This window comes from Alteromonas sp. a30, assembly GCF_026788005.1.
Classification (GTDB): domain Bacteria; phylum Pseudomonadota; class Gammaproteobacteria; order Enterobacterales; family Alteromonadaceae; genus Paraneptunicella.
In genome coordinates this window covers 57,672-115,342 of the sequence record NZ_JABEPE010000014.1, presented here as the reverse complement: position 1 = coordinate 115,342, position 57,671 = coordinate 57,672, and the positions used below count along the sequence as shown (strand labels likewise).

Here is a 57,671-nt window from a genome sequence, read left to right as displayed (position 1 = left end):
CACACATAAAAGTGGGCGCCTTGCTCTAGCCATTCGTATAATTCTTTGCCAGCTTCAATCATGCGATGCTGAACATAAATCTTCTCTTGTTGATCGCGAGAGAACGCTAAAGAAACCTTGTCTAGCAGACCACTTTTCACGTATTTCTGAATTTCAACTTGGTATAGGAAATCCTGTGTGAAGTTAGGATTACCAAAGAACAACCAATTCTTTCCTTCAGCCTCTTCCGCTTCTCTTTGCTGTAAGAAAGAACGGAAAGGTGCAATACCCGTGCCCGGACCAACCATAATAATTGGTGTATTTGGGTCTTCAGGTAAACGGAAGTGTTTATTCGACTCAACGTAAACCCTGACGTTGTCACCTTCTTCAAGGTGCTTACATAAATAGCCTGATGCGCCACCTAAATGCGGTTTACCATAAGCCTCATATTCAACCAAACCGATTGTTAAATGTACCTCGTCTTCCACTTCTGCTTGGCTTGATGCAATTGAATATAGACGAGGTGTTAATGGACGTAGACTCTCAACCAATTGCTGCGCCGGAATTTCCGCAGGGTACTCACGGATAACATCAATGATTTGACGGTCGACAAGATAATCACGCAATTTATTTCTATCATCAGACAGCGCTTTTAGTTCAGCATTACCAATTGCCTCTGCATAAGCACGCACAAATCCTGGATAGCTAAGGGTTAATTCAAGCTTGCCTTTCAAGGCTTCTGCTAGGGATAAAGCCCCTTCTTTTAACGTCACTTCTGTTTCGGCTCTGTTTTTGGTCAACGCTACTATTTCATCAACCAATGCTGCATCATTTTCAAACCAAACACCTAGTGCATCACCAGGCTGATATTGCAAGCCGGAATCTGCTAGCGAAATTTCGATGTGACGAATATCTTTTACTGAATCTCGGCCCGTAATTTTCACCGAGGTTAATAATGTTGCGGTGAAAGGGTTTAACTTGTTATAAGCCGATTCTGCCGATGCCACAGACACGCCAGCAATAGGCGTCGCTGCTTGTGTGGCTGCTGACAACTCATCTTTAATAGAACTGGTTAGTTCAGTGATAAAAGCATTGGCAGATTCAAGGTAATCGACATCGCAATCCAAACGCGGTTTAAGTGCCGTTGCACCTTGCTTAGCAATGCGAGTATCAAAATCTTTGCCAGTTTGGCAGAAGAACTCATAACTGCTGTCACCTAAGGCAACAACGGCGAACTTCAAACCATCCAACTTAGATGCTTTCTTACTACCTAAAAACTCCCATAGCTCTGCGGCATCATCGGGTGGCTCGCCTTCACCATGCGTACTCACGATGACCAATAAATGTGATTCTTTTTTCAAATCCTTTGGCTTGTAGTCAGCCATGCTAACGATACGCACAGGATAGCCTTCAGCTTCAAGACGCTTTTTGTGATCTTTAGCAAGATACTCTGCATTGCCTGTTTGCGAACCGTAAAGAATCGTTAAAACTTTACTTTCCTGACTGCCTTGAGCAGGAGCACCGGCAGCTAATCCTTGTTGGGCAACCCCAAACAAGTAACCGCTAGCCCAAATTAATTGGGTTTGATCGAGGCCAGTAATTGCCTGATTCAATTTTGTTAGCTGAGTCTCATTCAACGTTGGAATAGACTGCGTAAGTTGATTGGTAGAATTGGACATTAATAACGCTAACCCTAGTTAAGAACAGCCAAAGAGTAGCCGCTCATATTAATAACTTGAAAGAATTAAATTAAATTTTTTATTACTAATCGAGATTAGGAACGAATTCTTTATACCTAAAATGTGTAGTCGGACTATACACAAACTTGATGATTTTCTCAGCAAGCTCACGATTTACCTGATAATTTTTAAGGAATTAATAAAGAGGGGACAGTGTGAAAGAAAGCAGCGGAATCAAAGCTGAATGCCGCTGCTAAAATAGCTAATCGAAAATTTAAGTATTAGCCCTGTGTGAGCAACTCAGTTAAATCGATCAATGCCGCGTTGGCACGAGAAATATAATTTGCCATAACTAAAGAGTGATTTGCTAACACTCCGAAACCACTGCCATTAACAATAACAGGGCTCCATATCGCTTGCTGGGTTGCTTCTAATTCCCGAATGATCTGCTGTAAACTTACTCTCGCATTCTTCTTTTCCAATACATCAGCGAAATCTATCTCCACCGCTTTCAAGAAGTGCAACAGTGCCCAACACGCGCCTCTCGCCTCATAGAAATTGTTATCAATTTTCCACCAACTAGTGCGAATTCGTACCTCATCAGCATTAGGTGTTGATTGACGCGCCTGTGCATCACCCGCAAGATCAGTATTCATACGCTCTTGCCCGACACTCGCGCTCAATTTTTGAGACAAGCTACCAAGGCGTTTTTCCACCTGCTTTAACCAGTCTCTAAGGTTATCGGCTCTTGTGAAGAATTGAGCATTACCCTGCGATGAGTCTGACAACGCTTTTTTATAAATCGTCAAAGCATCAATTCCGTCTTGATATTGAGATTCAGCAGATGGAATCAACCAGCTACGATGATCAATATTAAACTTAGGCTGGGCAATAACGAGTTGTGGGTTATCAATTGATTGAGACTGAGAACGACTAAAATCTTTGCGCATTGCTAGCGCCAAGTCCCGCGTCATTTCCAAAGCACCAAACTCCCAACTTGGCATATTATCGAGAAACAAAGAAGGAGGCAGTACATCATTCGATAAAAAGCCCCCCGGTTTATTTAATAATGTTTCCGCGACGTCTATGAGCGTCTGTGTAATGATCTCACCAGAAGGTGCATTTTCTTTTTTGCGAATTCCGAATGTATCCGGTTCGCTACTCCAATGCATACCCAAGCCAATTAAGAGCAATAAAATTAAAATAACTGGCATCGCTGCCCATTTGTTTCCTAGCCACTCGCGCATAAATCTACCTGAAATTTGTTAGTGATGATGGTGATGCTGCCTACCGATATTAGAACTGACCTTTGCTTCTACCTTGATTTTTTCACCGTTTTTAAACGACAAAGTAATCGGAATTATTTGATCAACAGACAAAGGAGACTTTACCCCAAACAACATAAGATGATAACCACCCGGTAGCAGCTTAAATGTTTGATTAGCTTTTATAATCAGCTGCTCTTGCTTTTGCATCTTCATGACCCCGTCTTCTAACACATTATTGTGCATCTCAATGCGCTTAATATGGGGAGATGAAGCTCCAACAAGCATCCTGTCCTTTGCGTCCGAGTTGCTCATAGTCATGTAGGCTGACGTATTTGGTACGCCTGGGGGCAATAAACGGACTAATGGTTCAGAAACCTTTATCTCAGCCATTGCATTTGAAGCCGCTAACAAACTCGCTGCTAAAATGATTTTTTTCATACTATTCAACCTAATTACCTTTCTACAGATTATTCTGCATATATCAGTCAAATGGCAACCTTAAAGCGAAGGAAAGTCATTAAATTAGTTGATTAGTACCATCGAAATGTTCGCATCCTTGCGAATATGTCCCTAATTCTAGAAGTTTAGGCAGGGTGTTTGGGTCGGTTTCTGGTAATCAAATATACCAAGCCGATAACCAATAACACCGGCCACATAAAAGACAAGCCAGCAAAAACAACGCCGAGCACGATGCTGGCTACAACAAAAATACCAAGTCCAATCACACTCAACGTAACAAGGAATCCCACAGCCACCAAGGCAACAGCAACAACTCCAACCGCAAGAAATCCTGCAATAGGGTTTAAGACTTCGTCATTAATCACGAAGGATAACCCCATCCAATTCTCAGCAATCGCACCAAGTACAAACATGGCCAACACCCAAATCGCAATAATACTCAATACCCGAGACATGATAATCCCTCCTTTTATCTAGATGGCAATAATACGACTGCCACCAAATACGCTAATGCTACAGGGACAGGGAATACAAAAAATGCAATGACAGTCAGTAGGCGAACTAACCACAATTCCATGCCAAAGTGACGTGCGATTCCGGCACACACACCCGACACCTTTTTATTTAACGTTTCCTTGTAAAGACGATTGACATCATATTGATTATTCATAGGATTCTCCTGTTCGAAATACTGATTTTCTTGCGATTTGAAGGCAGCCTTAGGCTACCCTCTGTCGCAATGCTTCTAGTTCTTTATTCACTTTCTCGTCCTTTTCTAGCGCCGCGATTTCTTGGCTTAACGTTTGCTTTCTGCCAACAAAATCATGCGCTTCCAATTGCGCTTCTAAATTATCAATGCGACGTTCATATTGGTCGAATCGGCTCTTAACATATTCCACGCGCTCTTGACGTGATACTGACTTGGCCTGCATCCGCACTTCCACATTTTGCGCTCTAGCCATAATTGATTTTTGCTTACTTCTTGCCTCAGCAAGTTTGTCAGCCAAACTTTGTGCGTCATCTTGTAATGCCGAAATCTGATTTTTCAGTTCATCTAGCGTCACTTGCACATTATCCAGTTCTTCCTGAGCTGCGATCTTCTGTTCAATTGCTGATTTAGCTAAATCCTCTCGCCCCTTCGATAATGCCAACTCGGCACTGCTTTCCCAATGCGAGACTTTCTTTTCTAAACGGGCAATTTGTCTGTCCAATCCTTTCTGCTCAGCCAAATATCCCGCGGCAACTTGACGTACATCTCCTAATGCCTGTTCCATTTCCGCTACAATTAGCGACAACATTTTCTGAGGGTCTTCTGCTTTATCTAACATCGCGTTGATATTGGCTTGCAGAACATCTCCTAATCGTGAAAACACACTCATGCGGGTTTCTCCTTTCACTGTTTCAAATAAAGCCAAGTTATGTAGAGTTGGCCGGTTTTGTTTTATTTCTTAGGTTGATCTTTTCAATTGATGTGCCAACTTTAAAAATATCTTAAATAATTGTTATTAAAGGATTTTTTAATTATTTTTCGGTAAAGGAAAAACGAACTGATAAAATCAGAACAACAATATGAGTATTTTGACCAATTCAATGGTCAAATTGACCACAACACAATCCATCACAAAAACAAACTTGAATTCGTTTAGTTCAAGGTGAATCCCAATGCTTAAATTGACATGACTAATTGAACAACAACGGTGTAATTCTTGAACCAGCAAGGCTTAGATAAAAGGATAGAGCAGCGTATAACGTCAGAAGGGATAGTTTAGATGAAATAAAGACGCGGAATTAAACAATGAAAAAAGCGGCCATCGAATGATTAACCGCTTTTGAAGTTGGGTTCGGATTGACGCCTAATTACGCCAACAACCCAGAAAACTAGCGCCCCAACTGAATAAGCAAGGCAAGGAGTAATGAGCAAGCTGAATACAGCGATAGGTTCAACCATAGTGTGCTCCCTTATTCCGTCGTTTGAGATGACTCTTTGTTCTCGTTATTAACCGCTGAAATCAACACCTCTGTTTCAAATGCTTCTTCATCGGAACTGAGATATAAACCTGCTGTTACCACTGCTTTATAGATGTTATTCGATAACTCATTTGCTGTGGCGTTCGCGGCCTGTGACACCACTTTGTCGACAACATATTGCAAGGTAACTTCGTTGGCATTCGCTTGTGTTGTTAAACCTAAAGTAGAAAGTAAGATAGCTGCAACCGTAAATTTCGTTTTCATTTGTGTTCTCCGTAAAGTCCTGGTCGGTTTAAATAGTTAGTCGTTGTTTAACTTGATTTGGTTGTAGCGATACTTGTGCCAACATTTGAAAAATATTTAACTCATTGATATTTATATGTTTTTAATTTTACTTTGTATTCAACACAAAAAGTGGTAATACGAAGAAAGTTATAAAATAGTTTATTTGACCACTCTACTTAGTGAATTTAACCACCTCTTATTTTTAATGCCGCTTTTTATTTCGAGGGCTATGTCTGGACACCAGAATCCATTCCTCAGACAATAGCCACACTTTCAACCTTATTATCCATCTCACCGATAAAATCATCATGAAAATAGCCTTATCTCAGATGCATGTGATTCCCGGGAATCGAAGTGCCAACCTCAAAACCATCCTATCCACCATAGATAAGGCCAAACGAGATGAGGTTGATCTGCTTATTTTCCCTGAGCTATGCGTTTCTGGTTACATGCTCTCTGATTGGTGGTTAAGCCCCGCGTTTTTGCAGGAAGTTCACGATTACAACGAAGTGATAAAAGAGGCGAGTGATAACATTGCTGTCATTTTCGGTAGCATCTACCAAGACAGCGACATCAACACTCGTTTGCACACCAAGGCTTATCATCCAAATAAAGATGGACGTACCCGACTCTATAACGCCGCTTGTTTTGTACAGAACAAGCAGTGGTTAAAGCGTGAATCTGTTGAGCCGTATTTACCCGAAGGCATTCAGCCAAAAACCTTACTGCCAAATTACCGCTTCTTCGATGATGAACGCTATTTCTTCTCTTTAGGTGATGTGGCAATGGATATGGGTGTCAGCATCGAATCACTTAGCCAACCATTCTGTATTAATATAAAAGGAAAAATATACAAAATTGGGCTGCAAGTGTGCGAAGATTTATGGTGCAAGGATTATCGTAAAGACAACCGAGCGCTGAATACCAGCCGCTATTTAATCGAAAATGGCGCCGACTTCATCGTCAATATTTCCGCTTCACCTTGGACCAACCACAAAAACGATGCCCGAGATCGTCGAATTCGTTTTCTGGCACACGATAGCGATCACTTTGTGCCTTTTTATTATGTAAATAGTGTGGGTCCACAAAATAACGGTAAAAACATCATTACCTTTGATGGGGGGACAACAGCTTATAACAGTGAAGGCAACCCAGTTTTACTCTCAGAAAAGAACTTCGAAAACGACTATCTTCTGGTCGAGCATGAATCGCTGCCAACGCAAACGCTCACCAGAAAAGAGCCCAGTAGCATTTCACAAAAATATCAGTCGATTATCAGTGGGTTACGTTACGTAAAAGATATGCTCGGAATGGAAGAGCACCCTAAATATGTGGTTGGTGTGAGCGGCGGTATCGATAGCGCTGTGGTGGTTTGCTTACTCGCGCAAGCACTTGGTAAAGATCACGTTTGGTCGGTAAACATGCCTAGCCAATATAACTCATCGGCAACACAAAATGCCGCGCAACATGTTGCCGATAAGCTAGGCATCAAACACATGCAAATTCCTATTCAAGAACTCGCCGATGCCCAACTCAACTTATTTGCCAAACTCGATGAGGAATTACCTTCAAGCGACTACGCACGAAAGCTCTCGGATGAAAACATTCAGGCGAAAATTCGCGGTACGTCGATATTGTCTAACCTTGCGGGTCGGTACGGCCGATTTTTCACAAACAACGGCAATAAATTAGAAACCGCCCTTGGCTACGCCACCCTATATGGCGATGTCGGTGGTGTGATTGCGCCCATTGGCGATTTAACCAAAGCAGAAGTATTTAACATTGCGCGCTACATGAACGCCGAAATATTCCAAGAAGAAGTGATCCCTGAAACCCTGTTGCCAAACGAAATATTTGAATTTGGTGAGAACGACATCGCGCCATCCGCTGAGTTAAGAGAAGCGCAATTAGACCCAATGAAATTTGGCTATCACTGTGCGCTATTGGATGCTTTTACTCACTTCAACAAAGCCAGTTGTGAAGACGTTATGCAGTGGTATTTAACTGGCACACTGGCCGAAAATCTCAACATTAGCAATGCACTCGTTGATCGTTGGGGACTCAGCGATCCCGCTTTATTTGTTGAAGATTTAGAATGGTTCGCTCGTAATGTGCAGCGTAGCGTGTACAAACGAATTCAGTCGCCCCCCATTATTGTCACCAGCCCATCGGCATACGGGTTTGATATTCGGGAAAGTCAGTTGCCTTGGCAAACCAGCGCGCGTTTTAACGACCTTAAACAACAAGTGTTGGCGCTAGAAAAGTACGCGCCAAAAAGCGCGCAATAATCTGTCATTTCCATTGAACAAAAGCCACCACCTTGTAGGTAATTAACCCACTTGGCGGCTTTGTTCAAACGCTTCCACTTTTGCGCGTGTTTGCGCCATTTCTTCTAATGCCAGTTCTAACACTCTGGCATTGGTTCCGGCTTTAATCGCATTTTGACTAAGGTAACGACGGAACACTTTGCCTCCCGGTTGACCTTGGAAAATACCCAGCATGTGTCGAATGATGTGCCACGCTTTTCCACCAGACTCAACGTAATTATCAATGTATGGGATCATTGCACGAACAATATCTTCACGCGGCATCACGGGTGTATCATCGCCATAGAAACGCTCATCAACCTGCGCCATCACATAAGGATTAGCGTACACTTCGCGCCCAAGCATCACGCCATCAACATGTTGCAAATGCTCAGCTACTTCATCCAAGGTTTTCACGCCGCCGTTAATAGAAATATTCAGATCTGGGTACGCCTGCTTTAGCTGATATACACGCGGATAATTAAGCGGTGGCACTTCGCGGTTTTCCTTTGGAGATAACCCTTTAAGCCATGCTTTTCTGGCATGAACGATAAAGGTATCGCAACCCGCATCAGCCACAACTTGAATGAAATCTTGCAACCCTTGGTAGTCGTCCATTTCATCAATGCCAATGCGGCACTTCACCGTCACCGGAATGCTGACCTTCTCCTGCATGGATTTTACACATTGCGCCACCGTTTGTGGCTCAGCCATTAGGCACGCACCAAAACGGCCATTTTGCACACGATCAGACGGGCAACCTACGTTAATATTGACTTCGTCGTAACCAAGCGCTTCGGCTCTTAGCGCGCACTCCGCCATTTCATCGGGCTGACTTCCCCCCAATTGCAAAGCAACCGGATGCTCTTCTTGGTTGTAACCCAAAAAATCACCTTTACCGTGAATAATGGCACCGGTTGTCACCATTTCGGTATAAAGCAAGGCATTACGTGAAAGCAAACGCAAGAAGTAACGGCAATGACGGTCAGTCCAATCCAGCATGGGCGCAACGGAAAATTGGCGATCTATTTTAGCGTTTGACAAAGTGGGTTAACCTCTTGAAATGAATTACTTTTTAGCACTGCGCTGCAATAAAAATAACATGACAACATAAATTTCCAGCCCACAATCGTATTTTTAGGGAAACAAATACCAACATTTAGCAAGAAACATTTCTATTCTGCACAGCTTTAAACGCACTAATTATATCATAGCCAAATAGAGCATCAGCCTTTTATTGTGGCGTGATCAGCCTGAGTCTAAATCATTTTTTATGGAGATGGTGTGACCCAAAGCCGTTAATAACATCAATCTTCTCCAAAGGTAATTCACTTACATTTTAATTACACTTTTTTACACAATGAAAACCCTTTCATAAAAGTCACTTTTTAGACTCCAAAAGAGAACATAAAAACCATTTAAAGTGCATCTAACATTCCTTTAATCTATATCTTATATTTTTACCTCATAAAGCACCCTTTTGGAGTATTTTTAATACCTTTACTTTTCACATTTACAAATATAACTTCTAGGCAAAACAACTTCGAGATCCACCATGAAGAAGGCCACTTTTTTATCTATCACCGCCATTATTGGCGTGGTTGCTCTATTCTATATCTTCAGCGAAGATAATACGCCAACAGCAACCCCATCTAACTCTACAACCTCTGAAAACTCCGACTCTCATCACAACGGAGAATCCAGTCATCAATCTGGCGTTATTGCCTTGAATAAAGACGGAATTCCTAAGCATCTATCTTCTGGCGTTGACATGATTACTCACGATTCCCCTTCAACAAAAGAGGTATCTACATGGAATACAGAAAAAGACACTATTGTCTGGCAGCGCTCAGAAGAAGGAGAAAATATTCTCAAAGAGGAGGGACATATTCCGGGTGATGTTAATAATGAAGTCTATCTAGAACTGGATATCAAAGAATTAAAAAGTGTAGAGGTTGGTGAATATTTGGATCTTTACATTCCGCAAATTGAAGGCAGTTACACCGGTGAAGTAGATTACATCACTGAACACCCCAACGGGGATCGCACCGTTGAAGCACATATTCCGGGCGCCGGAGACTTATTTAGTGCCGTAATCACCATTGGTGAAAAAGCAGTTTACGGCACCTTAGGTACTCAAGCAGATACCTACATTATGGAAGGTAATGGGAAGTACGCATGGATAGCTTCTAAGTCCGACTTAGTGGCTAAACATAGTCAGACCCATGTTGATGCCATCCACCCATCAAAACAAAAAACAACAATAAATGGGGAAGACTTAGCAATAAGCCTTGAAACCCCCGCTAAACCATAACAACGACTTTTCAGGAGTTAAACAATGTTTACCAAAATGAAAGCCACTCTATGCGCGTCAGCAGTTGCTTTATCTTGCGCAGCGCAAGCAGAAACGATTGATGTAGCCGTGCTTTACACAACACCAGCGGCAAACGCAACTGGCAGCATTAGCACTAAAATCAACCAATACATTTCTCATGCAAACCGCATCTATAGAAATAACGGGCTGAACATCACACTGCGTAACGTCGCGTCTGCATCAGCAAGCAGCTCAAATTTAACACCGACAGAAAGCACATTAAACGCGCTAACTAATTCTTCAAGCATTCAAAATTACCGTGCTAGCAATCGTGCAGACATGGTTGTGCTTTTGGGAACAGCTGAGCGCCTTTCTAATGGTACAGTGTGTGGTATTGGTTGGGTTGGTCAAGGTAGCAATGGCTCATTGTCTAGCCAAAGCCGTAACCTAATGTATAGCATCTCTGCTGTAGACTGCGGTGCGACAACATTTGTACATGAATTAGGCCACAATATGGGCTTGGGTCACTCTGTACGTCAAGGCAGCCGTGGCGGAGTTTATGCTGATGGTGTTGGTCATGGCGTTGACAACAGTTTCTCTACTATCATGGCTTACCCACAAGCCTTTGGTAGCGCTTCACGTTTAGACTACTTCTCAGATCCGAACTTCAACGGTTGTAATGGTCAACCTTGTGGCGTATTCGGTCAATCCAACTCTTGGAAAACATTAAATGCCGTTCGTGACGACGTTTCTCGCTTCTACTAAGCGAAACTAGTCAAAAACGACCTGAGGCATGGGTGTCGATCCGCTCATGCCTATTTTTACTCTATTTTATTCAACTTCCTCATTTCCCTTTCTAACAGAATCCTCTTACTATGGTGGTTAACCTGACCAAGATGGTCGGAGATAGGGCACTTCAATGTTCGAATGACGCAAGTGGTATATCGTCCTAAAGCACATTTGGAGTGTTGATAATTCAATGAATTAATGCAGCTTTGTATTAAACACATATAAATTTACTTATGTTACACTGCGGCTTACATTGATGACTGAATAATCGCATGAATCAACAACAACTCATTCAAAAAGCGCGAGAATATTGTGAACAAAAAGGTGTGAGATTCACCGTGCAACGTGAAAAAGTTTACTCTATTCTGTTACAGCATAAACATGCCGTTGGCGCATATGATCTTTTAGATGAACTGAAAAAAACCGAAGACTCTGCCAAACCTGCTACTGTTTATAGAGCATTGGAGTTTCTTCTTGATATGGGCTTTGTACATAAAGTCGAGTCCGATAATAAATTTATTGTTTGCCATCATTTTGGTTGTAGTCATCCAGTTCAATTTTTGATATGTGATAAATGCGGTGATGTACAGGAAATTCAGTCAGACGGTCTTCAAGAAAAACTCGACAAACAAGCACAATCGGTCGGCTTTGTGATTTCACGGCAAACAATAGAAGCCCACGGTCAATGTGCAAAGTGCCAATAGTTTGTCAGTTTGGGAGTATTTTCACGCAAAACGGATGCTGACTTTGAACATAGTGCAATATTTTCAGCACAATATCGGGTCTTAGCCTTGGCACACAATCTGCTTTTAAGCACTTAAGTACGTTGCGATGCTGTCGCCTATACTTAGAAATAGAGCATAAAAACTGACTAGCTACGGAATAATCAACCAACATGAATGTAGAATTTATCAATCCTTTTATAAGTGCGTTCAAAAATGTGTTGCTAACGATGGCACAACTTGATCTAGCAGCGGGGGCGCCTAAGAAGAAAACTGAGGAGCTTGCCCAAGGTGATGTAACAGGCTTGTTGGGCATGACAGGCCCACAAACAAAGGGCTCGTTTTCTATCACATTTGATGAAACCCTTGCACTTGAAATCATGAGTCGTATGTTAGGTGAAAAGCCTGCTTCTATTAATGCTGAAGTCATTGATTTAGTCGGTGAATTAACCAATATGGTTGCCGGTGGAGCAAAAAACACATTGGGTGAGAAAGGCTACGATTTCGGAATGGCAACCCCTGTGGTAGTAAGTGGTAAAGATCACACTATCACGCATCGCGTTGATGGCCCGAAATTAATCCTTCCTTTCAAAACCGATGTTGGCAAAGCCCACATCGAAATTTGTTTCGAGAAAGCCTAAGTTTCAGATACCGGCTTGCAACATAAAACCCACCAACAACATGGGAACAAGATTTTGTCCCCATGTTGTTTTTTAGATGAACTATGTGGATTCAAAAAACACTTCAACTAAAAGCCCATCATCGTGGCTTTCACCTCATTACGCATGATATTGAGACTCAGCTGCCAGAACTTAGGCAACTCAATATTGGGTTACTGCACTTATTCATTCAACACACCAGTGCAAGCCTAACGATTAATGAAAATGCAGATCCAACGGTTCGTAGCGACCTAGAAGCTCATCTAAATCATATTGTTCCTGAAAACGCACCATATTATCAGCATACTTATGAAGGCTCTGATGATATGCCTGCACACATTAAAGCCAGTTTGTTGGGAAATAGCCTTACAATTCCTATTCAAAAAGGCATGTTGGCATTGGGAACATGGCAGGGTATTTATTTAGGAGAACACCGAAATAGTGGTGGCAAGCGGAGAATTGTTGCCACCATTAGCGGCGAGTAATAGCTGATTGGCTACAAGCCTTGCTCATTATTGTGAGCAAGGCAATCAGTAATCATCCATCACAGGTGCGGCATAATTATCAAAGCGAGAAAAGTGCCCTTGGAAAGTTAGTCTTACCGTACCGATTGGGCCGTTACGTTGCTTACCAATAATAATTTCCGCTACGCCTTTTTCTGGCGAATTCTCGTTGTACACTTCATCACGATAAATAAACATGATTAAGTCGGCATCCTGCTCGATAGAGCCGGATTCACGTAAGTCTGAGTTGATTGGGCGCTTATCCGCTCGTTGCTCCAAGCCACGGTTAAGCTGCGACAACGCGATGACGGGACATTCCAACTCTTTTGCTAAAGCTTTTAGAGAACGCGAAATCTCGGCAATCTCTAATGTACGGTTATCGGCAAACTGAGGCGCACGCATTAACTGCAAATAATCGACCATGATAAGGCTAATCCCGCCATGATCACGGGCAATTTTACGAGCACGAGTTCTGACTTCCATTGGTGTTAAGCCGGAAGAATCATCAATAAATAAATTATTCTTTTCCGCCATCAGCTTCATGGCTTCAGAAAGCTTAACCCAATCTTCGTCGTTTAGCTGCGCTGTACGCACACTGGTTTGGTTAACTCGGCCAATTGAGGCGAGCATCCTCATCATAATTTGCTCGGATGGCATCTCCAAGCTGAATACTAATACGGGTTTGTCCGAAGACAACATGGCGTTTTCGCACAAGTTCATTGCAAATGTGGTTTTTCCCATAGAAGGACGAGCCGCTACAATAATTAAGTCGGAGCGCTGTAAACCACTGGTTTTTTTATCTAGCTCTGTATAGCCCGTGGTAACACCAGTAATTTCGGAACCTGCCTTTGCCAAGGCATCAATTCGGTCAATGGTTGCGCCTAACACATGCTTTAGCGCTTGAGGGCCTTCTGTTTGTGTGGTGCGTTTTTCAGCAATTTCAAAGACTTTAGTTTCGGCTAAATCTAAAATGTCGTGACTAATTCGGCCCTCTGGATTGAAACTGGCCTCTGAAATATCATTCGCTGCGGCAATAAGTTCTCGGCGAATTGCCTGTTCCTTGATGATTTCCGCATAGGCAGTCACGTTAGCCGCACTCGGCGTATTTTTCGCAAGCTCACCTAAATAAGCAAAACCACCGGCGTCTTCTAGCTGCTCGTGATGTTCCAAATCCTCGGACACTGTCACAATATCAACCGGCTGGCTTTTTTCTAAAAGACGAATAATCGCGCGATAAATATATTGATGAGAACTATTGTAGAAATCAGACTCAATGAGGATCTCAGTCACTTTATCCCATGAGTCAGGGGAAATGAGCATACTCCCCAAGACTGATTGCTCCGCTTCAATAGAATGAGGGGGGATCTTCAGTTTGGCGACTTTCGCATCAGAATCTTTTGATGATACACCCTTGATAGCCACTATTTATTACTCTTTAACTCAGCCAGCTGAGCATTATCCTAAATTAACTTTAACTTCGCTAGCCTTCATCGTCTTCATTCTTATATTAATAATATACGTAAAGCCCTCTTTGAACGTTAGTATCTACTATATACTTTTCAAAAGAGGGCTTGTCACACGAATATCTACACAATTTAATGTGTTGTCAGATGAATTTTACCATTAACACTTTCTACTTCGACTTTCGCCGATGCGTCAGGCGTTGAGAATTCAAGCGAACGCCCCGGACCAAAACGGGACTTAACGGGCTTATCATTAGTTATATCATTAATTATTTTTCCACCCGCATAGGTGTTCACTTCAAAGTAGGCAGGCACCTCTTTTTGCATGGTGAGGGTGATTTTCCCACCCACACTTGATGCTTCGACTTCAGCGTTCTCTAACAAGGTAAATTGAGCGTCGATTTCCCCGTTGACCGTAGAAACTTCCAGTCGTTTGATGTCACCAAGTGACAATTCAACTTTACCATTCACCGTTTCGATACGTGTATCTAGCGATTTAATATCCGATTTGATGTCACCATTAACTGTTTCAAAAACCAACTTTTCGGCAACCGATTTCTTGTCATCAAAGTTACCGTTTACCGAACCAACCCGAATGGCGCCATTTAATTTTCTGGTTTTGATGTGACCATTAACGGTTTCAATATTGATTTTACCTTGAAGCTCATTCGCTGCTACTGAGCCATTTACGGTATCAACCGATACCGACATATCAATATTTCCAACCTCAACGCTAGCATTCATACTGGTGTAGTTCACTCGGCTATTGCGCGGCACTTTAATAACTAAATTGTCGCCTTTGGGCTTTTCATGCCCCCACGGAGTCCGAAAACGACGAGGCATCTCCACTTCAATTTCAATCCCATTACTCGTGCGCTCGAAGGTAAGCCCTTCAGCTTCATCATCAAGCTCACCTGTAATGTGAACAAGATTTTTGTCCCAGCCTTCAATCTTGGCGAAACCATTTAGATGTTCAATTTCAATCACATCACCTTTTCCAGCTTCCATTTTTTTATCGACTTGTTCACCTGCAAAAATAATTTGAGAGAACATCATTAGTGATGCACAAACGATGCTTTTTGTCATTACGTTATTCATTTTCGAAGCTCCTGCTTTAACCACGTTAAACTACTCGCCATTTAGGGTTATAAACGGTTTCAATTAAAGAAAGTTGTTGTTGATAAACTTGCTGCAACATCTGCAACAAGGCTTTGTTGTTTGGATCATTTTTCAGCGCCATCTTGATGGCTTCCGCCGCATCATCCAGCTCTTTTAACTGCGCTTGCCAATCATTAGTTACTGGTTTTACTTCTTGGTAACTCACTAACAGCGCTTGCTTTTGCTGCTCATGTTGCGAGGCTAAAACCTCTGCTAAATTAACTAAGTCGGGTTGCGCTTGCTCCGGTTTCACACCAAACCAACCGATAACAGCAACAAACGCCACCGCTGCTGCCATTGCCCATAACGGTTGTGTTTTTGCGACGTGACTTAATGACCAACGAGACTTGAGCACTTGGTTATCTTTAATATCCTTTTCCAAATTGTTCTGTTGTGTGCGAAGCAGAGAATGCTCAATACCAACCCACAAATCCTTGCTAGGCTCAATGCTGTCAGGTAATTGCGCCAACTGCTCATTTAACTTTTTATCAAAATCACTCATCGCCGTACCCCATCCACGCTTTGATTAATTGCTTTGCCCGATGAAACTGCGCCTTACTCGAACCCACTGCCATATCCATCATTTCTGCAATATCTTCATGTCGATACCCTTCTAGAGCATGAAGTACAAACACCAGTCTTGCCCGTTCAGGCAAGCGCTGAATATAGGCTTCCAGATCAACCGAACCGGCACATTGTTGAGCAGGTTTACTGGCCACCTCTGAATCTTCAATATTAAACAGATTCTGCCAGAAGCCCTTTTGAGCGCGTAAATATGAAATAGTCACATTAGAGGCAACACTGTGTAACCAAGTCGAAAACCTACTATCGCCGCGATAATTCTTGAGCTTCGACCACACTTGAATAAAAACTTCTTGAGTCGCTTCCTCAGCCATACTTGCTTGCCCAGTTAAACGCAATGCTAATGCATAAACGCGGCCTACATGCATTTGATATAAGCCTTTAAAAGCCTGCCTGTCTCCTTGCTGACTAGCAGTAATGAGCGTTTCTTCTTTCGTTTGAGAATCAGCGATTTCCTGCAAAGCTGTATTTTGTTCCAACAACTGTTACTACCTGTGTTTGGTTCTTGAACTACCAGAATTCCGGTATAACTTTTTAGTATTTGAAGGTTAGTCGATAAGAATAACGCGAAGGTTTAAATAGGAAATAAAAAAATATTAATAAAATGCAGACATAAAAAAACACCGCGTTAAAAGCGGTGTTTTTATGCAGAAAAATATAAAAAGTAATTACACTTACTTAAATTACGCTTCTCTGATCACGATAACTTTAATCGTTGCCGTTACTTCTGAGTGAAGTTGAATATCAAGATCAAACTCACCTGTTTCACGGATAGTACCATTAGGCATACGAACTTCAGATTTCGCTACCTCAACACCAGCAGCAGTTACTGCATCAGCGATGTCACGAGTACCAACAGAACCGAACAATTTACCTTCATCACCAGCAGGCGCAGCGATAGTCACTTCTGCTAAGTTAGAAATTTGCTCCGCTCTTGCTTGAGCTGCTGCCAATACGTCAGCTAACTTTGCTTCAAGCTCAGCGCGACGCTGTTCGAATTTTTCAACGTTAACTTTCGTTGCTGGAACCGCTTTACCTTGTGGAAACAAGAAGTTACGCGCATAACCAGCTTTTACAGAAACTGTGTCACCTAAACCGCCCAAGTTGGCAATTTTGTCTAGTAGAATGATGTTCATCTTGCTACCTCTTTAAATTCGCCAATGACGATTATTTGTGAGAATCAGTATAAGGCAACAATGCTAAGAAACGAGCACGTTTGATAGCAGTTGACAACTGACGTTGGTATTTAGCGCTAGTACCAGTAATACGGCTAGGTACGATTTTGCCATTTTCGGTAACGTAGTTTTTCAACATACCGATGTCTTTGTAATCGATCTCTGTCACGCCTTCAGCAGTGAAGCGGCAGAATTTACGACGTCTGAAATAGTTAGACATTATCTTAATCCTCTATCCAATCTTATGCTTCTTTAGAAGCGTCTTCTGAAGCAGCTTCTTCACGTCTTGCAGGTCTTTCACGTTGCTCAGGCTTGTTTTCTTGAGCCATTGGTGAAGGTTCAGTTACTGCACCTTTAGTACGCATAATCATGTTACGAAGAACAACATCGTTGAAACGGAAAGCTGTTTCCAACTCTTCAATCGCTTCGGCTGTTGCTTCAGTGTTGATTAGAACGTAGTGGGCTTTGTGTAACTTTTCGATTGGATAAGCTAACTGACGACGACCCCAATCTTCTAAACGGTGAATTGTGCCACCGTCAGTAGTCAAAATACCGGTGTATCTTTCGATCATGCCAGGCACTTGTTCACTTTGGTCAGGGTGAACCATAAATACAATTTCGTAATGACGCATAAAAGCTCCTTACGGTTGATGCCTCGTATAGCTCAGCCGGACTATGTTAAGGCAAGGAACATAAAGTTTTTGGCTGATTCGAGGGCGCGGATTCTACGCAACAACGGCGCAGAAAACAAGCAAAAGATTGCCGCTGCGCGCGTTGAACACATATTTCTAGAAAAGATTAACCAGCCACAACTAACACGCCCACTCCCATTAAGGCTAAAACCGACCAAAGCCAAGCGCGTTTCGCCACCTTTTCGCCAAGAACAAAGGCAACCACCAACGATAACAACACGCTTGTTGCGAATAGGGTTTGTACCACCGCCGCCTGCGTATAGGAGAACGCCAACATTTGTAAATACATAGGAAATAACGTGCCAACGACACTGGCTAACAACATGATTTTCCACGCACGGGAAGCGTTATGGGTAACAGGAAGCCAGCGAGAGCGGCGCCAAAACATTAATAACACAACAATCAACACTCCACCCAATAAGCGCATTGCTGCTGCCGATGCTGGTGCTATTTCTGAGCCAGTTAGAATATCGCGGCTGATCACTGCTCCCACGGCCTGACACAGGGCCGCAGCGCCTGCAAATCCATAACCGGATAAATTGAAAACCACCTCTTGCTTCTTCTTTTCCTGTTTCACTAACATATCGACAGCAAACAATACCAATGCAATCCCCAACCATTGCTTCCACGTAAGCCATTCAGCAATCCAAAGCATTGCTAGCAACGCAGTAAAAATAGGCGCAAGGGTTTCTGCCACCAGTACAGTTTGGCTATCGCCAATGCGTTTTAACGCCTGAAAAAAACAGGTATCGCCAATACCGATGCCAATCACACCGCTGAGCAACAACCAAAAAATATCACGATGGGAAAAAGTAAACGTTTGATTTAACCAGAAGTGCGAGAATGCGAGATAAGCACCTAATACAAATAAGGTAATCACCCCTTTCCAGAAGTTAAGCGACAAAGCAGAAAAACTCGCTCCTAACACCCGGAACAAACGAGCTGCAACCGCCCAACATAACGCAGTGACTAACGCGGCAATTTCACCGACCACAAACGGATCCTCAACAACAAAAAGGAAAGGATAATAGCAAATTAGCAAGGAGAGAAAACAACAAACCCGCGATGAAAGCGGGTTTGAACTTGGACTGATGTTGAATGCGCCTGATACCTACTGCGCATTCACTTCGGAAGGATACTAATAATCCGAAGAACGACCTGAATTTGCCTGTGAACCGCCTTGCTCAGACTCGAACAATGAACGTGCCTCACTACTGATAGAAACTTGGTCGCTTGAAGATTGCTGTTGACCAGCACTGCTGGTTTCTTGCAACGGTCTTGACTCTTGCGCTGCCGAAGTAGCAGACACATTCGCTTGGAACGCAGCAACAGCCGTATTATTGGAACCTGAAATTTCCATAACTTACCCCTCTGTTTTAGGCGTCCGCAAGGACACCACCTCAATACCTAATAACATTGTCGGATTTTTAACCGCAACAATCAATAAGAAAGGGAAGTTTTTATTTCTATTTCACTTCCTCTCGCTTCACACACCGCTTTGCCAACGAATATCAATCATCTCTTCAGATAACCACGGCAAGCGAATAATCCCAAATCCCCAAGGCAGCTTCGCCAATAGAATGTCTTGTGCTTGTTTTTCCACTGCGATGGCATAGCCAAAATCCACTTTAAGCAAGATCCCTTGGCGCTGAATAAACATCTGGCGAAAGCTACGACAACTCATGCCTTTAAGCGCCGGCCACTGTTCAATTATCAATGCCATTAAATTATCACATTCTTGCTTCTCGGTTTCCGTTAACGCACTTGTACACGTCAACGGCGCCAGCGGTTCATTCCCTAACAACATATTGGCGCAAACGGGAACGAAAACATTTTCTTCCAGATCTGGACCTTGTTCATGCTTGCAATAAATATACATGAGTAACGCCATTGCCTTATCGCCACTCTCTGCATACAAGCGCTTATCCGTATTTAATAAACCAATACGCGAAAAAAGCGTTTGTAAGAAAGGCCAGAACAACGCGAGTCCAGCATCGAAAACCAACGCATTCGCCTCTTCTGCTAGCAAGGATGAAAGCGCAGAAAGCTGCTGTTTGATCGGGGCTTGTAATGCTGGAATATCAACTTGCTGTAAAACCTGCTGCAACGGCTCAACAAGCGCGTTGAATTGAATGAAACCTCGTTGAGCGTTATCTACACTTAATGCATTTGTTGAGGAATTTTGCATTTGTGCGCTTTTCGATTGATCGCTAAGCAGCGTCCCCGAAAACGGAGTCACGGGCAACACAGATAGCAAAGATAACTCCGATAACACCTCTAACGATTGCACCTTATTAACGCTGTTATCTTTTTGAAGCAGTTGCGACACCCATGCTTGCACTTGCGACAAAACCGACATTTGCCACATTTTTCGCTCTGTCTCCCGAACCTTTTCTCCTCTAGAGGAATGACGCGATACATAAGATTGCGCCCACGCGTTTAAGTCGCGCATAAGGCATTCATGATCATCGAATTGACAGTATGCTAAACGTGGATTCGAACGAAACACAGCTTCCAAACTCGATACCAAAACTTGCAATGTCTCTTGCACTTTGTCTTGATCGTCGCGTGACTGTTCTGCGGTATCTTGAGCGACGAGTGCATTCACAAGCCGCTGCATTTGCATAACCCAAGGCAACACCGTATCAAGGGTTTCACTACCATTCTCAACAGGTTGATGAGCAGATTCAGCAGCCTGCTTAAGTATGCTCCCAAGCTTGTTCCATTTTGTCAGAATCCCCTTAATGCGACGCCATTCATCGCGCGCTGGGAATGTTGTCGACGAAAGCTGCTTGAAGCCTTCTATAGCGTGTTGTGCAGCCCTTATTAAAGGCATCCATTTCGCGTCTGTTTCACCTTGCACTTGTGCTTTTTCTTGCTTGGATAACTGAGACAACTGAGCCCGCTCTATCGCCTTTTGAAGCGCGACAAGCTGCGCATCTAGCTTAGCGTAATGGCACAACGCATCCGTCTGAGCATGAGCAAACCCCGGCGCTATTTGCTCTGTTCGTATGTTTAATGGCGTTTGCCGCCACTTATTCAAGAATCGTGATAACAACAGTGCAGCCTGTTTAAACGGCTGAAGTGGCGCTTCATCACTTCCTTGTTGACTAAAATCCAACTGCTTAATTTGCTTTTCCAATGCCTCTTTTTGCTGCAACAACGCCGAATTTGCATGATGATATTGATTGTGGCTATTCATCTTAAATGAGCCAGCAACATCAGAGTTCAGCCACGGAATTTGCATTCCTTCTGGCATTAACCACCAGCTTTGCAATACCATTTTTTGCTGACTTTCACTTGGCAATTGCTGATAAAACTGGTGAATTTGCATCGTTATTTCTTGATAAAACCCAACAAGCCCTAAACGCGCCTGTGTATTTTTATCGCACCACGACGAAACAAATAGCTTTTGAGTAAGCTGCTTGAATGACTGAAAAATTGCCAATAGCTGATGCAAACAACTCAATGCTGAATCCAGCGCAGATGTGCGCTTAGCTTCATGACCCACAACCGTTATCTGACAACGTGATAATTCCCGCTTAAGCTGCGTTAATTTTTCTGCGGCTAAGCGTTCGTTTAAAAGTGCATTACTGCTGATAACCTCATCAGATACAGGCGTCAGTCCTAGCGCATTTAGCGCAGCCAATAAATCATTAACAGCAAAGTCTGAATGCATTGAAGCAAGCCATTGCAGCACTTTTTCTCGCGCTTGCTGTGGCAAATAATTCAGGTTCGATGTGAGATTTTCAACTAACGTTAAGTGCTCAGAAGCAGCCCCCGACTGAACATGAAATAACGCTTTTCGCAGAGGCAACCAAAAATCACTGTCTGCGGCAGGAGAAAGGCCCGCATCGGTATGTGCATAGTGTTTTTTTAACGCGCTCAAAATGGGTTGTAGCTTTTTCGCCACCGCCCCGCTTTCTTGGCGTTGCCAATCTCGATATTGATCCGCAATCCGGGCGATTTCGTTTAGCACCGTTAGCGGTAACGCTGTTAATGCCAACAGCGAGGTTAACTCTTGCAAAATGTTGGTAAATTGTTCGGAAAGTGACTCAGGTAAGAGCACATCATCGGTTGCTGATTCTGGCGATAATTTGTCGATTATCTCGCTGACTGCATCAATCGCCAGCGATAAACTTTGATGCTGAGTAAGCGACTGCCCACTAACGATTAAGCACTTATTCTTTATAGACTCAGGTAAATTCACATCGAAACAAAGCAACTGTTGAACACACTGCATTAACGCCGCTAGCGAAAGTGTATGACCTTGCTGCAACCGGGCTTGAAGCTGCTGTAAAAAGTGTGACTTCCGTTTCAAATTTTGCAGCAAATCGGAAACATTTATCGCGTACTCGTTGTTAATATTTTTGTCAGGAGCGTTATCAGCGTAAGCGTTATTGATGTGAGAACCCGTGTTTTTAATATACGCATTATTCACTGAAACCTCGTGAAAAGCGTCTTCAAAAACCCTCTTTCGTGCCAAATTCAACAAGGCATCAACCGCTTTTGCTGACACCAGCCCAGACGCTTGCAATACAGATTCATTGCGCCAATGTTGATCTGCCAGCGGGAAATGCGACACGCTCCCCGATGCGTCCATCAAGCTCCAATGTTGTAGTTGCTCTTGGAACACTCGCGAGCGCTTTCTTGCTAACGCGGCCGTGAGCAGTTCCCACCCCGCAGCCGACAACTGCACTTGCCCTTGTTTTAAATGCATTAGCAGCGCAACCGACTGTTGCCACTGAGCAGGTTCAATAGCATTACCTTGATGTTGGCAGGTTTGCTGCGCCAAACGCAAAATCACCTCGCCGTAGCTTCCTGCTTCGTTAATCGCTACTTGCAAAGCAGGTAACATCGCCTCAGGAAACAGCGCAAGTAACACCGCCTTTAGTTCAGCCGTGTGCGCTAAACGTTTCAATTCAGGCACTAACAGAGCAAATACGTGAGGATGGCTTAAGCAAGCACGTAACGATACCGCTGATTTCGGGTTAAGCAAGGCGGCAAGTAACCGCGCTGAAAAGCTATCGCTAAGCTTAATTTGTCCTCTCGCCTCGGTTTTCGAGCTAACTTGCTCAACCGCTGCCTCAAATTGTTGCCGAATTAGCGGCGCCAGATGCACCGCAAAGTAATGTTCTGGTCGAGAAGAAAACGCCTTCATATTGATTGGCGGCAAATTAATTTGAATATGCTCAATGGTTATCGGGTAGCCATGCTCCAAAGCGCTCATCATGGATTGCAAATACTGCGACACCCTTTGTGTAAGGTGACGTTCAGCGTTTTCAGCTTGCGCGTTTTTCGGATAGCGATAACGAATATCTAATGCCAGATGATCAATGTGTGCCCGCATATTGCCTTCTTTATTAAACCAAAACCTGAATTTTCTGAGCGCAAAAAAAAGCCCCCAAGGAAGGGGGCAAATCACACAGAGGAAGGGAGAACTATTCGTTATGCACTCGCCAGACGCCTTCGCCCGCATCAATTTTACGGCCCACAAAATCGCCTCTCCAATAATGACGCTCTTCGTGTGCATCTGTGAGATTATTATTGGCATAAATATGTGGACCTTCTGCCGCGTTGTTACCGGTCCAGAATCCTTCGCACATTAAATCCGAGCAGTAATAGGCACCCCCGCCCTTGCCTGTAGCTTCACCAGAAAGTGCTTCAGCACGGCAATTACGCGCAAACATCACCAAGCGCTCACAACGATAAGCACCGCCACCATTGGCTAATGCCTGACAATTCATTGCACGCACACGGCTATCGTGACAATAAGCTACCGCGCCACCATGATCAGCATGGCATTGGTCGGCGTGAATTTCCGAATGCGTTAAGCCCCACGCTGCACCACCTTCGTTGCGCTGATTATCGGGTTGCGAAGCTTGTTCTAGTGCATGACACTGACGAATATTCAATGCTTGAATGCTGTTCGCAGTGTAGGTATTTGCGCCCATGCGACTAGCGTAAATTCCCCCTCCGTGACCAGACACACGATGGCGCACAATGTGACAATTCAACTCGCAGTCTCTGGCGTATTCGAGGTAAAAAGCACCGCCATTTTGCGTACTGTGAATGTTGTTGCCATCGAAGGTAAAGCCATCCATTTTCACGTTGGAAATCCACTGACTTGAAGACCCTACCAATTCAAAACGTGCTCTTGGATTCTGCTTACGAATAACCGTGGTATGCGGATTAAAACCCACAATCGATACGTTAGAACCAATACTCACGGATTCCGTTAACTGGTACGCCGACGTGCCGTTATCTTGATTATTCATCGGCATCAAAATAACCGTTGTGTTATCAGTAATTCGGCTTTTCTCGTAGGAGCTTTTGTTAAACACGCGGTCGAATTCAATTTGGCTGCTAATGGTGTGCGTTTTGCCACCACGACCAAATGGCACAACCACATTGTCGATGTAAGATTTCACCGCCGCCTGCGTTGGCAACAAGGCATTGACACCGGCATCGCCACCTAATGTCACATCGTCGGAAATACCGGTAATAACAGGGCCTTCACCCAACTGCATTTGCTGCTGAACGCTCAAGCTGGCAGTTGATAACTCGCCATCGTTACGCAAACGGCCTGTTTTCGCCTCGCCCATTACGTTGATATCGCCAGAAATAATCACGCCGCCTTTAACATCGAGTTTGGCAGAAGGCGAAGTCACACCTAAGCCTAAATCGCCCGCCGAGGTGAGTGTCATTAAGCTGCGAGCCACATCACCTTGAGCTTGATGCTCAACACGCAACGGCATTTGCTCACCATGGCTTTGCACATGCATGGCCGCTGTGGCGGTTTCCACGCCCACACCTAACCGCTCTGACGCATAAATGCCTTTGTCACTGCGAATGGCGTCTTTCACCGACAATGCCCCGCCTACATCCACTTTTTGCTGCAAGCTTGTGCTGGCTTCAACCGTTAGCGAGCTACCAATGATGGCATCATCTTTCACCATCAAATCGGCGTTTAAGTAAGTTGCGCCAGTCACGGTTAAGGTTTCGTCAATGCTAGCGCGATCTTCTACCGATAAGTCTCCGGCAATTTGCACATCGGAACCAAATTCCGACTTCTTCGACACATCCAACGAACCCCGCGCCACCAGCTTTTCTTCGACTTCCACTTCACCTTGCAAGTGCGTGTTACCACCCACACTCAAGGTTTGAGAAATTTCCGCTGTACCCGCCACTTGTAACGTTTCGCTTGGGTCGTCAACGCCCACTCCAATGCGACCATCTTTAATCACAATACTGCCGAACTTTTCGGAGTCGATACGTAGCGCTTCAGAATAGGTCGTGTCAGCAATATAAAGTTGAGATTTAATGTCGATCATCTCAGGTTTTGCCACACCCAAAATGGTTTGCTCACGTAAGCGGGATTTTTCTAGCACGAATAAATCCGACTTAATATTGGTGTCTTGGGCAACATCCAAGCTGGAATTAAGATACACGCGGCCATCAACCGTTAGCGCATCACCAATGTAGGCATCATCAGCAACATCAAACATGCTGCGTGGTGAGTGAACACCCACACCAACACGACCTTGAGTCACAATAAACTGGGTTTTATCGGCAGTGTCACCTTCAATACGCACTGCGGTTTGATGCTCGCCTGCGCCAATGTGAATGCCTGCGTTTGGTTTGTCTGTACCTAAACCAATTTGCTTTTCCACTATCAAGTTTGCGCCAACATGGGTTTCGCCGCTAATTTCAGCGCTGCCCATCACGTTTAATAAGCCTTGAGATTTCTCATCATCACCAATAAAGACCGACTTATCGAAGGTGGCGGGTGCATGAGCCTGTAGCTCGCCAGACACGGTTAAATGGCTTTCTACACCCACACTGCTATTGAATTGTCCGTGACCAGAAAGCGTCAATTGCCCATGCAAATTGCTGTTACCCTGGACCGCGAAATGCGCGTCTGGGGTGTCAGTATTCACACCTATTTGGTCCCCCTTAACATACAAAGTAGGTGAAGAAAGTGAAGATTGGTCAACCCGCATTGCAATGCTGTCGGAGCTGGATTGGCGTAGGTGTAAATCAATTTGAGTATCGTTATCGCCACCGCTGCTCATGGGGGAATTGATAGGGGCGTTAATGCATACTGCACCTCTGGCAACCAAGCCAGATTCAAAGTTCGCGCCTTTTAGCGCGGTGAACTGCTCTTTGACTCGCGCACTTTGGCTATCCATGTTGCCGTCGATCTTCGCCGTGCCTTTAATGTGCAAATTCGCTTCGGCATGCTCCACATTAATCGACAACGACTCTGCATTTAAGCGCAGTTGATTTTTCTCACTGGTGTCGCGAATAATTAACGCTGCATCGCTGCCTTTTTGTTGCAATGCCATTTGGCGCGCGTCTACGTTTAGCCAATCCGACACCATCAAGTTGCCATCTATCTGGGTATCACCCTGAATATTCACACCCTGTTGTAAATGACGACCATCAAGCACAATCGCGTCGTCCGACACCGACATCACATCGCTGCCCGCTTGCTCTGGTGTGCGCACCGCAAAGCCACCATCAACGCGCAAGGTGTCATCTACCAACACATCACCGCCTAAGTGAATGTCACTTTGCGGTTCGGAAACCAGCAGGCCCACTTTGTCTTGCGTAGCCACCAACAAAGCTTGGTTATCGTGTTTTACTTCCAACGGACGCGACATCGCAGGCACACCTATTGGCATCATGGCATCGCCCGTTTCCATTGCCACTTCTACTTTCAAGCCCTTTTGCACCTTCATGCCATCTTTAACGTGCGCTTGGCCTTCAACCATCAAATTATGTTTGAGCGTGGCATCACCATGCAACGCCAAGTCGGTGTTTTGATTATTGGTTCCCACCTGCATTTTATGGTTGTTCACCAATAAGCTGGCTTCGCCGTTGTTATCGTCAATACGCAGGGCAGCACGACGATTGTCTTCTTTAATGTGTAAGCTGGCGTTTGGCGCAAGCGTGGTGTCTGTGGCAATGGACAGGGTTTGTTCAATGTGCGCGCTGTCGTGAAGGTGAACATCGCCTTTCATCGACGTTTGCCCAAGCACATCAAGCTCATGCAAGGTACTGGTTTTCGCCACCTGCATGCCATCTTGTAAGGTGGCCTCGCCTTTTAAGGTGAGATCGCCTGCCAACACGCTATCGCCATCAATGTGCAAATTATCGCGCCCTGTAATGCCTTGCTTCACTTCCAAGGTTTGCGTGGCTGTGAGCGTGCCGTTAACTTGGGTTTCGTTTAAGTGCGCTTTTTCATCAACGCTGAACTTGCCATAAAGGTGCGTATCGCCGCTGAAAGTGAAGTTGGCGTGACTGTTATCCATGCCCGAGCGAATGCTGAGAATTGAAGCTTCGTTTTGGCGAATAGTGAACGCATCTTGGTGACTTTCACACAGCACATCCAAGCGAGACTGCGGCGCACGCGTGCCTACACCAATGCGATTATCCACCACTAAACTGTATTCTAAATCCAAGGCTTTGGTGGTAGCACTAATTGCCACACTGCCGTTAACATCCAAACTATTCAGCGGTTTTTCATGACCTAGCCCTAAGCGACCTTTTTGGTCGACCACCACGGGTAACGAATCCGATGCAATATGCAATAAATCGCCGCCATCGATTTGGCTCAGTGATAACAGTGCTGGCGCAGCGTCATGACCAGAACCGATGTACAGCGCGCCTTCTACGCTAGAATCGCCAGAAACACGAAGGCCACCAAACAATTCCGACTCGCCATTCACTTTAAAGCTCACCGCAGCGCTTTGCCCAAAGCCAACGCTGAGCATTTCCGAGAAATACCCTTGAGTGGCTTCCATTGTGCCAGTGAATTGGCTGCTGCCATCCACATGCAATAGCGCATCCGTGTGGGCAATACTGACTCTTCCTGTTGCCGACACAGTGTCGCTCATGTTGTTACTTGCATTCACAGTAAAGTGTTCAAATAGATTCAAGCCACTTTCTGCATCAAACTGAAGCTTTTCACCCACTGAAAAGTGCTGTGCGCTTAACATCACCGACTCGCCCAACTGCAACGCATCAGCGCTTAACTGAGTGTTATTTGGCAAAGTTAATGCCACGTTTTCACCACTTTCTGGCAACGCGAGTGAAACGCTACCCATCACCATTAATGGTTTAGTCAAGGTGGCAGACATCGCATCCAGTTGTAATCCATCATCTTGCTGAATCACAGATGCATCAATAAATTCCGCGAAATCGGCTCCGGTGGGTCGCTGATTGTCCGCAAACTTTGCTTTAATGTTGTCGCGTTGAAGCGCATCCGCTTGGGGCGAAGGAGAGTGTTGATCAGTCATGATGATTCCTTAGATAAAGTGGGGATCGTTAATTCGTACAGTAAAGTTCGGCATGCCTTCATGTCCGGGATGAAGGTAAGCCGCTGAAATGGGGTAACTTGGCTTTAAGTAATCCAAAGGCTGATAGCCAATTCTGAAGTCAACACCAACAGAGGCGTTGCTAATGGGATGCGGGTTAAACATGGCATCCAGATGTTCGTGAGCAATAGAAAACAACACAGAGTCGACGCTTAAGTGCGATAACACGCCATCCGCTTGAGTTAAATATTGCGCTAACGATTCGCAAATACTGGCGTAATCATTGCCCACAACTGGCGCAGATTCAGCCTCGCCCAGCCATGTGTTGATCCGCAATAGCAGCTCTTGCCAAGGCTGTTCGCCAGCCTTCTCTCGCTCTTGGTTTAGCGTGGTTAGAACTTGTTGTAGTAAGGTTTCTGGCGTTTCCACAAAGTCACGTAAATAACCGCTGAGCAAATCAATTAATTGGTTTTCATGAGCAGAATGCGGCAACGCTAGCGCTTCGTTTTGACCTACACTGCTGCGAGAAACCGGCAGGGATTTTTGTGTCATGGCATTAAGCCAACTAAAGTAAAGTCGCTCGAACAAACTCATTAATTCCCGCGACAAAGTGATCAAGTACACGGTTTGATGCACAGGCGACTGTTGTCGAATTTGCTCGGCCAGCAAGCTTTGATATTCCGCATTAGCAAAACGACTGGGCCAATTTGGCAACACAAAATACAGCTCGTTAGCGCGGTAAGATTGCGCGTTTGTGCCAAAGCGTAACAACTCACTTTCCAATAAGTACCCGCTTTCTCGGTTGGTAATCGCCAGCGGCATTTGCCCTAAATGCGACCATCCCAAAAAGCGACCAAGGCGTTTAAGTAAGCCACCGCTGTGGGCGCGTTGCGGATTCAAACTCAGGTAATTCATGCCACCAGAACGATAGCGACTGATCATAGGGTAATCTTTGATAGTCGCCGCTAAATCCAATAACGATTTAAGCTGTACCAGCTTTTCCAGTAGCGGCTGATCTTGGCTAATGTCGTTTGGAATAGGGTAAAACGCCCCTAAATAATGGCTAAACACTGAACGATACTTGAGTACACCTGCATCTAATCGACGCTCTGCGAAACGCGCTAATAGATGGTCTAACGAACTGATTAATCGCGTAAGCTGGGTTTGGCTGAATATCGGCTCTGCTTGAGACTGAAAGCCTTGCGCTTGGTAGGTATCAAAGTAATCACTTAATAAGTGCTTTATGCCACTAACACCAGTAATAGCTTGGCTTAACTGGCTGTGAGGCAACGCGCGAATATCCTGCCAAAATTGCTTAATGTCTTGGCTAGTTAATGCTTCGCTCGCCAGCATTTTATTAAATACATACATTAAACGTGGATACACCTCGGTGTCTGGAATCGCTAGCAACTTGCGTAAGTTATCGAGCTGCGCGGTTTCATCAGCAAGGATTTGGTCAAACAGGGTTAAGAAGCCTTTAAGCTGGAGAATTTGCCCAAGTTCTGGCGAAGCAATATCACCATCAATGCGCTTTTCACTGAGTCGATACACTTCTGGAAATTCGGTTTGAATCGAAATAAATTGGTTGAGTTGTCGGTAACGAGCGCCAATAAAGTCATCTATGTGAGGCGCTATCAACAAGCTCATAACCTCGTTGTTTTGCCTAACCAACTCAGCAATGCGTTGCTGGTCTGTGGCATCCAGTGTCATAGTTTGCCCGTCGATGCTCAATACCAGTTGTGACAAGGATAGGTCCAAGTCGAACACGGCAACCTCACCAGCTTGCAAGCGCATGCGCCAGTAGCTTTGTTCGTCGCTATCTGCCCCACTACCAACCTCGCCTGTAATAAAACTAAACCCGCTAATGCTGTTTAAGCCATTTTTGCCGTCTAACACTTCTAGCACATCACTGGAAAACACCCATTCTGGCAATTGCACATCCAGCAATTCTGTTTGGGAACGATAACCATTTTTCGCCAATGGACCGTTAAAAATAGCATCGCCGCTTAAGCCTTGATGTTGCATTTCTTGCAAGGTGTAACGATGAATATCTGGCGCGATTTTCTTGGCGCAAGCTTTGAACACCTCTGCAACATTGGCAATGGGGTCCGACGCGCCATCTAAGTCCATCACAAGCCTTACACCAATGTTTTTTGGGGCTAACACCTGAATTTCGCTCAAATCCTGATTCACATTACGTTCTTGCAAAAAGGTGTGGCGCACGGCATCAAGCACGGGGGTTTGTAACTCCAGCGGCAAATAGGCCCACTCAGGTTCGAGTTCCAATAGCAGTTTTACGCTGGCAATAGCGAAGTGCTCAGATTCTGTTGAAGCGGTTGTTGAAGATCGGTAGCTACCGGGTACCACCGCTACATTTTTTACGCCCTTTACATCCAAAATGGCTTGGCGAATATCGCGGTTGGTGACCATATTTGAAGGCAGGATATCCGGCGCTAGATAAAACGCTTGCGGCTCCCACTCCGCTTTTTCTTTATTTTTGGCGAGTAAATCGGCAACGGGAAAGTCCAAGCGATAACATAAGTCGGAAATCGCGAAGGATAATACCTCTAACAAGGTAATGCCGGGATCGGCGGTATTATGATCGGTCCAGTTTTGCTCGCAAACTTGCTGCACAAGCGTTAACGCTTGTTCTTTCAGGAACAAACTGTTTTGCCCTTGCTCTGCTAGTTCAGCATCCAAAAGCGTGCCAAGAAGTGGTTGGGACATAGCAACCTCAAGTAGTCAGCCTTGCCTTTGTAATGAAGGCAAGCAAGAAGGTAAAACCTACCAATAGTCGTGTGCAGACTAGACGCAGGCGAAATGGGAATGTGAAGGTTTGTCAGCGCGTTTAACTTTGCAACCGCTGTTAGTTAACGGTTTGCCAGCAAATTGCCACCCGACAGGTGTTGCGATCAGACTCGCCGTGAATCCTTCCATGGAGGCTCCACAGCCGCTTCCCTGCGGCTGAGGGTCTGACCTCAACACGCTGTGAGTGGCTTTCTTTTGTGTGCGTGTTTAACTCATTAACGCACTTTGAAGTCGAGCTCTAAACGCCATTTGCCAATGCCTTCAAATACGGGTTGGTAATGGTTGAATAAGTTGATGTCGTGCACTTTTGCCGGCACTAATATGGATTGTGGTGAACTGGTGCGGATCACGTTGTCTTGTACGAATTTGTTGTCGCCTTGGCCTGAGCCCGGGTACAACACTGGGCCTTGTTCGGTTGACTGTCGCGCCCGTACTACGTAAACACGCTCAAGTGCAGGGTGTTGTTCCATTTGCTGCGCGAGGAAGGTGAGTTCAACATTGCCGCGCAAGCCATCTTGTGGGTTCAATGTGGTTTTATTCCACGGGGTCATGCTTTCAATCAGCATTTGGTTGATTTCCACTTCAATGCGTTCTTTATCGAATTCTGGCTTTATTTGGGCGTAAACGGTAACGCGAACTTCTTCGTAGATCGGGTCTCTTACTGCCACCTCTACACCTTCTGGGCTGACTTCATCCACAAAACGTTGAATTTGCCGCTTCAAATACAAAGGGACTTTCGGCTGTAAAATGTTTGGATTGTGATTAATCGGCACGACCACAAGGGCAACTGGCGGCTGATGTTCTTGTGACACCGAGAAGCAGCGCGTGAGGTAAAGTTCGGGGAATTTTGCCAATACTAAACGTTCGTAATCCCATGCCAGCAAGGCTCTGTCTTTGTGGCGTAAACGTTCGCTTGCTCGCACTTTTAACGATGCTTGTGGCTCCGAAGGTTTTGCGCCAAACGAAGGATACGGTTGCATCACTTCGGTAACGTCCGCTGGGCCTTGCAACATGCCGTTGATGCTTAGCTCAGGCAAAGGCTGATTGTAGTGCGATGCGGCAATGTCGCCGCTGGCTAACTGCACTTCCACGCCTTGAGCGTATATGTTGCGAATTCGCGAGTAACGCGCGTGGTTTTCGTTATCAATAATGGCACTTGGCGCAATGCCTATGCGTATCCATAATTTGCTGCCATCTATAAAGTTGTTGCGGTAATTCAATTCAGGCAAGTCGAAGGTAATAATGCCGCTGTCTAATAATTGAAAGGTGGAATCTTCAGTAATGCGAGCGCTGCCGTCGTTGCTGCTGTCGAAGTATTGCCAACCGTCGTCGGTTAAGTAATGCCAATCAATGCGCGGCGCATCCACAATGTTGCTGCCATCAACGGGGTCTAGCTGGAAGTACAAACGTACTTGTCCCGGCAATTGCACCTGACTCACACCAATGTATAAATAGCCGCGTAAATCCAAGCGAGGTAGTGCCGAAAAGCGCCCAGCGACGGTGGTAACAGGGGAAATACCAAGCGGATGAATGTGTTTCATGTCGAGGTTTTCAGCCTGTTGTGCGCTAAACACCGCGTGGGTTTGATAATCAATGGTGAAGTTATCTAACAGCGGCGTGTAAGGTGGTAACGCAATTAACGGCTGAAAATCCGCTTCAGAAATACGACGACTGTTATTGAGCGCGGCAAACTGGCTCACCGAGAAATGCATTTGATGCCCAAAGTCCGGCGCTTCTAATTGCAAACTAAAATACTTAGGCCACAACGTTGGCTGATTCTCTTCTAGCGGTAATGCGTTAAAACTCGCGACAGCTTGTTGCGGGTCGTGAATAAATTCAAAGCTGTGTTTATCAATGTTATCAACGGGCGCAGCATCGCTGAATAAACGGGTTTCTTCAGGTAACAACACGGCGCCGTTTTTGTCGGAATAAAATACCGACACCTTAAACGGCCCAACATCTGGCAGAGGTGTATCTGGTTCGTCTGTTGTATTTGGCTCGTCCGGTGTATTTGGCGTGTTTTGGTTCTGATAAACCCGGTAAGCATGATAGTAGGTATTCCAATCTTCTGGTCTGTCTAACCAATCGAAATTCACGCTCGCACAGAAAATAGGCTTGCACAATAATTCAGGATGGGTGAAGTCGAATCGTGAAGCGATTCGCGGCGATGCACCAAACGGCGTAAACGGCGCTTTGCTATCAAGTACACCGCCAGCCTGACCAATTTTCGACTGCGGAAGCCGCTTTACCGATACTGCCAAGGTGATTTTCTCAAATACGCCTCGACGCAAATTGCCTGTGGCATCCACGTCTAACCACGACTTTTTCAGCAATAAACGCACACCCGGTTGCGGCAACTGCGTTCCGATCGCCTCCGCTTCAACTTCTTGAGCAGGTGCAGTTATTGGCGCGAACAAGCGACCTAACTGTATTCGCAATTGGTTGTTTTCCCACGTTATTTCAGCATTTTCAGTGGTTTCAGTAAGCGCAATAAACCCTTCTTCTGTACTAATGAATAAGTCGAAAAGCTCCGCTAACGGCGCGGGCAATTGTACCGACTCACTCACAGTAAAATTTAGCGTAATATCGCGATCACCACCGGCCAAATAAAACGCAGACGAAGTCATCTCTATGCCTTGATCCGGCTCAGATTGACGCTCATCAAGGTCAGCGTTTGGTTGCACCTGCCACTTTTCACCGAAGCTTAAAATGCCGTTTTCTGGCATGTCTGCTCCTGCTTCGCTATCCACTGCATTGGTTAACAATAAGCGCCCACCTTCTGTTAGCCGGGAAATAGATAGCACCCGCGCCACTTGAGCATGATTAAATTGTGCATTGCTTAAGGTTTCGTACACCAAGGCGTTGCCTTGGGCATCTTTTCCACCATCAAACTGCGCCCCTTTAATCAAGGTGACGGGCTTGGCGTCTTCGGCAATATTCACCACAATATGCGCTCGGTCGGGCTGTGCAGATTTTGGCTGAAAACCCAATACATCACGATAGTAATAATCCAAATGATGCTCGGTAAAACGCTGAAATTGGGCAATGGGATAGCGCAGCATGTGGTAATACGCCATTAAGCTGCTGATATCTGCTCGACTTGCCAAGCTTTTTATTCGCGGGCTAACCGACTCTCCCCGCATTAAACGCGCAAGCGCTTTGGCTTCGTCGTCATTCGGCAAAGCCTCTCGCCATGTGCCATTAAACCCCATGCTGTCGGGATCAAAGAATCGCAACTTCGCACCGACATGGCGCAAATAAGCTATCCAATCAACAAAATCGCGTTGCTCTACACTGAATATGCTGCCTTTTAATGCGGGTAATGCGCGTTGGTTTTGAAGCTGCCCTGCACCGTTAAATTCAAGGATGCGCTTAACGGACTGCCTGTTTTGGTTTGCCATAGTTGCCATAAAAAATCCTGCTGCATAGGGAATTCACAAAAGAATCCGAAGAAGAAAAGAGGACCTGCGTTAACGCGTGTTTAGCCTTCCGTTAGATAAAACGGAAAAACAAGGTTGCCGGGGTGATTGGTTGCGTTAATTACGTATTCAAGATGAATGTTTAAATAACCGTCGTAGATGGCGTCTGTATCGAAATTAATGGCTTGCAACGTAACACGATGCTCATGCGTTTCAATGGATTTAGCGATGTCTTCTTTCATGTCGGAAAGCATTTCCGCATCGGGAATTTGGAACACATAATCCGACAAGGCACTGCCATAAGCGTTGTCGTGAATACGCTCGCCAACACGGGTACTTAACAACACAAACAGGCTTTGTTGAATAAGCGCGTCACCCTGCACCATATTGGGTCCAGCAGCAGAAACAGCGAATCGCGGCGGGAATGTCCAACCGCTGCCAATGAGTTCATTTTCTGGCATTATTTCACCTCCATTTTGGCACTCACTTCCACTGTGCAAGTACCTGTTTTAATGTCGACTTTATCGGCATCCACAATCACTGCACCTTTATTGTTGTGTTTCAGTTCAACGGTTTTACCAATAACAACGGCGTTTTTATCTAAATTTGCTTGCCAACCGGTTTTGTCGTTAAGGGTCATTGCGGATTTCTCCCCACCGGCTAGGCTCAATCCGGCTTCTCCATCTTTGAGTAAGGCATGTAAACCCAGCTTTTGTTTGCCCCAGAAAAAGCCCACTTGTTGATTTTTCTCGGCGTATTCCAGCGGCGCTTTGTTTACGGGGTTATGCATCGCGCCCACAATAACGGGAAAGCGCGCATCGCCACCTAAAAAGCTCAGCACCACTTCGTCTTTTTCGTTTGGTGGCAAATACAACCCCGACTTTTCTGCACTGGCAAAAGGTGACGCTAAACGTGCGAACAGTACATCTTTGTCGTCTTTGCTGACGCCGGGGATCCACACCGGAATGCGATAGAACCCGGCGGCGTCTTTAGCGAATTTGCCCACAATGCCGGTTAAATTAGGAATACGCGTTGGCGTGTTCCAGTCGGAAAATAAGGTGTGATTTAAGTGCAAGCCCAGTTCTACGCGCACCTGCCATCCGTTTGAACTCACGTGATGCGACACCCCTGTGACCAAATGCTTGCCAGAAAAGGTGTCGCCAACGCCTTTTAAATTGATGGCATCTAGCGGCATTAACTTTGCCGCTGCTGGATTCGCCGCCACGTTAAACACCAGCGCGCCTTGTATATGATCTAACTGGCGATAAAACTGCTCTGCCTTGGCTTTGGCATTAATTTCCGCTGCCGGTAACGACAACGTAACGTTCTGCGCTTGTTTGATACCAAGCGACTTAAACGGAACAGGCACAAAGCCTTCTAAACCTGTGCTCTCGTCGGGCGTGCCTTTTAGCACTTTTTGCGCTTTCACATCCCACGCATCAAATTGCACACTATCTAGCTGAGAGCGAATGTCCTGCTCTATCCAAATCTGTTCAATGCCATCTTTGAAAAAATCGGTATCCACTGCGGCTTTTGCCGCTTTTTTGGTTTCTTCGGCATCCACAATTTTGTCGCCTTTGTGGCTTGGCACATACAAAAAACCGTTTACCAAAGCGCGAGACATTATCGCGCGCCACGGCGTTTGGTCGTAAATAAAAAGCTGTTCTTGGGCGATGCCCTTTTTCGGCACAGCCAGTTTCACCTTGCTGGCTTTGGCAATGGCCTCAATCACTTTGGTGTCGTCGGCGTGTTTATCGGCTTTAAAAAACTGGGTGAATCGCCCCTCTGTGAGCTTAACAACTTCGCCAGTGGCGGTAATGTCAGCATAAGGATGGGTATCAATGCCGATTTTTCTTTTCGTGATAATACCTTTAAATTCAGCCTCGCCTTTTTTCGCGCCTTCAACTTCCACCACGCCTTTTAACTCGAAGGCTTGTCCGGGCGATAATGATTTGGCTTTTTTCAAATTAAAGGCCGCTAGATTCTCGTTTTCTTCTTTGGCGTCGATAAAAGCAACGCGCAAGGTGCATTCAGGAATACGATTGATGCCGTAACGCCACAACAGCGACACCAACATGCCTTCAATTTCTTTGCCACCAACCGTAAAGGTGTACTTAACCATGCACGACTCCCGTTTATTGGTTACTGTTTTTTGGTGGCGCTTTCACATTCTCGCCAGATTTATCGCCGCGAATGCTGTCCATATCGTTGGATTTTGCCAGCGCGCCCGACATCGCACTTGTGCCATAAGCGGCCGCGGCTGCGGCTGCCATACCTGCGCCCGCCACCAATAATAAATTTTGAGTGAGTGCCGCAGGGTTTAGCGAAGACGCGGCTTTATCTTGCTTCGAAGCATACTTAAACTCACATTCCACCAAGGCTTTCACTCTATCGCCCCATGCATCCGCCAACTCATTTTTCACTTTCATGGTTTTTAACAAACAATGAAACGTACCGGCAGCGGTATGCGACAAAGGCATGTTTTTCGATTGAATCGTTAAATAATTCAATTTGTTAGCTTCTTTACTGGAGTAGCAAATGCTATTGAGTGAGTTAATTTGGTTTTCAACACTTAGCGGAAACGCGCCACTTTTGGGATTCAAGAACATCACCGGAGCCGTTAACGGCGTACCAAAGGTGGTGTCATCCAATACGAACGTGACTTTTAACGTAGAAGGCTTGTTACGCGTTCCGGCAATAATTTCTCTGTCGTTTTGCGCTTTCACCGTTTTCAAACACTGATCCAAGCTGATATCTAAGCTTTCTTGTAAAAACGGTAACGACACACTGCCTACTTTCTTGCTGCGGCTTTCATCTTCAAAGCCGGTCACTTTAAGCATGGGCAAGGAAAGTCGGCTAGCATCAAGAAAAATCGACATGGTTATGGCCTCTTCAGCATGTTCTGCGCGTTAAATTGTTCAGAAAGATAATGAGAAAGTTCATCGTCAAAGGGCGCACTGCAACAGGCCATTTCTTCGACTTTTTGACGCAAGGTTTGCATTTCTTTTTGCAAGGCCGCCACGCCTTCGTTACTAGACGAAGAAGACGCATTTTGTGACGCCGACGGTGCTTCATTTTCAATGGATGTATTCACCGACACTTTGTTAATCACTGAATCGCCACTTGTGGGAATCGCATCGGGCATTGGCATTCTCCCTTTTTAAATGATGATAGATTTCGAGCTTGGCGCTTTCGCCCAAATTAGCCAACGGTTAACGGCACGTATTTAATGCCAGTAAATTTAAAGCTCATGGACTCCACCAACACTTTGTTGGATTCGCCGCTTAATGAGTCCCAGTCCCACGATTCCAAGTAAGCATTGCTCACCACCCACGCATTAGCTGGATTATCGTTTTCGTTTAATACGCTAATAAGTAAGTCCTTACGTAATAATCTTGTATTCCAGAAAAGGGACTCCACCGCGTTGGCTAAGGTTAATGGGCTAATACCGGTAAATACGCCGCGTTTTAAAGTGAGTGTTTGCGGTGCAATTTGGCCATCAAGGGTGGTCATTTGCTCCCGGCGAATAATATTACGGCTCATTTTTAAGCCGCTCACTTCTTGAAATGCAATGTCGATTGGATTGGGTACGCCACCGGTAAGAATAACAACGGCAAAGCGGTATCCAACGAGGGCATCACCTTGATCAAGTAACATAAAGCGTGGCTCTCCGTGTTAGCAAAATAGGTTAATAACAAGCATGAAGTGATAACAAGAAAGGTGTAAAGCGTGATGCTAAAACCCAAGCTAACAACACACCGCGTTTTATTATGTTCAATAAACGCGGTTTAGGGTTGCCATCATGCCTACACCTGAAACGCCTAAACTTAGATGTTCAAGCTAAAACAGCATGCTTACGCAAACTCAATGCTCACTTTGTCCGCTAGCAACTCTAGCTGCTCAACACTGGCTTCATTCGAGCCACCATTAAAGCTTGGCGCAGTTAGCTTTTTCGGGAAAGCGTTGGTCACTGTCCATGTTACAAGCGAACCGCCGTCAGATTCTGGGTCGATCAAAGACACGGTAATGTCTCGCTTGTCGATGAGATTCAAGTTGATAGAGTTGATCCACTCAAACAACTGCGAGCCACCACGGAATAAACCGCGTTTAAGGGTAATATTGACGTCGGTAGCTTGTCCCGGCATGTGTTTTTTGCCTAAGCCGTCTTTGTAGGTGATGGTTTCAACGCCGATATCCAAACCTGACACTTCCGAAAATGCCATCGACTCACCGCCCACAGAAACACGGAAGCGATAGACAGGAATGGGGTATTCGTTTTTCAAATTTTCAATGGTTTCAGCCATGTGTTAACACTCCAAAATGCGTTAGTGGGTAGGGTTAGCCTTCAATGCTCTTATGTGAGAAGGTGAGGACAATGAATTCCGCAGGACGAACCGCAGCAATCCCAATTTCAATGTTCATGATGCCATTATTAATGTCGTCTTCTGTCATGGTTTGGCCTAAGCCAACATTGACAAAATAGGCTTGGTCTGGGCTTGCACCAAAGAACGCGCCTTGCTTCCACAAGTTTTCTAAATAACTTTCAATGGTGGTTTTAATTTTCAACCATGTGAATGGCGTGTTCGGCTCGAATACCGCAAAGTAAGATGCCTTTTTCACCGATTCTTCAACCATGTTGAACAGACGACGAACTGGCACATAACGCCATTCGTTTGAGTTGCCATCTAAGGTACGTGCGCCCCAAACCAATGTGCCTTTACCCACAAAACTGCGAATAGCATTAATGGATTTGCCAGCGTTAACATCAACGTTTAGGTCTTCCTGTTCGCCGTTATCAATACTCACGCTTGGCGCAATCACTTGTGCAATGGCCACGTTTGCCGGCGCTTTCCAAACACCGCGCTGTGCATCGGTTTTTGCCATCACACCAGCAATAGCTGCACTTGGTGGAAGCACTAAATATTGCTTAGAAAGCATGGCTTTAACTTGGTTGTAGTAACCTGTTGAAGCAAAGCGATAAGCGGGTTTGTTTAACGACTTTAACGGAACCGGTTCCATGCTTTGTTTCATGGCAACGGCGTAAATGGCGCCGGGTTTACGATCCGCATCAGCCGCACTGTTATCAATCATCTGACCTTGTGCGTTCACGGTAACGTCGGCGTTGTCTTTTGCTGCATAAATACCGTAAGCCACTGCGCCTTCAACACGTTGGCCTACTTTGGCTGCATCAACGCTTTCTACTTGGAAGCCAGCGAAGTCTAGGTACATGTCATTATGCTTAATGAAGAATTGGCTGTAGTACATGGAGCCTGATTTGCCATAAGCGTCTACCGCAACCGGCACAACCGCATCGTCTTCCACCGTTAGCGCATAAAAGTCGCTCATGGTGATATGTGTTTCAGGGAACGTCATTGGTGGCACAACCATCACGTTGTCTTCGTCGTAGCTACGAGACATAGACGTAGTAAGGTACGGGTAATATGCCGCACCGTACTTCAATCCTTGTGTCACTTTGTCGCGCATAACGGCTGCGTCATCGCGAATACCGCCGACTTCTTGCACATCAACAATGGCAAAGCGGTCCATCATTTTTTCAGCGTGAGCAAGCGCACAATTTTGAATGTCGTAGTGAGATTGCGAGTCGAGCAGTACACTTTCTGGGCTCGAAATAAGTGTGACTTCGTCAACTTTGCTCAAACCTTCAATGGCTTTCATAAAGCCATCTTTGGTTTTCATTGGCGTGTCGTAACCACCCACACTCACGATGTAACAAGTACCGCCGCCATTAGCAAAGAAATGCTTAACCGACTGGTACAAGAAGAAGTGAGACATCGGCGAATTGGTTTCCGATGCTTTGTCTAGCACGAATTCACCGCTGGCAGATTGGTATTTCACATCCATGCTTTCCATGAATGGGCCACCAAACATGGCCGTGTATTCCAGCAAGCTAGTAATACGTGTGGCTTTTTGAACAATGGATTCACCTTTACTGTTTTCAGTTGTTTCGGTGTAACCAATAAAAGCTGGAATAGCCGTTGGCACCTGTGCTACAGAAGGGCTGAGCAAGGAGCGTTCTTTGACGTAAACGTCTGGCGTTTTATATTGACTCATAAAAATTCCTTATATCTAAGGTGTTAAAAAGCAAGTGAGATTTCAGGCAGGAAGCACTGGGCAACGGCTTAATGTTTCAGAGAATTTCCTGCTTGCATGGCGCAATAAAAATTGAGCTGAGTGAGTTCAAATTCTGAACTGAGTTTGGGTGAAGCGGCTTGATTAACCCGCTGAATCAATGCATCCGACAGTTTCCCATCCGGTTCCATGCCCAGCGTGAGTTGCAGTAATCGTAAAGAGAGTTTGGTGTTGGTGGCTAACGCGCAATCAAATAGTAAATCGGCAATATTCTGACTTTTGATGCGTTCGCAGCCGAGTTCTTGCCATACATCGCTGCAATAAAATTGGCAAACGGCATCGCATAGTTCTTCGGGTAATTCGCTGGCGTGTTTAAAGACCCGCGCAAACGCTTGTTGATATTGCGCCATGAAACAGACTCCTTGTTTTACTTTGCGTTGAAGACGAGGCAAAGCAACATATGTGACAACTCTAGGTTGTAGGTTTCGCTAATATTACTGGCCTAATAAGGCGCGCAATTGCTCTAAAATTTGGGAGGCGGTTTCGGGCGCCATTTCGATACCAAAGGCGGCCAGCACTAAAACGGCTACTCCTATCCAGAGTCCTTTTTCTGTTTTGGATGCTGAGTTTTCTTCCAGTTTTTCGTTCAATTCTTCTTTTAATTTGGACTTGCCCAATGTGGGCAAAAGTTTTGTGAGAATTTGCTTCATGTTGATTCCTCCGATGGAAGCGAAGTTAATTAACGGATAGGCTCCGCCACCCTGTTGTTTAGGGTATGGAGTAGACGGGTGTGGTTTGAGGATGTGAATGTGTGCTTGAAATGGGGTGTGAAAGTTGGTGCTGTTTGGATAAGATTTGGATGGTTTGAAGCTTTGCATTTGGCTGCTGCAAAGTTGTTGGAATACGGTCGACTGCGCTGGGTGGGACGTCTGCGCTAAGTGGAGCATCTGCGCTAAGTGGGGCGTCTGCGCTAAGTGGGGCGTCTGCGCTAAGTGAATACCCTTTTAAAACACGCTTTTCGTCATCCATGACCGCTGCACCTCGACTTCCTGTCTCGGAGCGTTTTAAAAGGGCATATCACTCATCGCTTACTATGATAGATCCACGCTCCTGTGAAGGAGCGACCAAGAAAACCATTACTTTACCCTTGATTAAGCCGGTTTCAATCCACGCTCCTGTGAAGGAGCGACCATGGTTTCACCAATTCGAAATGAGGCAAATCTAAGTTTCAATCCACGCTCCTGTGAAGGAGCGACTATGCTCGCCCTAGCTACGGGCGGGCGCTGGTCCGTTTCAATCCACGCTCCTGTGAAGGAGCGACACAGCGGTATATCGCTTTACCTTTTTGCCTCCCGTTTCAATCCACGCTCCTGTGAAGGAGCGACTGTGGTAAATCGATAGGCAGTCATGTCATTTACCGTTTCAATCCACGCTCCTGTGAAGGAGCGACCCCCTTGTTGATACGCTCAACAAGGGCGTGACGTGTTTCAATCCACGCTCCTGTGAAGGAGCGACACGGCCTAATTCGCCAGACATTAAAAACGAGGTGGTTTCAATCCACGCTCCTGTGAAGGAGCGACCGGGCGGGTTGTTTACCCGAGCCACGGGTGCAGGTTTCAATCCACGCTCCTGTGAAGGAGCGACATTCGATGCTGTCAACACCACCGATTGAATTAGTGTTTCAATCCACGCTCCTGTGAAGGAGCGACTGCCCCTTCTGCAAGCCAGAACTGGCAAGGGGCGAAATGGTATTTTGCGCTAACCTCGAATTTTACGCACTTTTTCAGCGTTCGAAATTTAGCCAAAAATTATAAACAACTGTTTTTAATATGAATTTAGTGTGCGCTAGACCCCTAGGGTTTTCATGTGAACCAAGGGTTAGCGCTGCTCTCAAAAGATTTGGAAGGATTGAAGCAAGGCAAAGCATATTTTCAGAGATGGGAAGTCTGAGCGGGTCTCTTCAAAAAGCACGATACCTTGAGCGACTTTGGCTTGCTTTAACCTTTCAAAGCTCCACCGAAAACCTTGCGCTCGCGCTAAGTGAACCACGTCAACGCTTTGCACAAAACTAATTTTGAATCACCAGCACCGCTTGCGCTACCGCACGCTGACCGTTTTCATTTTCAACAATATAATCCAAAGTAATATAATTTGATTGGTCCCGATTCAACACCAAACGAATCAAATCTTGCTCAACAAATGTATCACCAAAAATACTAAACGATGCCACCAACGTCAGCACCTCATCCGTGTTAGCTACATCATTTTCCAACACATCAAGAATATATACATCCTCAGGATCTTCAGGCGCAACAATAATATCACCCAACACCAGTTCTTCTACCGGCAAAATATCAACATTGAATAACGCCGGCGGCGACACCAATCGCCCATCATCGACCCGCAACGAGAAACTATCGCTTCCCGTCATATTCACTGGCGCATGATAAAACCAAATATCACCTTCCAAAACCAACTCGCCCAATTGCGGCGCTTGCACCAATTCAACTTGCAACGCATCCTCATCAGGGTCAGAAATTTTCGGCGTAATTCGCAAACGGCTACCAACAACCAAAGCAAAATCGTTGCCGTCTATTGTGGGTGGCTGGTTCAGATTAATCACCTCTATCGAAAATGGCGCAAGCGATACCGTTTCAACTCCATCGGTCACACTTATTACAATGTTGGAATAGCTCCCCTGAGAAGAAATATCTGGCGTGCCGCTTAGTGCGCCTGTGAACTCATCAAAGCTCGCCCAAGGTGGCAAACCTTGAACGGAAAAAAGTAGATCGTCGTTGTCGATATCCGTGGCGCTTGGCAAAAAGGCATAGGATTGCAACTCTTCCACTGATGCGGCGGGCGTTCCTGTAATTTCGGGTGCGGCGTTAACGTTTATCACCTCTATCGAAAATGGCGCAAGCGATACCGTTTCAACTCCATCGGTCACACTTATTACAATGTTGGAATAGCTCCCCTGAGAAGAAATATCTGGCGTGCCGCTTAGTGCGCCTGTGGACTCATCAAAGCTCGCCCAAGGTGGCAAACCTTGAACAGAAAAAAGTAAATCGTCGTTGTCGATATCCGTGGCGCTTGGCAAAAAGGCATAGGGTTGCAACTCTTCCACTGAGGTGGCGGGCGTTCCAGTAATTTCGGGCGCGGCGTTAACGTTTATCACCTCTATCGAAAATGGCGCAAGGCTAACCTTGTCCAAACCATCGGTCACACTTATCACAATATTGCGATACATCCCCTGAGAAGAAATATCTGGCGTGCCGCTTAGTGCACCTGTGGACTCATCAAAGCTCGCCCAAGGCGGCAAGCGTTGAATAGAAAAACGCAGGTCATCGTTGTCGATATCCGTGGCGCTTGGCAAAAAGGTATAGGGTTGCAATTCTTCCACTGATGCGGCGGGTGTTCCGTTAATTTCTGGCGCATCGTTAACGTTGATCACCTCAATCGAAAATGCTGGAAGCGATACCGTTTCAAACCCATCGGTCACACTTATCACAATGTCTTGATACACGCCCACATCATTGTTACTAGGAATACCCCGCAGTTCGCCGCTTGTCTCGTTGAAGTGCATCCACACTGGCAAATTTTCAATGGCGAAAAACAGCGGTGTGTCGTCTATTGCTTCGGGTACAAACACATATTCCGCACCTTGCAAAACCGATGTTGCAGGCTCGCCACCAATAATGGGGGCTTCATTAATTTGAGTAACCTCGATGCTAAAAGGTGGAAGCTCAGCGGAAAGGTTTCCATCGTGCACACGAATAATAATGTTGGTGAACACGCCAGTGTCATACTTCAAGGGTTCACCTGAAAGCTGCCCTGTTATGCTATCGAATTGTGCCCAGTAGGGTAAATTTTCAACTGTAAAGAACAGTATATCGCCATCAGGATCAAACACTTCGGGGGTAAAGCAGTAGTGCGTATTGGGCTCAACACTTGAGGGTGGCGAACCGCTAATTTCGGGTGGCTGATTAAGGCTAAGCACATGCACGTTAAAAAGCGGTAAGGTGGCAATATCGAACCCATCGGTTACGCCAATTTCAATGTCGGTAAACACGCCTATGTCTTCTATTTGAGGCACGCCATACACTTCGCCACTATATGGATCTATCGACATCCAATCAGGATGTCGATTCATGAAAAAGGTCAACGGATGACCTTCTGCATCGATGGCATAGGGAAAAAATACATAAAGATCATATTCGGTTATTGTGGTTAACGGTGTGCCGCCAATTTCGGGAGGAATGTTAATGCCCAATGCGGGTAGTGGCTGAGCTTCGTCGAGCAAATACCCCATGCTATTGGTGGTTTGAAAATGGTGGAAATAGTAACGTCCGGGGGTTGGCGTATTTTGTACCACACTCAAAATAAGTTCAATTTGAGTGCCTGCACTTATGGCGTCGTCGGGTCGAATACGAATATGATTTGGCCCATCACTTTCTAGCACTAGCGCACTGCAATCGGCGGTATTACCATCAATATTTAACGTAACGTCCAAACCGCATTGCACTGGCAGTAGGTAGCCTATTGGAAACGCAATATCCACCACTGCGCCTCCGCTATCAACGGGAGTCTCGAGATAATATTGCAGCGTGTAGTCAGCTATATCATTCGGTATTTCGCTACTTGATGTAATGCTTAGATTGAGCAATTCTCCTGCGAACAAACGAGGAATGCTGAGCATATAAAACACAAGCATCGACGCAATTAACACGTTATTTTTTGTGCTTGTTTTGCGAGTTGTTACCACCATAAAACCTCCTTTTTGGCTTTAAATACTCTCTAGCCAGCTTTCTAATAAGTCAGCTTCCTTGTTGCGTCGCGTAGAATAGCGATCGCCAAAACGCCTTAGGTTATTTAATGCTGAGCGCCAATCTCCGCGCGTCACTTGTCGCCAAAAATTCGGCGTGCGGGTAAGCAGCGTTCCATACTGAAAGGCAACTGAAGCAACCACGGTTTGGCATACATCTGGTAAGGCTTCAAATGGGATATAAGCGTCTTCACAGGCGTTCCATTGGGCTTGCAAACGTTGCACCGCGTGGTGTTTGCTATGTCGATTAATTTGGGTGACTTCATCTTCGCTTAAGTGCAGCGGAGCAACTTGCAATTGGGCAACGGCGTCGTGATTTTTTAGCCCAGCGTAAGGCACTAATTTCGTGGCAAGTTCGTCGGGAAAAGCCGCGCAAAGTTCGTCTTTCGAGCGCGCACCAATGTCAAAACCACAACCAATGGTGACGCCAGATTGGCTGTTATTAACGTCCGGTACGTAACCTTCGCAGGTGTTGCCTTCCAATGCTTGAATAAATGAGAAATCAATCATGCTTTACTCCTTAAATGGTCAGTTCAAATTGTTGAATCCAAACAAATGTTGTTGGCTGAGAGTAATAGCGGTATTCGCTAAAAGCTTGGGTTGTTGGAAGTGGAATTTGCGCGCGAACAACGCCATCTTCATCGGCGCTTTCTTGCAGTTGACCCACATTCAGTTGTAATAAGGTTTGCCATTGTTCGTTGTCGTTACGAGCTTGTATTTCCGGCTTCTCACCAAGAAACTCCGCTTTTGCAACGACGTTAATTGCGCTCGCTCGCACCGGTTCCGAGTAGGTAATTTGCAACCATTCACTTTGTTCGCTGATCATGCGGCTTATCCAACTGGTATTGGCATTCGCTACATTGCTCGCATCAAACCAAAGCGAGGACACCGTTACCGATGAAGGCGGGTTAGCAACACCGGAAAAGCAATCATCTTCGGCGCTAAAAGTCCCAAAACAAAGGTATTCCAACCATAAAGCGTTAGTGGGTGACGACAGCAAACGAAAGCGTTCAAAGCGCCCCAAAGCTTGCTGCTCCTGAGAAAATGAGTAACGCACATGCACGACGTTTTTTTCATCAGTCATACTTTGTGAGACCACAATATCGCTCAAATTCAGTTCAATATTGGTCCACACAGCGTCGTTACTATTACGGCCTTGAAGCGCAAGGTTATTGCCGCCTCGGTCTTTATCGATGGCAAATAACATGGCGCTCAGCGCAACGGGCTGGTCATAGGTGAATTGGATCCATTCATTATTAATGCTGTTGGCCCGACTCACCCACCACCATGCATTTTCTCGCAAGTTTGTAGCACTTGGTCGCCAATGCGATGTTGAGCTACGAATCGACTCCACGTACGGGCCATTCGGTTCTGGCTCAGGTTCAATACCATTTTTGGCGTTTTGCATCGCGGCATTAATGCGCGAGAAATCAAGCTCATTATTGGCTGCTTGGTTTATTTGGTTTATCACGCTTGCATCTAACCCTGTTAAGCCCGGCAGTGACGCCAGTTTTTGCGTTTCTTTTAAAATACGCTTCTGTATCGCTTCAAACTCTCCCTGAACGCTTGGATTACTGGGTTCTTTTGCTAAATTTGCGAGTTCTTGTGAATAGCTCTCGACAATGCGAAAGTCGCTGGCAAGACTGGCGTTAACGAGGCTAAGCACACTGTTACTGATGCTTTCAGGCCCGAAAGCGAGGGTTTGATTTAAGTCCACAAAACGCGACTGCAACATATTAAGTTCAGAGGGAATATCTAAGCCCAACGATGTTGTGATCAGTTTGCTGGTTAAGCGCGCATATTTTTGGTGTTGTTCGCCAGATTGGCGGTACTCGCTGGAGCCGGATGAGGTGAGCCACTGGTACGCCATTTGGCTTAAACCGCTCACTTGCACGGTACTCACATCGGCATTTAATGCTTGGGTATGCAACGAAGTATTTAGTACGAATGTTTCCGCTGCGCCCACATTCACCTGTTCACCAAAAGCCACGCTACCGCCAGTTGGTAACATGCACTGTATTGCATCACATAGCATGCTGGAACCCGAGGCGGGTTGCGCTTGAATACGGATCTCGCCTGCGGCAATGCCTCGAATATCGATATCAACGCTGCCAGTATCGTCGGCGAATCCTTCCCAGATACGCTGCCCTTGGGCATCCACAACTTGCACCTGAGCCTGCCGAAACTGCCCTTTTAAAATAGAGGCATTGAGGGTAAGTATGTTACTTCCCACATTGGAGCCTACTTTTAAGCAACTTGCTAATAGGATTGAAGACAAAACAGCGAAGGTTAAGACCATCTTATAAGTCGTCATGAAGGAACCTCATATTGCGGATATTACTCGGCTGCAAGCGCAGAAAGCGGTGCAGCTAACGAGGAAAAGATTTGGTTTGAAAACGAAGTAAAGTGTGTGCTTGCGAGCACGTTAAAGGCCATGAGTACATCATCACAAAGCTGTGTTTGTTCTGGATTTAAATGCCCTGATGTGCAGTCTGTACCTTTGTATTTTTCAATTTTTTGTAAAAAATCAGCGTCAAATCGGTTAACAATGCCTTGCACCTGAAACCATGTTTCACGGTTATGAGCGGCAATAAAATAGTTAAGTTCGAAGCTATCTTTGAAGGGCTCATCAAAGTCAGAAAAAGCGGCGCGGAGAACGTAACGCCCACTTCCATAAGGTTCTATTTGCCGAAAGTTAGGGTACTCTTGATAATCACCTTCGGCGTTTAAATCGTTCCAATGTTGCGCAGCAACGCGTTGCAAAAAACCTTCGGCATTACGCTGAATGATCGCTTGAATTTTTGGCTTAACCACGCGTGCATGATATTGAATTTCATACGCACATGTTCGGCAAAGCAACTCGCTTTTGGCCAATAAAAATCCGTCTTCTACGACCAGTTTAACCGACTCAGGCAGTATTAAATTTAAACCATAGTGGGCATCGGTATATACGCTGAATTGTTGTGATGAATAGTCGATGCGGTAATCGGGGAAAAAATGCTGAAACAGTACCAAAGCCGACGCTATGCTTTGTGGGTTGCCAGAAGAAGCCAGCATGTCGTGGTAACTTCGGGTTTTCACTTTCACAAAATGAAAGCCCTGATAGTTCACTTCTTGGTACTGCGCTGACACTGGCAATTGATAGCTCAGTGTTTCTTCTACACCCTCTATAAGCTGAGCATGAGAAGATAGCGTTGAACTTAATACCGCTTCTGCATCAAAGGCGTTCACTTGACGAAGCACGCTATCAATACTGTTGGGTTTTAGCGGAGACAAGGCTAACGCTGATTCGCTGGGCGTAAACCAATAAGCACCTGCCTGTCCTGTGGTGACTTTATCCAGCGTGAATAATTTACTGCTGTACTTTGTGCTGGCTGGCAATTCATGAATGGAAGACGCTTCTAACGCGGATAAATTATCTGCGGGAATAACCCAACTCACACTCGATGCACCGCTTTCTAAACCCCCATTCCCGACACCAATGAGTTCGCCTTTTGCATTCACAATGGGAGAGCCAGAGTAGCCCGGAAGCAAGCTGCCATCAAGGTAATAAATGGGCAAAGTAACACTTGGCATTTGGGTTTTTGCTAAAATTTTTGCGGCACGACCGGGCAATAACTGCTGTAGAATTTCGGGTTTCGCGTAACCTTTCATCAGTTCACGCGTACTCATGCCGAGTGCGCCCATATTAAAGCCAAGTGCCGTTACCGAAGCCTTATACTCCGGTGCTTCGGGCTCAAACGTATTCAGCGCCGACCATTCTTTTAACGGGCGAGACACTTCCAGTAGCACCAAATCTGCTTCTGGCAAAATCGACTTAATTTTGGCTTTACGTCGTTTTTTACCGAACTCGACAATAACGGTAGCGTTCGGATCGGCCCCTAATACATGCAAAGACGTCACGATGGATTTATCGTCCTTCCACACAAACCCAGATGCGACGGACGTTACCTGCCCACCACTTTTGACCACAATGCGAACCGTGGATAAGCTTAACACTTCAGGGTTAAAACTGGCTTTTGCGTGGCTTACCCAAACCAACATCAAGAAGAGGTAAACAAACGCCGCTTCTAGCGTTACCACAAGCGCGATAAATATCGCTCTAAATAACTCTCTCATTGAATGGGTTCCTCTTTATTGTTGCGGCATAACATGGAATGGATGTGATTAAACGCGATGAGGGATTGGGCGTTACCTAGCTCGCTGAAGGCAATTTCGTCGGCCACCATTTCCCATTGAGGGTTCAGTTTACTTAGCTCATCTAACCAAGCGTCGTTGCCTGCAATTGCCACCTTTTTGGCTGCGCTGCAATCGTTGATTTCTTTTACTTTGATGGCGCAAACCGCGTCTTTCACCAGCAGTAACACACCTTTTTGCTCAGGCTCTGGCAGGTTGTCGTAAACATCGAGCATCAGCGTTTCCCACGCTCCGCCCGTTAGCTCAAAGTTGTTGAGCACTTCATCGAGCACCAAGGTATGGTCGGTATGAATCAACTCTTCACAGCCAGAAACCTCTACCGCCGCTCCGAATAACAGGTTGTTATGCCGCTTGAAAATCACCGATGCGACCGCTTCTGGTGGCGCAACGGGCTCCTCCACTGGCGCTTTCACAAGTGCATTTTCGGAAGCGTTTTGAGGCTCACTCTCTACCTCACCTTCGGCCTCACTTTCCGGCTCAGATTGCAACACTGCACCCACCGGTAAATTAATAGACGTGACATCATTAAGTTGTGACAAAGACACACCAAACTCTTTTATTGCGATAAAGTTCAGTGCTTGCGCTTCGGTAAACCCCACCTCAATGTAACCTTGCTTTAAATCCAAAATAGAAGGTGCGAGCAAATTGTGGCTTCGCACAAATAAACCAAGATAGGCCCCAAGCACACAGGCCACGCCAAACGAGCCAATTCTTGCGGCTTTGGCGTTGTTAAATAAGGTATCGTTCAAGCCAAGAATGCCGCCAAGCATGGTAGTTAACACGCCCAACATAGTGGCCACCGTGGGCGTAATACTGGTTCCCATGATGACACCAAAAAGCAGGCCGATTCCGGCACCACCAAACGCGGCTAAGGGTAAATTCACTGGCTGACTCATGCTAAAAAGACGAGCACCAACTAAAGACGTGAAGGTAAAATTAAATTTCACCTAAATGTGGCATTTATCGAAAAGAAGATTAAACTTAAGGCGTTTCGGATTAATAAAAAAATGGGTGATTTAAATATAAGCCCATCAATAGCATTTAGGGAGAATGCACATGTTTTATCAGCCAAAAAATACTTCATTAACGTTATTAAACAATACAATATTTACTTTGTTTATTTTCCTATTTTCGCTCACTTCAATTGCAGCGGAAAACAACACAATAACCCGCCTTTCTACCGATGAAAATTTAAGCAAAGACAATATTGAAACACTTGCCAAAAACCAAAACGCTAGCATCTTAAAAGACAAGAATAACGGTGTTTTATTCGCTAACCTAACACTATCGGACACGTTATTCTCCGAGCATGTAACGCCTAACACACAATTCATTTACTTGTTCAATGTAAGCAGCGTGAAAAATCTAAGCATTGATTTAGCAGACCAAATTCACACCTTTTATGTAGATCAATCTGAGTTTGAAACGGGATTAAGTTTAGGGGCCAATTTGGCCCACCAATTCATTATTCAAAGATCCATTTTTAAAGGTGCGGTTGTGCTTTATGGCAGCGAAACCGCCAAAGAAACGCACTATGCGCTTTTGGAAAACCAATTCCTATGCGATAAAAGCTTACAACTTATCGACTTTTCTTCACTCTACGGGAAGTCATTTAAAATCAATAAAAACCTCTTTTCCTGCGAGCTTTCTATTATGGATTTAATGGTTAGCGATTGGATAAACATAACGGGTTCGATTTTTTCCGATGGCATCACGTTTATTAATAATGAAATGCCTGCATCTTTTGATTTTTATTTTAATACGGTAGATGGTCCTGCCTTTTTTCCGGCTATCGACTTTGAAAAATCCATGAGTTTATCGCAGTCTAAATTCTCAAATGAAGTGGTTTTGCACAGTGCTAAATTTCTGGATTCAGTAAACTTAACGTGGGCCAGTTTTAATGGTGGATTGGATTTACAATTCAGTAAGTTTGGGCCTAAAAGTAAGTTACATGTGGCTCACATGAAAATCCCAGATGGAAAACTTAAATTTAATGCCGATGAATTTGAACGTTTACTACACAATAATTTAGTAAGTGACGACAACAACCTAAGCAATCGCATTATCGAAAACATTTACGAAAACTTTATTAGCCAATATTTATCGCAAAATAACAAACAAGCCGCTGATACCGTGAGCTATTTTTATGAGGTATTTAAACAAAAAACGCAGCCCTCTTTTACGCATTGGCTTTATGGTGTTTCCATGGGATACGGGTACAAGCTGTGGCACTACGTACTAACGGTTGTCGCCCCAATTACTTTCCTCTGCACGCTTATTATGGGCATTTACTTCCGACGAGAAATTCATAAATTAGTCGCCAGAAGCCACCAAGTCAGCGAAAAGGACACGATTTACCCCGACACGTTGACGTCGATAGTAAGAACCTTGTCGGTCACCAGCAGCATTTTGTTTTCTATCCGATTTAAAACCGTTTGGATTTCCGAAAACAAAAGCTTTAACTTCGCCGTGATGCTCAACTACCTGATTGGCCTTGGCCTGTACGTTGCCTTTTTGCTAGGCACCAAAACCTCAAGCTTCGATGTGATTAAGGCGCTAGCGGGCGTTTAGTAATATCCAAATGAAATTATGCCAATATAAACAGCCCAATAATATTCAAAAGATCTAATGTTTACTTTACAATTGAGCGCTACATATATCTGACATCGTCAACACATTGAGCAATATAACGCCATAACGCAGTTGGTTGACAATACAACCTTTCAAAGGTTCATTTAGGTTCATACCAATACAGCAAGGTCGTTATGGTAAAAAATATTAAAAATATCTCTAACAACTTCGTTAGCTTAGCCCCAATAGTAAAGAAAGAAAACAATGATATATACCAACAGGCTTTAGACTTTTCCACCCAAGAAGAAGACATATTCAACATCGCACTTTCAGGCCCTTACGGCGCAGGAAAAAGCAGTATTATCAAAAGTTTTAAAAAACGAAAAAATGATGATTTTAAAATTTTAGAAATCTCACTCGCATCATTCAAGCATGATAATAAAAGCGAGGATATCGACCCAAAAGAAATTGAATTTAGTATCCTTCAACAAATGCTCTACAGCGAAGGAGCAAAAACCCTCCCACACAGTCGCTTCAAAAGAATAAAATCACCACACCTTCCCGTTCTGAAGTCGACTCTATTGACATGCTGGCTGGCAAGTGCCTTTGTACTTTACTACAACTGGAAAAGCCTAGTTAACCACGAGATATGGAGTGCCGATTTTTTACTTTTTTCTTTTATTGTCGTTGCATTATCACTGGGATCTATAGCCATTTTTAATGCGCTATATCATGTATTTTATGGTTCATCACTTAAAAAAATATCCTTGAAAAACATCGAGTTGGAAACTGAAACTACAGATAGCTCAATATTAAATAAGCACCTAGATGAGATATTATATTTCTTTGAACAAACAGATTACAGACTCATCGTTTTTGAAGATATAGATCGGTTTGATACACCAGAAATATTCGTAAAATTACGAGAAATAAATACTATTGTTAATAGCAGCAAATCCGTAGACCAAAGAGTTCAATTTTTATATTCAATTAAAGAATCCATGTTTAGTGAGCGAGAGAGAACTAAATTCTTTGATTTTATTATTCCTGTAGTTCCTGTAATCAGTACGAGCAATGCTAGTGACCTCATGCAAGAAAGAGCGGCAAATTTTAAAGATTTACACTCCCCTATCAACCCAAACTTCATTAAAGATGTTAGTGAATACTTAAATGACGCAAGATTGATACACAACACTTTTAACGAATTCTATATTTATCAACATTCTATAAACGATAGGAAAATTGATACAACTCATTTATTCGCTATTATGCTTTATAAGAATGTATTTGGACATGATTTTGAGGCACTGCATGAGAAAAAGGGCGTTTTCTACAATATAGTAGCGAGAAAAGAAGAGTGGATTACAAGAAGAACTCAAAAAATACAAAATGAAGCTAAAAATTTAAAATCTCTTTTAACTGACTCCGAAAAACTTTTTATTGAAAACGAAAGTCAGTTGGCTGATCTTTACAGGATGGCGATTCAAAAACTTCATAATCAAGGAAGATATGTACGCATCAATAAAACATCAAAATATATATCTGAATTAACTACTGAAGACATTAAAAACTTACGTGAAAGCGGCAATGTAGAAATAACTACAGACCAAAACCATGCTCACCATTATAACTCAGCGAATTTAAGATTTAACTTCCAAGATGTAGAAGAAAAAATAAAATCAGCTAATAACTTCCCTAAATTTGAAAAGCTACTAAAATATAAACTTAGCTCCGAAAGCGCTCCCATAAAGGAAGAAATTGAAGAGTTAATAAATATTGAAATACCTAAAATATCTTCAAAAAATTTAGTGGAGCTATTAGAAAATGAAAGCAGTATTATTGATGAATGCATTAAAGAGTATTCTGAAAATAATACAATTGTCGATATCGGATTATTCCGCTTCTTAATTTTAAGCGGTTATTTAAATGAAAATTACACAATATACACCTCCATATTCCGTGAACAAGAAGGCTGGACTAGAAACGACAGAGAATATTATAAAGCAGTGAAGTCAAGACTTGAGACTCAGCCCAATCAAAAAATTGACAACCCTAAAGAACTACTGTCTAGATTAAACTCTGAAAAAATACCTTCAAGATACCTGCTAAACGTCAATATTCTTGATGAACTTCTATCTTACAACAGCAAGAACAATGCACTTCTTAATTTGATTTTAAAACACTTAGAGAGAATCTACTTAGAAAATGAAGGGCAAGATTTCATAAAACACTACCTCTATTCAGGGGAGCGTATTAAAAACTTTCTCACTCATTTATTAGAAAAATGGCCTGAGTTCACAAACCATTGCATTAAGTCGCCTCTAGCACCATTAGAAATAGCAACGTTAATTGATAAAGTTGATTACGAAACTATTTTGGAGTATGCAGATAATGAAAAGCTTAAAGAATATTTAGAAAAAAGCTTAGGCTCCCTGTACATCAACAACCTCATTACCCCCCCAAATCCTAAGAGCTTTTCCTATCTTTATGAAATATCACTTAGAGTCAGTAGCATTCGAGATGTGCCCAACAATACCGAAGTATTTAACTATCTTTTGAAAAATCAGTTATACGCCATTAACATTGATAACATCCATTATTTACTCGAATATTACGGAGCCTCACCACAACTAATACAAAGCGAAACGTACACGCAAATTACGAAACACTTTGATAGCGACAACCGTGCCTTCATAGAAAATCATATTGATAGCTACGTTCATAATATAATGCTCCAATGCAAGAAAAATAAGAGCGAAGCGGAAGATTACATTTATCACCTACTTGATTTACCGAACATTTCAGCAAAGACTAAAGTAAGCCTACTAACCCATCAAGATAAAGTATTCACAAGCATTGATAATTTTAAAGAAGAACTTTGGACTCATCTACTACAACTTAGAAAGATCAAATTTTCTTGGGAAAATATCATAAAATACGCGAATTCGTTTGAAACCGACCATGACGTATTAATCGAGTTTCTTTGCGAACAAGAAGCTTCAACGTTTTCTAAGCCTGATGAAAACATCTTATCCAACCTCTCAAATCGTGACCTAGTAGAATTAGTAAGCTCAAGTGATGACCTGCCTAGTAAAAACTATATCGCATTATTATCTGAATTAAGGGCCTCATTCCTTGAACTTCCAAATGTATCCTATAAAAAACAAGCACTATTAATTAACCATGGAATGTTGCGACTTAATGAAACTTCATTTGAAGAAGTGCAAGGAAATAACGAATTATTAGTGACGCTCATTCAAGAAAATTTAGAAACGTTTATCGAGGATATTATAATTTACCTTGATGAATTATCTCATGAAGTATTATTAGCGTTATTCGCATCTGGAATGCCAAAAGAACACAAGATAACACTGGCACAAAACATTAAAATCGACCAGTCAAAAACCTCTTCAAACGAATTAAAAGACGCCATAACCCCCTTTTACCTTGAGATGGAAGGCGAACATATAAACTCAGATACTTTGCGGCATTTGGTAACATTCTCTAATAGAGAAGATATTGGCCTTGAATTATTCAAAAAATGTTCTGAACATCTTCCAAGGCCTCAACTGACTCAAATTTTAGCCCAGAAAGTGCCCATATGGTCGGAATCCATTACTATGGAAGCATTAAGGCTCCTTCCAGAACCTTATTCTTTTATTGCCAACTATGGTAAACGACCAAAAATCCTAGCAAACGAAACAAACCGAGTTTTACTAATAAATCTTCGTAAGAAGGAATTTATTAGATCATTTAAACGTGATGGTGCTTACTTCAGAATATCAACTAAAAATAAAGCGCCTAGGAAAGTCCCTGCCGAATAAAATTGAAAGCCCCGTTACAACCGAGCTAGCTCCACACTGGCAGCGTGCACCCAAGCCACTGCCTTCACTTTTCACCACTTATCGAATCAATAAATTCGGAATTCTGCGTCTGCGTTTACGACGTTTGCTGCTTTTTGCGCCAAATTCGGTTTCATAGTTGAGCGACACTATTTTCATGGTGTCTTGCTTGCCTATCCAAACGTGTTCGAACTTTAGTGCGAATTGATGCGCGTCCCACGGGTGGAAAACCATTTCAGAGGCAATTGAGTAGATGTTTCTAGCATCCCAAAAGCTTTCTGGGTCGAAGCTGGGATACCACGAATAACGTGCGCTAATATCGGCTTGCCATTTGAAGTTAAATTGGTGGTGATAGTTTGCAAGCAAGCTATGAAAGGTGCGCGACTGGGTTTCGAATACTTCGTCGCCGGGATCTAAACGTCGGTAGCTGAGGATATAATCGAGTCCTAAATCGGCGTTGTCGTAGTTAAATTTTTTCGACAGCAATAATCCGCCGCCGTATTCTTTGTCGGTAAATACAGCGTCAATACGGCTATCCCGATACCGGCTTTGCCCGTGATACACATCGCCGCCAACGGTCAACCCGCCAGATAAGTCATGTTCGATAAACCATTCCGAAAGCAATTTATGGCGCGTGTAGCGCACCGGTGACGCATTGCGGGAACCAGATAAGTTGGTTTCCACTAGCGTTCCTTCGAGTATATATTGCTCGGAAGTGAGATCCCAATTAACGGATGTGCGCTTAAAAATATTGCCGCCCATAGTGAATGAGAGTAGCCATGTGTCGTAATCCACCAGCAGCTCACTGTTACTCAGCGCTAAATTTGATGTATCTCGGCTAGCCGCTATCGAGCGCGATTCCCTTGTTATATTGCCAAAGTAGTTAATTTTGCGATACCACGGCTTTTGCGCTTTTTTCGTGAACACAAGCGACGTTTCAGTTTCATTCGCTTCTGTCGATTCCTGTTTTTGGTGACTGACAGCAAGTGCCTCGAGCTCTTTAAACAACACATCTAGGTTCTTCTCACCTGCGTTCTGTGCAGATACCGACGCAATACAAAAGCTCATTGAGATAAAAATTCCGTAAATTGCACACCTGAATATGTTCATACCCGCTCCTTTATGCGATTAAAAAAAGGAGACGGTGTAACAACAAAAGGCGTGACAGACAAAACTGGTAATAAAAGAGAAAGGGGGAATAGAAAGAGGGGAAATTTAAGATACCACAAGAACCATAGCGCTATGGATAATAGCCATAAGTCACTTTGCACAGAGCTTTACTTGCCCCGCTTGTAGCACTTTTCTGGTAAACGAAATGGGGCTTGGCGCAGGCGCACCATTTGGACCCGGTTTTTGCGCAGCTCCGGAATCGTTACCGCCGGTTAATACATCATTGGCAAGCACGACTTTGCCTCCTTCAACGAAGAGTTTGCTGGCAGTTGGCATAACGCTGCCATTAAAGGTACCGGGCGCAACGCTACCGTCAATAATGTTGGAGATAGCGGAAATAGATAGCTTAATTTCTTGGGTATACACCCCTTTGCCTTGAACCAGCAATTTACTGGATTCCTTTCCAACGGTATCGGTTCCCAACACGGT

At 44.5% G+C, this 57,671-nt stretch carries 47 protein-coding genes and 1 CRISPR repeat array (2 of these 48 cut by a window edge); of the genes, 8 read left to right on the top strand and 39 right to left on the bottom strand.

Features of this window, described 5'->3' with window-relative positions:
* The 8 genes from HJG39_RS14070 to HJG39_RS14035 all read right to left on the bottom strand — a co-directional run.
* Nucleotides 1-1,658 carry the 5' portion of an assimilatory sulfite reductase (NADPH) flavoprotein subunit gene (locus tag HJG39_RS14070; RefSeq protein WP_268410005.1) on the bottom strand. It extends 145 nt beyond the left edge of the window, so only the first 1,658 of its 1,803 coding nucleotides appear in the window; its start codon is at nt 1,656-1,658; its stop codon lies off the left edge, out of view.
* A 281-nt stretch (nt 1,659-1,939) separates the two neighbouring features.
* Nucleotides 1,940-2,905 carry a DUF2333 family protein gene (locus tag HJG39_RS14065; RefSeq protein WP_268410004.1) on the bottom strand — a complete coding sequence of 322 codons (966 nt, stop codon included), beginning with the start codon at nt 2,903-2,905 and terminating at the stop codon, nt 1,940-1,942.
* An 18-nt stretch (nt 2,906-2,923) separates the two neighbouring features.
* Nucleotides 2,924-3,364, bottom strand: coding sequence for a copper chaperone PCu(A)C (locus HJG39_RS14060; protein ID WP_268410002.1), 441 nt, complete (start codon nt 3,362-3,364; stop codon nt 2,924-2,926).
* Between the two features lie 146 nt (nt 3,365-3,510).
* Nucleotides 3,511-3,840, bottom strand: coding sequence for a hypothetical protein (locus tag HJG39_RS14055; RefSeq protein ID WP_268410001.1), 330 nt, complete (start codon nt 3,838-3,840; stop codon nt 3,511-3,513).
* Nucleotides 3,841-3,854: 14 nt separating this feature from the next.
* Nucleotides 3,855-4,055 (bottom strand): PspC domain-containing protein, encoded by a 201-nt coding sequence (locus HJG39_RS14050; protein ID WP_268410000.1) that lies wholly within the window; start codon nt 4,053-4,055, stop codon nt 3,855-3,857.
* Nucleotides 4,056-4,104: 49 nt separating this feature from the next.
* Nucleotides 4,105-4,764: a PspA/IM30 family protein gene (locus HJG39_RS14045; protein WP_268409999.1), complete on the bottom strand. Its 660-nt coding sequence runs from the start codon at nt 4,762-4,764 to the stop codon at nt 4,105-4,107.
* A gap of 440 nt (nt 4,765-5,204) precedes the next feature.
* Nucleotides 5,205-5,333, bottom strand: a complete 129-nt coding sequence (locus tag HJG39_RS14040) for a hypothetical protein (protein ID WP_268409998.1) — start codon at nt 5,331-5,333, stop codon at nt 5,205-5,207.
* A gap of 11 nt (nt 5,334-5,344) precedes the next feature.
* On the bottom strand, nt 5,345-5,617 hold the full coding sequence (locus HJG39_RS14035; protein ID WP_268409997.1) for a hypothetical protein: 273 nt from the start codon (nt 5,615-5,617) through the stop codon (nt 5,345-5,347).
* A 329-nt stretch (nt 5,618-5,946) separates the two neighbouring features.
* Between HJG39_RS14035 and nadE the strand changes: the two genes are divergently transcribed.
* Nucleotides 5,947-7,926 carry an NAD(+) synthase gene (gene nadE / locus HJG39_RS14030; protein WP_268409996.1) on the top strand — a complete coding sequence of 660 codons (1,980 nt, stop codon included), beginning with the start codon at nt 5,947-5,949 and terminating at the stop codon, nt 7,924-7,926.
* Between the two features lie 42 nt (nt 7,927-7,968).
* On the opposite strand, the gene dusA is transcribed toward nadE, so the two are convergent.
* On the bottom strand, nt 7,969-8,988 hold the full coding sequence (gene dusA, locus HJG39_RS14025) for a tRNA dihydrouridine(20/20a) synthase DusA (protein ID WP_268409995.1): 1,020 nt from the start codon (nt 8,986-8,988) through the stop codon (nt 7,969-7,971).
* Nucleotides 8,989-9,499: 511 nt separating this feature from the next.
* Between dusA and HJG39_RS14020 the strand changes: the two genes are divergently transcribed.
* The 5 genes from HJG39_RS14020 (at nt 9,500) to HJG39_RS14000 (ending at nt 12,913) form a co-directional block, all read left to right on the top strand.
* Nucleotides 9,500-10,258, top strand: coding sequence for a hypothetical protein (locus tag HJG39_RS14020; RefSeq protein ID WP_268409994.1), 759 nt, complete (start codon nt 9,500-9,502; stop codon nt 10,256-10,258).
* Nucleotides 10,259-10,294: 36 nt separating this feature from the next.
* Nucleotides 10,295-11,023 carry a M12 family metallo-peptidase gene (locus HJG39_RS14015; RefSeq protein WP_268410023.1) on the top strand — a complete coding sequence of 243 codons (729 nt, stop codon included), beginning with the start codon at nt 10,295-10,297 and terminating at the stop codon, nt 11,021-11,023.
* 296 nt (nt 11,024-11,319) lie between these two features.
* On the top strand, nt 11,320-11,751 hold the full coding sequence (locus HJG39_RS14010) for a transcriptional repressor (protein ID WP_268409993.1): 432 nt from the start codon (nt 11,320-11,322) through the stop codon (nt 11,749-11,751).
* 191 nt (nt 11,752-11,942) lie between these two features.
* Nucleotides 11,943-12,410: a chemotaxis protein CheX gene (locus HJG39_RS14005; RefSeq protein WP_268409992.1), complete on the top strand. Its 468-nt coding sequence runs from the start codon at nt 11,943-11,945 to the stop codon at nt 12,408-12,410.
* Nucleotides 12,411-12,493: 83 nt separating this feature from the next.
* The gene (locus HJG39_RS14000) at nt 12,494-12,913 is read left to right on the top strand and encodes a secondary thiamine-phosphate synthase enzyme YjbQ (RefSeq protein ID WP_268409991.1); all 420 of its coding nucleotides are present in this window, start codon (nt 12,494-12,496) and stop codon (nt 12,911-12,913) included.
* 45 nt (nt 12,914-12,958) lie between these two features.
* Here the strand turns inward: HJG39_RS14000 and dnaB are convergent, their stop codons facing one another.
* The 28 genes from dnaB to HJG39_RS13860 all read right to left on the bottom strand — a co-directional run bounded on the left by dnaB (nt 12,959) and on the right by HJG39_RS13860 (nt 50,543).
* Nucleotides 12,959-14,347, bottom strand: coding sequence for a replicative DNA helicase (gene dnaB, locus HJG39_RS13995; RefSeq protein ID WP_268410021.1), 1,389 nt, complete (start codon nt 14,345-14,347; stop codon nt 12,959-12,961).
* Nucleotides 14,348-14,526: 179 nt separating this feature from the next.
* Nucleotides 14,527-15,492, bottom strand: a complete 966-nt coding sequence (locus tag HJG39_RS13990; RefSeq protein WP_268409989.1) for a DUF4097 family beta strand repeat-containing protein — start codon at nt 15,490-15,492, stop codon at nt 14,527-14,529.
* A gap of 25 nt (nt 15,493-15,517) precedes the next feature.
* Complete coding sequence (locus tag HJG39_RS13985) at nt 15,518-16,054, bottom strand: hypothetical protein (protein ID WP_268409988.1); 537 nt, start codon at nt 16,052-16,054, stop codon at nt 15,518-15,520.
* Complete coding sequence (locus HJG39_RS13980) at nt 16,047-16,613, bottom strand: RNA polymerase sigma factor (protein WP_268409987.1); 567 nt, start codon at nt 16,611-16,613, stop codon at nt 16,047-16,049. The genes HJG39_RS13985 and HJG39_RS13980 overlap by 8 nt, the downstream gene beginning before the upstream one ends.
* A gap of 204 nt (nt 16,614-16,817) precedes the next feature.
* Nucleotides 16,818-17,270, bottom strand: coding sequence for a 50S ribosomal protein L9 (gene rplI / locus HJG39_RS13975; RefSeq protein ID WP_268409986.1), 453 nt, complete (start codon nt 17,268-17,270; stop codon nt 16,818-16,820).
* A 31-nt stretch (nt 17,271-17,301) separates the two neighbouring features.
* The gene (gene rpsR / locus HJG39_RS13970; RefSeq protein ID WP_268409984.1) at nt 17,302-17,529 is read right to left on the bottom strand and encodes a 30S ribosomal protein S18; all 228 of its coding nucleotides are present in this window, start codon (nt 17,527-17,529) and stop codon (nt 17,302-17,304) included.
* Between the two features lie 22 nt (nt 17,530-17,551).
* Nucleotides 17,552-17,941, bottom strand: a complete 390-nt coding sequence (rpsF, locus tag HJG39_RS13965) for a 30S ribosomal protein S6 (protein WP_268409983.1) — start codon at nt 17,939-17,941, stop codon at nt 17,552-17,554.
* 166 nt (nt 17,942-18,107) lie between these two features.
* The gene (locus HJG39_RS13960) at nt 18,108-18,995 is read right to left on the bottom strand and encodes a DMT family transporter (RefSeq protein WP_268409981.1); all 888 of its coding nucleotides are present in this window, start codon (nt 18,993-18,995) and stop codon (nt 18,108-18,110) included.
* A gap of 144 nt (nt 18,996-19,139) precedes the next feature.
* The gene (locus HJG39_RS13955; RefSeq protein WP_268409980.1) at nt 19,140-19,361 is read right to left on the bottom strand and encodes a hypothetical protein; all 222 of its coding nucleotides are present in this window, start codon (nt 19,359-19,361) and stop codon (nt 19,140-19,142) included.
* Nucleotides 19,362-19,487: 126 nt separating this feature from the next.
* On the bottom strand, nt 19,488-23,351 hold the full coding sequence (locus HJG39_RS13950) for a contractile injection system tape measure protein (RefSeq protein WP_268409979.1): 3,864 nt from the start codon (nt 23,349-23,351) through the stop codon (nt 19,488-19,490).
* Nucleotides 23,352-23,442: 91 nt separating this feature from the next.
* On the bottom strand, nt 23,443-28,305 hold the full coding sequence (locus tag HJG39_RS13945) for a hypothetical protein (RefSeq protein ID WP_268409978.1): 4,863 nt from the start codon (nt 28,303-28,305) through the stop codon (nt 23,443-23,445).
* Nucleotides 28,306-28,314: 9 nt separating this feature from the next.
* A complete protein-coding gene (locus HJG39_RS13940) occupies nt 28,315-31,050 on the bottom strand; it encodes a hypothetical protein (protein ID WP_268409977.1) in 2,736 nt (911 codons plus the stop codon).
* A gap of 296 nt (nt 31,051-31,346) precedes the next feature.
* Entirely contained in the window at nt 31,347-34,541 is a 3,195-nt protein-coding gene (locus HJG39_RS13935) for a hypothetical protein (RefSeq protein WP_268409975.1), read from the bottom strand.
* A 71-nt stretch (nt 34,542-34,612) separates the two neighbouring features.
* Nucleotides 34,613-35,011: a GPW/gp25 family protein gene (locus HJG39_RS13930; RefSeq protein WP_268409973.1), complete on the bottom strand. Its 399-nt coding sequence runs from the start codon at nt 35,009-35,011 to the stop codon at nt 34,613-34,615.
* Nucleotides 35,011-36,672, bottom strand: a complete 1,662-nt coding sequence (locus HJG39_RS13925; protein ID WP_268409971.1) for a phage baseplate assembly protein V — start codon at nt 36,670-36,672, stop codon at nt 35,011-35,013. Before HJG39_RS13925 ends, HJG39_RS13930 begins: the two co-directional genes overlap by 1 nt.
* Nucleotides 36,673-36,685: 13 nt before the next feature.
* On the bottom strand, nt 36,686-37,429 hold the full coding sequence (locus HJG39_RS13920) for a CIS tube protein (protein WP_268409968.1): 744 nt from the start codon (nt 37,427-37,429) through the stop codon (nt 36,686-36,688).
* 2 nt (nt 37,430-37,431) lie between these two features.
* Nucleotides 37,432-37,695: a hypothetical protein gene (locus HJG39_RS13915; protein WP_268409967.1), complete on the bottom strand. Its 264-nt coding sequence runs from the start codon at nt 37,693-37,695 to the stop codon at nt 37,432-37,434.
* Nucleotides 37,696-37,751: 56 nt separating this feature from the next.
* Nucleotides 37,752-38,207, bottom strand: coding sequence for a phage tail protein (locus HJG39_RS13910; protein ID WP_268409966.1), 456 nt, complete (start codon nt 38,205-38,207; stop codon nt 37,752-37,754).
* A gap of 197 nt (nt 38,208-38,404) precedes the next feature.
* A complete protein-coding gene (locus HJG39_RS13905) occupies nt 38,405-38,854 on the bottom strand; it encodes a phage tail protein (RefSeq protein WP_268409965.1) in 450 nt (149 codons plus the stop codon).
* A 34-nt stretch (nt 38,855-38,888) separates the two neighbouring features.
* Nucleotides 38,889-40,622, bottom strand: a complete 1,734-nt coding sequence (locus tag HJG39_RS13900) for a phage tail sheath family protein (protein WP_268409963.1) — start codon at nt 40,620-40,622, stop codon at nt 38,889-38,891.
* Nucleotides 40,623-40,690: 68 nt separating this feature from the next.
* Nucleotides 40,691-41,050, bottom strand: coding sequence for a hypothetical protein (locus HJG39_RS13895; RefSeq protein WP_268409962.1), 360 nt, complete (start codon nt 41,048-41,050; stop codon nt 40,691-40,693).
* 84 nt (nt 41,051-41,134) lie between these two features.
* Nucleotides 41,135-41,350 (bottom strand): hypothetical protein, encoded by a 216-nt coding sequence (locus tag HJG39_RS13890; protein WP_268409961.1) that lies wholly within the window; start codon nt 41,348-41,350, stop codon nt 41,135-41,137.
* Nucleotides 41,351-41,408: 58 nt separating this feature from the next.
* Complete coding sequence (locus HJG39_RS13885) at nt 41,409-41,669, bottom strand: hypothetical protein (protein WP_268409959.1); 261 nt, start codon at nt 41,667-41,669, stop codon at nt 41,409-41,411.
* A 65-nt stretch (nt 41,670-41,734) separates the two neighbouring features.
* Nucleotides 41,735-42,349: a CRISPR direct-repeat array (repeat unit 31 nt; unit sequence GTTTCAATCCACGCTCCTGTGAAGGAGCGAC).
* A 359-nt stretch (nt 42,350-42,708) separates the two neighbouring features.
* On the bottom strand, nt 42,709-45,405 hold the full coding sequence (locus tag HJG39_RS13880; protein ID WP_268409958.1) for a putative Ig domain-containing protein: 2,697 nt from the start codon (nt 45,403-45,405) through the stop codon (nt 42,709-42,711).
* Nucleotides 45,406-45,423: 18 nt separating this feature from the next.
* Nucleotides 45,424-45,972 (bottom strand): pesticin C-terminus-like muramidase, encoded by a 549-nt coding sequence (locus HJG39_RS13875; RefSeq protein WP_268409957.1) that lies wholly within the window; start codon nt 45,970-45,972, stop codon nt 45,424-45,426.
* A gap of 10 nt (nt 45,973-45,982) precedes the next feature.
* On the bottom strand, nt 45,983-47,776 hold the full coding sequence (locus tag HJG39_RS13870; RefSeq protein WP_268409955.1) for a hypothetical protein: 1,794 nt from the start codon (nt 47,774-47,776) through the stop codon (nt 45,983-45,985).
* Between the two features lie 23 nt (nt 47,777-47,799).
* Nucleotides 47,800-49,581, bottom strand: coding sequence for a S1 family peptidase (locus HJG39_RS13865; protein ID WP_268409954.1), 1,782 nt, complete (start codon nt 49,579-49,581; stop codon nt 47,800-47,802).
* On the bottom strand, nt 49,578-50,543 hold the full coding sequence (locus HJG39_RS13860; protein ID WP_268409952.1) for a hypothetical protein: 966 nt from the start codon (nt 50,541-50,543) through the stop codon (nt 49,578-49,580). Before HJG39_RS13860 ends, HJG39_RS13865 begins: the two co-directional genes overlap by 4 nt.
* Nucleotides 50,544-50,715: 172 nt before the next feature.
* On the opposite strand from HJG39_RS13860, the gene HJG39_RS13855 reads away from it, so the two are divergent.
* Complete coding sequence (locus HJG39_RS13855; RefSeq protein ID WP_268409950.1) at nt 50,716-52,230, top strand: hypothetical protein; 1,515 nt, start codon at nt 50,716-50,718, stop codon at nt 52,228-52,230.
* 194 nt (nt 52,231-52,424) lie between these two features.
* Entirely contained in the window at nt 52,425-56,054 is a 3,630-nt protein-coding gene (locus HJG39_RS13850) for a YobI family P-loop NTPase (RefSeq protein ID WP_268409949.1), read from the top strand.
* A 78-nt stretch (nt 56,055-56,132) separates the two neighbouring features.
* Here HJG39_RS13850 and HJG39_RS13845 read toward each other — a convergent pair whose 3' ends face one another.
* Complete coding sequence (locus HJG39_RS13845) at nt 56,133-57,182, bottom strand: hypothetical protein (RefSeq protein WP_268409948.1); 1,050 nt, start codon at nt 57,180-57,182, stop codon at nt 56,133-56,135.
* Nucleotides 57,183-57,332: 150 nt separating this feature from the next.
* On the bottom strand, nt 57,333-57,671 hold the 3' portion of the coding sequence (locus HJG39_RS13840) for a hypothetical protein (RefSeq protein WP_268409946.1). The gene runs 51 nt beyond the window's last position; the window shows 339 of its 390 coding nt (coding positions 52-390); the start codon falls outside the window, past its right edge; the stop codon is at nt 57,333-57,335.

Bases quoted from the DNA above. Each gene is read 5' to 3' on its own strand.
- HJG39_RS14065 (WP_268410004.1), bottom strand. From the start codon at position 2,905: ATGCGCGAGTGGCTAGGAAACAAATGGGCAGCGATGCCAGTTATTTTA.
- HJG39_RS14060 (WP_268410002.1), bottom strand. From the start codon at position 3,364: ATGAAAAAAATCATTTTAGCAGCGAGTTTGTTAGCGGCTTCAAATGCA.
- HJG39_RS14055 (WP_268410001.1), bottom strand. From the start codon at position 3,840: ATGTCTCGGGTATTGAGTATTATTGCGATTTGGGTGTTGGCCATGTTT.
- HJG39_RS14050 (WP_268410000.1), bottom strand. From the start codon at position 4,055: ATGAATAATCAATATGATGTCAATCGTCTTTACAAGGAAACGTTAAAT.
- HJG39_RS14045 (WP_268409999.1), bottom strand. From the start codon at position 4,764: ATGAGTGTGTTTTCACGATTAGGAGATGTTCTGCAAGCCAATATCAAC.
- HJG39_RS14040 (WP_268409998.1), bottom strand. From the start codon at position 5,333: ATGGTTGAACCTATCGCTGTATTCAGCTTGCTCATTACTCCTTGCCTT.
- HJG39_RS14035 (WP_268409997.1), bottom strand. From the start codon at position 5,617: ATGAAAACGAAATTTACGGTTGCAGCTATCTTACTTTCTACTTTAGGT.
- nadE (WP_268409996.1), top strand. From the start codon at position 5,947: ATGAAAATAGCCTTATCTCAGATGCATGTGATTCCCGGGAATCGAAGT.
- HJG39_RS14020 (WP_268409994.1), top strand. From the start codon at position 9,500: ATGAAGAAGGCCACTTTTTTATCTATCACCGCCATTATTGGCGTGGTT.
- HJG39_RS14015 (WP_268410023.1), top strand. From the start codon at position 10,295: ATGAAAGCCACTCTATGCGCGTCAGCAGTTGCTTTATCTTGCGCAGCG.
- HJG39_RS14010 (WP_268409993.1), top strand. From the start codon at position 11,320: ATGAATCAACAACAACTCATTCAAAAAGCGCGAGAATATTGTGAACAA.
- HJG39_RS14005 (WP_268409992.1), top strand. From the start codon at position 11,943: ATGAATGTAGAATTTATCAATCCTTTTATAAGTGCGTTCAAAAATGTG.
- HJG39_RS14000 (WP_268409991.1), top strand. From the start codon at position 12,494: ATGTGGATTCAAAAAACACTTCAACTAAAAGCCCATCATCGTGGCTTT.
- HJG39_RS13990 (WP_268409989.1), bottom strand. From the start codon at position 15,492: ATGAATAACGTAATGACAAAAAGCATCGTTTGTGCATCACTAATGATG.
- HJG39_RS13985 (WP_268409988.1), bottom strand. From the start codon at position 16,054: ATGAGTGATTTTGATAAAAAGTTAAATGAGCAGTTGGCGCAATTACCT.
- rplI (WP_268409986.1), bottom strand. From the start codon at position 17,270: ATGAACATCATTCTACTAGACAAAATTGCCAACTTGGGCGGTTTAGGT.
- rpsR (WP_268409984.1), bottom strand. From the start codon at position 17,529: ATGTCTAACTATTTCAGACGTCGTAAATTCTGCCGCTTCACTGCTGAA.
- rpsF (WP_268409983.1), bottom strand. From the start codon at position 17,941: ATGCGTCATTACGAAATTGTATTTATGGTTCACCCTGACCAAAGTGAA.
- HJG39_RS13955 (WP_268409980.1), bottom strand. From the start codon at position 19,361: ATGGAAATTTCAGGTTCCAATAATACGGCTGTTGCTGCGTTCCAAGCG.
- HJG39_RS13950 (WP_268409979.1), bottom strand. From the start codon at position 23,351: ATGCGGGCACACATTGATCATCTGGCATTAGATATTCGTTATCGCTAT.
- HJG39_RS13945 (WP_268409978.1), bottom strand. From the start codon at position 28,305: ATGACTGATCAACACTCTCCTTCGCCCCAAGCGGATGCGCTTCAACGC.
- HJG39_RS13940 (WP_268409977.1), bottom strand. From the start codon at position 31,050: ATGTCCCAACCACTTCTTGGCACGCTTTTGGATGCTGAACTAGCAGAG.
- HJG39_RS13935 (WP_268409975.1), bottom strand. From the start codon at position 34,541: ATGGCAACTATGGCAAACCAAAACAGGCAGTCCGTTAAGCGCATCCTT.
- HJG39_RS13930 (WP_268409973.1), bottom strand. From the start codon at position 35,011: ATGCCAGAAAATGAACTCATTGGCAGCGGTTGGACATTCCCGCCGCGA.
- HJG39_RS13925 (WP_268409971.1), bottom strand. From the start codon at position 36,672: ATGGTTAAGTACACCTTTACGGTTGGTGGCAAAGAAATTGAAGGCATG.
- HJG39_RS13920 (WP_268409968.1), bottom strand. From the start codon at position 37,429: ATGTCGATTTTTCTTGATGCTAGCCGACTTTCCTTGCCCATGCTTAAA.
- HJG39_RS13915 (WP_268409967.1), bottom strand. From the start codon at position 37,695: ATGCCCGATGCGATTCCCACAAGTGGCGATTCAGTGATTAACAAAGTG.
- HJG39_RS13910 (WP_268409966.1), bottom strand. From the start codon at position 38,207: ATGTTACTTGATCAAGGTGATGCCCTCGTTGGATACCGCTTTGCCGTT.
- HJG39_RS13905 (WP_268409965.1), bottom strand. From the start codon at position 38,854: ATGGCTGAAACCATTGAAAATTTGAAAAACGAATACCCCATTCCTGTC.
- HJG39_RS13900 (WP_268409963.1), bottom strand. From the start codon at position 40,622: ATGAGTCAATATAAAACGCCAGACGTTTACGTCAAAGAACGCTCCTTG.
- HJG39_RS13895 (WP_268409962.1), bottom strand. From the start codon at position 41,050: ATGGCGCAATATCAACAAGCGTTTGCGCGGGTCTTTAAACACGCCAGC.
- HJG39_RS13890 (WP_268409961.1), bottom strand. From the start codon at position 41,350: ATGAAGCAAATTCTCACAAAACTTTTGCCCACATTGGGCAAGTCCAAA.
- HJG39_RS13885 (WP_268409959.1), bottom strand. From the start codon at position 41,669: ATGGATGACGAAAAGCGTGTTTTAAAAGGGTATTCACTTAGCGCAGAC.
- HJG39_RS13880 (WP_268409958.1), bottom strand. From the start codon at position 45,405: ATGGTGGTAACAACTCGCAAAACAAGCACAAAAAATAACGTGTTAATT.
- HJG39_RS13875 (WP_268409957.1), bottom strand. From the start codon at position 45,972: ATGATTGATTTCTCATTTATTCAAGCATTGGAAGGCAACACCTGCGAA.
- HJG39_RS13870 (WP_268409955.1), bottom strand. From the start codon at position 47,776: ATGACGACTTATAAGATGGTCTTAACCTTCGCTGTTTTGTCTTCAATC.
- HJG39_RS13865 (WP_268409954.1), bottom strand. From the start codon at position 49,581: ATGAGAGAGTTATTTAGAGCGATATTTATCGCGCTTGTGGTAACGCTA.
- HJG39_RS13855 (WP_268409950.1), top strand. From the start codon at position 50,716: ATGTTTTATCAGCCAAAAAATACTTCATTAACGTTATTAAACAATACA.
- HJG39_RS13850 (WP_268409949.1), top strand. From the start codon at position 52,425: ATGGTAAAAAATATTAAAAATATCTCTAACAACTTCGTTAGCTTAGCC.
- HJG39_RS13845 (WP_268409948.1), bottom strand. From the start codon at position 57,182: ATGAACATATTCAGGTGTGCAATTTACGGAATTTTTATCTCAATGAGC.